Genomic DNA, 49997 nt, shown 5'->3' with positions numbered 1-49997 from the left:
AGGGGAGGGGGTTAGTGCAGCCCCAGCGCTGCCTCGATGGGGCCGATCGCGAAGAAGAGCAGGAACGCCCCGGCCACAGCCCACATCAGCGGGTGCACTTCGCGGGCGCGGCCCTGGAAGGTGCGGATCAGGACGAACATGATGAAGCCCGCGCCCAGGCCGTTGGCGATCGAGTAGGTGAAGGGCATCAGCGTGAACGTGAGGAACGCCGGGATGGCGATGCCGAGGTCCTGCCAGTCGATCTTGCCCACCTGCGAGACCATCATGAAGCCGACCACCACCAGCGCCGGGGCCACGGCCTCGAACGGCACCAGGTTGATCAGCGGAGTGAAGAACATCGCCACGAGAAACAGCAGGCCGGTGACGACGGACGCCAGTCCGGTGCGGGCGCCCTCGCCGATGCCGGCGCCGGATTCAACGTAGATCTGGTTGGAGGAGACCGAGGCGCCGCCGCCGACGATCGCACCCAGCGCGTCCACCTGCAGGACCCGGTCCACGTTGGGGATGTTGCCGTCCTTGTCGATGCTGCCGGCCTCGGTGGCGAGGCCCACCATGGTGCCCATGGCGTCGAAGAAGATGCTCAGCAGGATCACGAACGCCAGCAGGGTCGCGGCAACGAAGCCCAGGTGCTCAAAGGCGCCGAACGGGTTGGCCCGGCCGATCAGCGACAGGTCCGGGGCCGCCCACTCGGAGAAGGCCGGAGCCACGAGGGACCAGCCCTGCGGGTTGTACGGCTGGCCCGGCTGGACGCTGGGGCCGATGCGCAGGGTGAATTCCAGGATCACGGCCAGGACCGTCGAGGCGACAATGCCGATGAGAATGGCGCCCTTGACCTTGCGGACCACCAGGGCGATGGTGAGGATCAGGCCGAAGACGAACACCAGCGTGGGCCAGCCCAGCAGCTTGCCGTCGAAGCCCAGCCCCACCGGGACGGTGGTGCCGGCGACGTCGGGGATGCGGCGCACGAACCCGGCGTTGACCAGGCCGATCAGGGCGATAAAGAGTCCGATGCCCACCACGATCGCGGTCTTCAGCCCCTCCGGGACAGCCTTGAAGACGGCGGTCCGGAAGCCGGTGAGGACCAGAATCAGCATGGTGATGCCCGAGAGCATCACCAGGCCCATCATGTCCGGCCAGGTCAGACCGGGGTTGGTGGCCACCGTGACGGCGACGAAGGCGTTGACGCCGAGGCCCGTGGCCAGCGCGAACGGGTGCTTGGCCCAGGCCCCCATCAGGATCGTCAGGATGCCGGCCACAAAGGCGGTGACGGCGGCGACGGCGGGGAAGCCAAGGGTGGCGCCGGTGGAGTCGGGGCCCGACAGGATCAGCGGGTTCAGCACCACGATGTAGCTCATGGCGAAGAACGTGGCGAACCCGCCGCGGATCTCACGCGAGAGGTTCGACCCCCGCTCGCTGATCTTGAAATACCGATCAAGTGCAGAGCCCTGCTTGAGCATCAGGTCTGGCATGAGTCCTCCGGGAGACGTGGGGGTGTTCCTAGCATCTTATTAGCCGGGCGCCGGGGGGCCCGCCGATTTCGCCTAGTCTGTAAGGAAGCCAACACTAGGAGCAGCTCTTTCCATGTGCTTTATCCGACAGCTTCGGAGTGCCCTGCTGGGCGCCATGATCTTCGCCGCGGCCCTGCTGGGCGTCGCGGCTCCGGCCTCGGCGCACGACGCCGCCGAGTCCACCGCCCCGGCGTCGGGCGCCACCGTGGCGACGCCGCCGGAGAAGGTCTCGGTCACGTTCAACAACAAACCGCTGGGGCTCGGTTCCCAGATGGTGGTCAACGATGCCGCCGGCACCAACTGGGCCGACGGCGCCGTGGAGATCGTCGACAACGTGGCCTCGCAGAAACTCAAGCCGGGCGCCCCGGCCGGCGCCTACACCGTGGTGTGGCGGGTGGTCAGTTCGGACTCGCACCCGATCGAGGGGACCTTTACGTTCACTGCGACCGCCGGAGCAGCAGGTTCGACGGCGGCTGCCGCGGTTCCGACGATGGGAACCGCGCAGCCCGGCATCACCCCGGCACCGGCGCAGCCGGCGGACTCCTCCGAGCCCTTCCCCTGGAGCATCGTGATCTTCGTGGGAACCGGCATCGGCATTGTGGTGGTCCTGGGCCTGATGGCCAAGCGCCGCCTCGCAGGCCCGGAAGGTCAGGGCAGCGCGGGCCCGGACTCCGTTAACAGCGACGACTGACAGCGGCGGGGGAACTGGAACGGCCTAGGCGGGGGCCGCGAGGGCGTAGCCGCCGGACAAGGCCGCGGGGAAGCCGCCGGGGTTGACCTTGGCGGAGATGGCCTGGCCCACCACCTTTGCCTGGCGCAGCACTTCCTTCGGCGTCGGCGTGATGAGTTCGCCCACGCCCACGAGGTACATCCCGAGGGCGTGCATGGCCGCCATCAGGTTCTGGCCCGCGGCCATGCCGAGCTCGGAGAGCATGCGGCGCAGCTGGCTGTGGGCACAGCGGGTCAGGACCAGGTGGTCCGCCAGGAGGACGCCGCCCGGGGTCCGGACTGCCCACTGCTGGGTGGGTCCGGTGACGCCGGCGTCGAGGTGGTCCAGCTGCAGGGCCCGGATGTTGTTCCGGACATCCAGCTTGTGGCTGGAGGCGTAGTTCCGCAGGTGCCGGAGGATCTCATTGCGTTCCCGCAGGGTGGCGGCGTCGGCCGCGTCGCAGCGCTGGAGCGATGAGGTGTTGGCCGGATGGCCGGCGCCCAGCAGGTCGAGCCCGTCCACAATGATGGCGTCCACACCGCGCCGCTGCAGCTCGCTGGCGACCGCCAGGCCGGACAGGCCCGTGCCGATCACGACGGCAGCGGTCCGTTCGATTCCCCCGGACAAAGGCATGCTCGACACTGCAGTGTCCCTCCTTGGATGGTGTGAACGACGTTCTGAAACACGAGTCTCGGTTCAGCAACGCATCGAAGAATACCTAACATTTTCTGCCTTGGATAGAGTCCGTCCAACATTGCCCGGGCCGCTGGTTTCCGGGCTCTCCGTGCGCCCCCGGCGGCGCGGATCCGGGCCCGCCCGGCGCGCCGGGTTCCCGTGTAAACACTGGGTAAAACCTGCCCGACGGCGGCCGCGCCGGCCTCCTTGATTGTTCCCGGAAAACCGAGAATAGTTGGGAAAATCAGGGGTGCAGCCCGCAGCTTCCTCGGGCGCGTTGCCGGTGGACGCCGCGGGCGGATACGTCTGGCAGAATAGCCGCAACATCAGGCAAGAATCGCGAGGAGGCGGACCCCATGGGCCGAGAACAGGTGCATCCGGATCCGGCAGGGGAGGTCCCCGGCGGGCCCGCGGCTCCCCGGGGGATCGTGGTCGGCGTCGACGGTTCAGACCACAGCAAGTGCGCCCTGGTGTGGGCGGCCCGCGAAGCCGAGCGCCGCCGTCGTCCCCTGCACATCGTGACCGCCTACTCCGTCCCGATCTTCGCCGCGTCAGGGCTCGACGGCGGGTACGCCACCGTGGATGATTCGGTGATCCGCGAGGGGGCCGAGGCCATCCTGGCGCAGGCTGTGAACAAGGTGTCCGGCTACCTGATCGACGTCGACGCGTCTGTGGAGAACGGGGATGCCTCCGGCGTCCTGCTGGAAATGTCCGAGACCGCCGAACTGCTGGTCTTCGGCACCCGGGGCCGGGGCGGGTTTGTCGGCAGGCTGCTCGGCTCCGTCAGCAGCGCCCTTCCCGCCCACGCAAAATGCCCCACCGTCACCGTGCCCCTGATCTGCTCCGACCGGCTGGGTGAAACCACCGACGACAAACACGTCCTGGCGGAACGCGCCAAGGCCGGGCACCTCCCGGTTGAAAACGTTGTGGTGGTGGGCGTGGACGGCTCCGAACAGGCCCGCGTCGCGGTCCTGGAGGCGGCAGAGCAGGCCGAACGGCTCTCGGCCCCGCTGCGGGTGGTGTGCGCCGTCCCGCAGTACAGCGGATCGCTGGCGTGGGTCCCCGCCCCGATGGACCGGGAAGCGCTCTTCGCCGACATCCGGACTCAGCTCGACGCGGGCACGGCCTGGATCAGGAGCCACTTTCCCCACCTCACGGTGGAGTCGCAGCTCGTGGACGGCTCTCCCGTGGACATCCTGGTCGAGGCCAGCCGGCATGTGGAACTGGTGGTTGTGGGCACCCGAGGCCGCGGCGGCTTCACCGGAATGCTGCTCGGTTCCACGTCGGACGGCATCCTGCACCACGCCAAGGGCCCGGTGATGGTGGTGCCGGACCGCGACGACCCGCGGCTGGCGGACCGGGTCAACTTCGGGCCCGTCCTGGGCGATTCGTAGCACCGGGCGGCCCATGGCCGCGCGGCGCGGTGACGGGAGGGCCGGCGGGTGGAACAGCAGCCGATGCAACCAGGACGGATGCAACCAGGACCGGTGCTTGCCCTCGAGCTGGCCGGCGCTGATCTCCTACCCGACGTCGGCGGCAAGGCAGCCAATCTCGGCGAGCTGATGCGGGCCGGCCTGCGGGTTCCGGCCGGCTTCGTCCTGACCACCCGGGCCTACCGGCAGGCCACGTCGGCCGCCGGGCTCGACGCCATCCATGCCGCGCTGGCAGCGACCGCGCCGAATGACCTGCCGCGGCTCGCCGTCCTGGCCGCCGACGCCCGCGCACGGGTCCTCGCCGCGGACGTCCCGCCGGGAATCGCCGACGCCGTCCGGGCCGCCTGCGCGGCGCTGGGACCGGAGACACCTGTCGCCGTGCGGTCGTCCGCTACCGCCGAAGACCTGCCGTTCGCCAGTTTCGCCGGCCAGCAGGACACGTTCCTGAACGTGGCCGGCGCCGACGACGTACTGGCCGCGGTCCGGCGCTGCTGGGCCTCGCTCTGGACGGACCGTGCCGTGAGCTACCGCGCCACCCACGGAATCGCGCCGTCCGCCGTGGCACTCGCCGTGGTGGTGCAGAAGCTGGTGGACGCGGCTGTGGCGGGGGTCCTGTTCACCGCCAATCCCGTGACCGGCCGGCGGCACGAGGCCGTCATCGACGCCAGCCCGGGCCTCGGGGAGGCCGTGGTGTCCGGGGCGGTCAACCCGGACCACTTCATCGTCGACAGCGCCACCGGCAAAGTCACGGAGCGCAGGATCGGAAGCAAAGGGGTAGCCGTCCGGCCGCTGCCGGGCGGCGGGACCGAACAGGTCAGCGTGCCGGTCAGCGTGCCGGGGCCCTGCCTCGACGTCGCGCAGCTCGCCGCGCTGGAGCTGCTCGGCCGGCGCGCGGAACTGCACTTCGGTGCGCCGCAGGACCTCGAATGGGCCATTGACGGCGGGGGAACGCTGTGGCTGACGCAGTCGCGGCCCATCACCACCCTGTATCCGCTGCCGTCCCGCCGCCGGGTCCTGGACGGGCCCCGGGCCTACTTCTGTTTCAGCCTCGCCCAGGGCCTGACCCGTCCGCTGACCCCGATGGGGCTGGCCTGTTTCCGGCTGATTGCCTCGTCCGTGGCGCGGGCGGCGCACTTCGACGTGCCGGAGCCCCTGGACGGGCCGCCGCCCTACGCCGAGGCGGGCCAGCGGATCTTCTTCGACCTGACGCCGGTGGTCCGCAGCAGCGTCGGGCGGGCTGTGGTGCCGCGCGTATTCGACGTGATGGAGGCCCGCTCCGCCGCCGTGCTGCGGCGCCTGTTCGAGGACCCCCGCCTGTCTGTCACAGTGCGGTCGCCGTGGCGGGTGCTCCGCCATGTCGCGCCGGTGGCCGCCCGAGCCCGGGTCCCGGAGACACTCCTCCGCGGCCTGGTCCGGCCGGAGGCGGCGCTGCGCCGCGTGGAGCGCTTCGGCGAACGGTTCCGGGCCACGCTGGTGGTGCCCGCAGGATCCACCCCGGTGCAGAGGCTGGACCACGTGGAGCGCATCCTGGGACAAGTTCTCTTTCCCGTGGTCCCCAACATCATTCCGCTGCCGGCCCTGGGCTTTGCCCTGCTGGCTGCTGCGGGCAAGCTGCTGGGCGCCGGTCCGGGAGCCCTGCAGCCGGTGCTGCGGGGACTGCCCCGCAACGTGACCACCGAGATGGACCTGGCCCTGTGGCAGCTGGCGGCGGCGATCCGGGCCGATGCCGCGGCGGCGGCGCTGTTTGACGGGCCTGTCCCCGACGGCGAAGGCCCCGACGGCGGGGTACCGGCGGAGCTGGCCCGCCGCTACCGCGCCCGGGAGCTTCCCGCCGTCGTGCAGTCCGGGCTGGCCGGATTCCTGGGCAACTACGGGCACCGGGCGGTGGCCGAAATCGACGTGGGGATGCCCCGGTGGTCCGATGACCCGTCCCATATCCTCGGCGTCCTCGCCAACTACCTTCGGCTGGAGGATCCGGGCCAGGCTCCCGACCGGCTGTTCACCAAGGCGGCCAATGAAGCCGAGGAGCAGGTGGAACGCCTTGCCGGGGCTGCGGGGGAGCGGGGCAGGCTGCGCGCGGCGCTGGTCCGGGCGGCACTGAAGCGCACCCGTTTGTTCGCCGGACTGCGCGAACTGCCGAAGTACCACATCGTCGAAGCCTTGGCCGCGGTGCGCGGCCAGTTGCGGATCGTCGGGACGGCAGTGGCCGACGCCGGCAGCATCAGCGAGCCGGACGACGTGTTTTTCCTGGACCTTGCCGAGGCCCGGGAAGGCCTCGCCGGGACTCCGCTGCAGCACGTCGTGGCGCAACGCCGCGGCGACTACGCGCAGGAACTGGGCCGCCGGCACATTCCGCGGGTGCTGCTCTCGGACGGAACCGAGCCCGAAGCGGTGCATTCCGCCCGCCCCGGGACGGTGCCCGCAACTGCTGGACTGCTGACGGGCGCACCCGCGTCGGCGGGCACAGTTACTGCCCCGGCCCGCGTCATCCTCGACCCCCAGGGTGCGCGGCTGGAGCCCGGCGAGATCCTGGTGGCGCCCTCCACTGATCCGGGCTGGACGCCGCTGTTCCTCACCGCCGGCGGATTGGTGATGGAAATGGGCGGCCCCAACTCACACGGCGCGGTGGTCGCCCGGGAGTACGGGATTCCCGCGGTGGTCGGGGTTCCGAACGCCACCTCGCTGATCAGCACCGGCCAACGCATCACGGTCGACGGCGCCGCCGGCACCGTTGTGCCGGACGCCTAGCTACAGTGGGCGCATGAGTGACGTGCAGGGTCCGACGCCGCCGGAGGGCGACGCCGGGCCGCCGGCGGAGCAGCAGGCAGAGCACCGGGCGGAGCACCGGGCGGAGCCTCACCCGGCGGCCGGCGTCGACGATCCGTGGCTCCCCGCTGTGCTGGTCAGCCGGCCGCTCACCGCCGGCTGGGCCTGGACCGGGTTCTGGGCAGCCCTGATCGTCGCCGACGACTTCTTCGACTTCGCGGGATGGTCCTGGTACGTGATGGTGGGGATGGCCGCCCTGCCCACCCTGCTGGCGACCGTCGCGCTGCTGCAGGCCACACCCCGCCGGTACCTCAAGCCGCGGAAGGACACGGTCCTGGGACACTTCTTCGTCCGTTTCCTCGCCCTGACGGCCGCGTTCCTCGTCTGGGGTGTTTCGGTGGTCATGAGCGCCTCCATCTCCACCACCATCCAATCCCTCGTCGGGGCCTCAGAGCGGGAGGTCACAGCCCTGGGCTTCAATCTCCTGCTGGCCGCAGTGCCCCTGGTGGTGTCGGTGCTCTGGCTGGCGTTCATCATCCGGTGCGCGTGGTTCCTGCGGCGGCTCCGCGGCTGGAAACAGGACCCCGGGGCGGCCCGGTTGCCCAAGAAGTTCCTGCGGGGAAGGCCGCGGCTCCGGCGGGTGGTCGTGGGGCTTGCCCACCCGGGGCTGCTGCTTGTAGCCGGCCTGGGGACGTCCGTGCTCGCGTTCCTGCTGGGGGCGGTCGAGTTGACGCTGAATGTATTCGCGTAACCGGCAATGTCGGCCGGAGAGGTGAAGTGGAGCACTTCCAGGCGTACTGTTGAAGCATGAGCTGCAAGGTTGGAGCGCGGTCGCGATGACGCGCAAATGGCTGCGTTGGATGCCCGCCGTGGTGGTGCCTGCCGTGATCGCGGCCGGCGTCCTGTCCGCTTCACTGCCCGCAAACGCGGGCGATCCGCTGCCGGAGAAGACGCCGCAGCAGGTCCTGCTCATGCTCGCCCAGCACGGCGAGAAGGCCCTGTCCGGCACGCTGGAACAAACCTCCGCGCTTGGCCTGCCGGAACTCCCGACGTCCGGCCCCGGCGCAGGCGCCCCGGAGGCCGCCTGGCTGGAGCTGCTGACGGGCCCCCACACGGCACGGGTCTACCTCGACGGGCCGGATAAAGCCCGGGTGCAGGTCATGGACCGGATGGCTGAGCGGAACGCGGTCCGGAACGGCGGCGAACTCTGGTTCTACAACTCCAAGGACAACACGGCCGCGCATATGCAGCTCCCGGCCGATGCCACCGCCCGCCACAAGGACAGCCCCTCCACCGCGACCCCCGGTGACCTGGCGGACAAACTGCTCGCCAAACTCGACTCCAGCACTGAGGTGGCCGTAGGCCCCGACACGCAGGTCGCCGGGCGGGCCGCCTACAACCTGGTGCTCACCCCGAAATCCGGCACCACCCTGGTGGATTCGGCCACCATCGCCGTCGACGGCGAAAGCGGGCTTCCGCTCGGCGTCGAGCTGAAGGCGCGGGGACAGTCGGAGCCCGCGTTCAGTGTGGAGTACACGAGCCTGACCCTCGGTTCCCCGGATGCCGCCATCTTCAACTTCACCCCGCCGCCCGGTGCCACCGTGGAGGAAGTGCCGCTGCAGGAGCGCAAAGCCGCCGCACCGCCGTCGGACGTTGCCCAGGCGAAGGCCGCCAAACGGCCCACAGTCACCGGAACGGGCTGGGAAACCGTCCTTGAGTTCCCGGCCGGGGCCATGAAGGCCCCTGCCGCTGACGAGCCCCGGTCCGGTGCGGCATCGCTCCTGGACCAGGCCGCGGTCCCCGTCCCGGGCGGACGGCTGGTGTCCACGTCGCTGATAAACGTGCTGATCCTGGAGGACGGACGCATCCTCGCCGGTTCCGTGCCGCTGGAGCGGCTCCAGGCCGCAGCCGCGCAGCCGTGAGCGCCGGGTGACCGCGGGGTGACCGCCGCCGGGCCGGCGACGGAACTGAGCATCGAGACCTCCGGTCTGAGCAAGCGCTTCGGCCACCAACTCGCCGTCGACGGCGTGGACCTGGCCGTGCCCAGGGGTTCGGTCTTCGGGTTCCTGGGCCCCAACGGCTCCGGCAAAACCACCACCATCCGGGTCATGCTGGGGCTCGCCGCCGCCAGCAGCGGCTCCGTCCGGCTGCTGGGAGAGGAAATGCCCGGGCGGCTGCGCAGTGTCCTGCCCCGCGTGGGCGCCCTGGTAGAGGGGCCGGCGTTTTATCCCTTCCTCTCCGGCGCAGCCAACCTGCACCGCCTCGACGCCGCGGATCCGGCGGCCTCGGCCGCAACCCGGAAGGCGCGGGTGCACGCGGCGCTGGACCGGGTGGGGCTGACCCATGTGGCGGACAAGAAGGTCAAGGCCTATTCGCTGGGCATGAAGCAGCGGCTCGGCATCGCCAACGCCCTGTTGGCGCCCCGCGACCTCCTGATCCTGGACGAACCCACCAACGGACTGGACCCGCAGGGCACCCGGGAGGTCCGCAGCCTTGTCCGGTCGCTCGCGGCCGACGGCGCCACCGTCTTCGTCTCCAGCCATCTGCTGGCGGAAGTGGAGCAGATCTGCACGCATGCGGCCATCATGAGTGCCGGCCGGTTGGTGGCCCAGGGGACGCTCGCGGGGCTGCGCCAGGACGGGCAGACAAGGATCCGGGTCCTGACGCCGGACCCGGGCGCCGCGGCGGAGGTGCTGGCCCGGCTGGGCCTGGGCCCGGCCGGCAACGGGCCCGCGGCCGCCTGCCCGGACGCGGTGCCGGGTGCCGCGGCTGCCGGGAGGTCAATCACCAGAGCCGGTGAAGTGGTGCATGCCCAGCTTCCCGCCGCGGCCGGCAACGGCCACGTGGCGCCGGAGGATGTGGTGGCCGCGCTGGTGGCGGCAGGCGTCCGGGTCCGGGGTTTCGCCCTGGAGGAGGTCAGCCTGGAGGAACGGTTCGTGGCGCTGACGGGGGAGGGCTTTGACGTTGTCCAGTAAGGAATCCGGCTCCCGCGAGAGGACCGGCGGAGACACCGTCCCGGAGGACATGGCCGGCAATGCCGCGCACCGTCCGGCGGCCGCGCCCGCCGGGCGGCGGTGGGGCCGAGGCCTGCTCGCGTCCGAGCTGGGGGTGCTGTTCCGCCGCCGCCGCACCTGGGCCATGCTCTGTGCGCTCGCGGCCATTCCAATCCTGATCGCCGTGGCCGTGAGGGTGTCCTCCGCGGTGCCGCCGGGCCGCGGCCCGGCGTTCCTTGACCGGATCTCCCAGAACGGGCTGTTCGTTGGCGTAACCGCAATGCTGGTCTCCGTTCCCTTGTTCCTGCCGCTCACCGTAGGGGTGGTGGCGGGGGATACCGTGGCCGGGGAAGCCGGGATGGGTACGCTGCGGTATTTGCTGGTGGGACCCGCGGGCCGGGTCCGGCTGCTGCTGGTCAAGTATGCCGGCGCGGTGGCGTTCGCCATTACCGCCCCGCTTGTGGTGGCGCTGGTGGGCGCCGGGATCGGGGCGGTGCTCTTTCCGGTGGGGCCGGTGACCCTGCTCTCCGGCGATTCCATCGGCGCTGCTGAGGCACTGCTGCGGCTGCTCCTGATCGCCTCCTACCTTGCGGTCTCGCTGATGGGCCTGTCGGCGATCGGGCTGTTTATGTCCACCCTCACCGACGTACCGGTGGGGGCGATGGCAGCCACCGTGGTGCTGTCGGTTGTCTCCCAGGTTCTTGACGCCCTGCCGCAGCTGGAATGGCTGCACCCGTGGCTGTTCACCCACTACTGGCTGGACTTCGCGGATCTGCTCCGCCAGCCGATCGCCTGGGATTCCTTCGGCACCAACCTCGTGCTGCAGGGCGGCTACGTCGCCGTGTTCGGGGCGCTCGCCTACGGCCGCTTCATCACCAAGGACGTGCTGTCCTAAGGCCGGCTGGTGCGTTTCCGGACGTCAGGCGTGCTGGTGTGACTCATGCTCCGCGTGGGAGACCGGCTCCAGCTGGAACGTGCAGTGCTCGGTGTCGAAGTGCGAGCCCAGGCAGCTGACCAGCGTGTCCAGGATCTGGTCGGCGCCGCGGGCGTCCAGGGCCGCGTCCTCCACGACAACGTGGGCGGAAAAGACCGGCACGCCCGAGGTGATGGTCCAGATGTGGATATCGTGCACGGACACCACCCCGTCCACGGCCAGGATGTGCTCACGGATCAGCTGCACGTCCACCCCCTTGGGGGTTGCCTCGAGCAGCACGTCCACCACGTCGCGGAGCAGGTGCCAGGCACGTGGCAGGATCATCAGCGCAATAACGATCGAAGCGATGGTGTCCGCCGCCTGGTATCCCGTCACCATGATGACCAGCGCGGCGGCAATGACCGCGAAGGAACCCAGCAGGTCGCCCAGGACCTCGAGGTAGGCTCCCCGGACATTGAGGCTCTCCTTCTGGGCTCCGCGCAGGATCAGGAGGGAGACGAGGTTGGCGACGGCGCCCAGGACGGCCGCGTAGAGCATCACGTCGGTCTGGACCTCGGGCGTGGAACCCAGCCGGCGGATGGCCTCGGTGAAGATCACCACGGAGATGACGATCAGCACCAGGGCGTTCGCCATGGCGGCCAGCACCTCGGCGCGCTGGTAGCCGTACGTGCGCTGGTCACTGGCCGGCCGGGACGCGATCCAGGCGGCCAGGAGGGCGATGGAGACGCCGGCCGCGTCCGAAAGCATGTGCCCGGCGTCGGCCAGCAGTGCCAAAGACCCCGACACCAGCGCGCCGACCACCTGGATCAGAACGACGCCGAGGGTGATGGCCAGGACGGCCACCAGGCGCTTCCGGTGCTTTGCCGTGGCAGTGCCGGGGGCGCCGAGGCCGTGCGCATGGCTGTGGTTGTGTCCCATGCCTACAAGGCTAGCCCCAGCCGAGCTCGTGCAGGCGGTGGTCGCTGATGCCGAAGTGGTGCGCGATCTCGTGGACCACGGTGATAGTCACTTCCTCGATCACGTCTTCCCGCGATGCGCAGATATCCAGGATGGGCTGGCGATAGATGGTGATGCGGTCCGGCAGGGATCCGGCGTCCCACCAGGAATCCCGTTCGGTGAGCGGCACCCCTTCATAGAGGCCCAGCAGCACCGTCTCCGGGTCCTCGCCGGGCTGCGGGGTGTAGTCGTCCTCGATGAAGATGGCCACGTTGTTCATGGTCTTCGCGAGCTCCGGGGGGATCCGGTCCAGGGCGTCGTTGACGGCGGCTTCAAAGTCGGCCTCGGACATCGGGAACGGGCCGTCGCCCGCGCCGTTGTCCTCCGGGACGTCAGGTTCGTCCGGGACGATGGGGAGGCCTGGCGGCAGGAAAGCGGGCATAGCTGAACTCTAGTGCCGAATCAGCGCGACCGGCGCCGGGTCAGGCCCACTCCCACGAGGCAGATGGCACCGCCCACCAGGCCCCAGACGGTGGGGATCTCGCCCAGCACCAGCCAGGAGATCAGGATGGTGGTGCCCGGCACGAGATACGTGGTGGCGGCGAGCCGGCCGGCGTCGATCAGGGACAGCGCGTAGGCCCAGGTGGTGAACGCGATGGCCGTGGGGAAAACGCCGAGATAGACCAGTCCCAGCGTCGCCGGCAGCGGGGCCGCCTGCAGTTCGGCGGCCAGCTGGCCGCTGAAGGGCAGGCAGCAGACCGCCCCCACCAGGATTCCGAACCAGGTGGCCTGGGCCGCGGGCAGTTTCCGCAGCACAGGCTTCTGCACGATCACACTGACCGCCGCGAGGGCCGCCGCCAGCAGGCAGAGCAGCACGCCCGCCACGTCCGCCGTCGACCGCTGCCCGGAACCAAGGGCGATCACTGCCACCCCGCCGAACGCGACCAGGCTGCCGATGATCAGCCAGCGGGGGAAGCCCTCCTTGAGGATGACTCCGGCCATGATGGCGACCAGGATCGGGTTGACGTTGATCAGCAGCGCCGCCGTGCCGGCGTCGAGCAGGTGCTCGGCGGCGTTCAGGGCCACGTTGTAGCCGCCGAACCACATGACGCCGTAGGCCAGGATGGGCCACCACTCGCGGCCCTGGGGGAGGCTGGCGCCCTTCCGCAGCAGCTGCGGCAGCACCACCAGGCCCAGGACGACGGCGGCAATCCCCAGCCGGCCCAGCGTCAGGGAACCCGGGGAGAAGCTGGGACCCACGGCCCGGATGCCCACAAAGGCGGACGCCCACAGCACCACCGTCGCCACGACGGCGGCGATGCCGAGTTTGCTGATCCGGGCCGGGCGGATTTGCGGGGAGCCTGTCTGGGCGGTTGTTGCCATGCTGCCAATCTAGCCCGTGCCGGGGCCCGGCGACTGGCGGAAATCGGTCACGTCAGCACAAGTTCCTGCCAGCCGCCTGGAAGCTGCGCATGGCCGCTCATAAAAGGGGGCGGGCAGCGGCCTGGATGGCAGCGGCCACTTCGTCCAAAGCGGCCGAACCGTGCCGCCACTGCTGCCAGTGCAGCGGGACGTCCACGTGGGCGGCCGGGTCCAGGGGAACCAGGGTGCGGCGTTTCAGTTCGTCCCGCACCTCGATTTCGGGGAGCAGGCCCCAGCCCATGCCCCAGCGGATCGCCTCGCCGAACTCGTGGGCGGCCGGGACGTAGTGCCGCGGCGGCTGGATCGCTGTCCGGCTGACGCTCCGCAGGTAGCGGTCCTGCAGGTCATCCTTGCGGTCGAAGATGATGACCGGGGCGTCGGCGAGCACGGCCGCCGTCGCCCCGCCGGCAAACCACCGGGCGGCGAACTCCGGGGTGCAGACCGGCAGGTAGCGCATCACGCCCAGCCGCCGGGACGAGCAGCCGGGGGCGGCCTTGGCGGTGGTGGTGATGGCCGCGGCGGCGGCGCCGTTGCGGAGCAGCTCGAGTGAATAGTCCTGGTCCTCGCGCAGGATCTCCAGCTGCACCTTGTCCGCCACGGCGGCGAGGCCGGGCAGTGCCCAGGTGTGCAGGGAGTCGCTGTTGATCACGAGGGTCAGGCGCACGCGGGCAGGCTGCACGCCGGGCTGCAGTTCCTCGGCCAGGTCGGCGGAGAGCATGTCCAGCTGCCGGGCGAAGCGCACCACCGCCTGGCCGGATGTGGTGAGTTCCACGGGGCGCGTGCGCTTCAGGACCGGCCGGCCGACGGCGACTTCGAGGGCCCGGACGCGCTGGCTCACCGCCGACGCCGTGACCCGCAAGTGGCTGGCCGCGGCCTCGAAGCTGCCGTGCGCCACGATGGCGGCCAGCGTCCGGGCCTGCTCCGGATGGATGTCGATCATTAGCCAATCTTATGTTGGCGAAGAATTATTAACTGGTTTCATGTTGGTCCGGACCCTACCGTTGACAGGGTGATCTACTCCCTCGCTTCGGGACTGGCCAGCGGGCTCTCCCTCATCATCGCCATCGGTGCGCAGAACGCCTTCGTGCTGCGCCAGGGCGTCCAGCGCTCGCATGTCCTGCTGGTGGTGGCCGTCTGCGCCCTGTCGGACCTGGTGCTGATTGTGCTGGGGGTGGCCGGGGTGGGCGTCCTGATCGAACGGGCGCCGGCCGTCCTGGAAGTGGTGCGCTGGGCCGGGGCCGCCTTCCTCCTGGCCTACGGTTTGATGGCGGCCGCGCGGGCCATCCGCGGCGGCCAGGCGGCCCTCACTGCGGAGGGCCGGCGGGGGACGTGGGCCGCCGCCCTGGGCACCTGCCTGGCCCTGACCTGGCTGAACCCCCACGTGTATCTGGACACCGTGCTGCTCCTGGGCTCGCTGGCCGGCGCCCACGGCGCGGACGGGCGGTGGTGGTTTGCCGCCGGAGCGGGCCTCGGCAGCATCGCCTGGTTCTCCGCGCTGGGCGCCGGCGCCCGGTACCTCGCGCCGTGGTTCGCCCGGCCCGGCAGCTGGCGTGTGCTCGACGGCGGGATCGCCTTGGTGATGGTCACCCTCGCTGTCATGCTCGTAGCCTGAGGCAGGCAGCACATCCGTGAAACTTCTCGACAAAGGAACCGCCATGTACGTCCCCCAACACTTCGCCGCGGACCAGGATGCCGTCAGGGATTTGCTGGCGAACGCCGGCGCCGCCAACCTGGTGACGTCCACGGAACGCGGCCTCCTCGCCACCTTGCTGCCGTTCGTCTACGATCCGGCGGTGGGGGAGCACGGGGCCCTGCTGGGCCATTTTGCCCGCAACAACGAGCAGTGGCAGGTCCCGGCGCTGGGCGAGGCCCTCGCCATCATCCAGCGCTCCGATGCCTACATCTCCCCGAACTGGTACCCCAGCAAGGCAGACCATGGCCGCGTGGTGCCCACCTGGAACTACACCACCGCGCACGCCTACGGCCGGCTGGTCATCCACGACGACCCGGAGTGGCTCGACGGACTGGTGCGGCGGCTGACCGAGCAGCATGAAGCAGCCTCGGACCACCCCTGGGCCGTGGACGACGCGCCCGCCCGCTACATCGCCGGGCAGCTCCGGGCGATTGTCGGCGTCGAACTTGTCATCACGCGCGTCGAGGCGAAGCGCAAGCTCAGCCAGAACCGGCCGGAAGCGGACATTGACGGCGTGATCGCGGGGCTGCGGGCCAGGGGCCGGCAGGATGCGGCCGGAGATGTGGAGCGGGCCCGCCCCGACCGGAATTCTTGAGGACTGCGGCCCGGCGCGACGCCCGGCCGGTTGATTTTGGATATTCCGGGGTGTGCCCTTATAGTTTTATAGTCCAGTTCGGAGGAACCCGAAAGGACAAAAACGAAAGGCTTCGGCCCTAAATTTTTGCCCTGTTCAGCCGGACGGCGTCCTGGCCCCCATCGTCTAGCGGCCTAGGACACCGCCCTTTCACGGCGGCGGCACGGGTTCGAATCCCGTTGGGGGTACGCAAGGAACTGGTCAAAGCGGATGTAAAAGTCTGGTAGGCTAAAGGCCTTGAAAAATTGCGGTAGCGATACTGCAAGAAGCAAGAACAGCAGTAAACGCAAGGCCCTGTAGCGCAGTTGGTTAGCGCGCCGCCCTGTCACGGCGGAGGTCGCGGGTTCAAGTCCCGTCAGGGTCGCTCTGATTGCCAGAAGAAATTCCGGCTCTCAAGGTGACACGTCACCTAGGCTCTGTAGCTCAGTTGGTAGAGCGTTCGACTGAAAATCGAAAGGTCACCGGATCGACGCCGGTCGGAGCCACCACTGGGAAGCATCAGTTCTTTGAGAACTGGTGCTTTTCTTCTTTTAACCGGACGCCGCCTGCCCGGGACCGGGACCCCTGGCCGGGGCACGTATTAGGGTGGTTCCAAAGAGAAGGGGGAGTGCCTCATGGAATACCCGAATCCTCAGCCCGCAGCGGCCCCGGTGCCCGGCCCGGCCGAGCCGCAGCCAGGCACCGGACGCACCGTCATTTCCGAAACCGCCGTCGCGAAGGTTGCGGGCATCGCCGCCCGCTCCGTCCCCGGCGTCTACTCCTTGGGCTCGGGCCCGTCCCGTGCGCTCGGCGCCTTCCGTGACGCGGTGGGCAGCACCGACCACGCCGCCGGTGTCCGTGCCGAGGTCGGGGAAACCCAGGTGGCCGTGGACATCGACCTGGTGGCCCTGTACGGCACACCCCTGCACGCCCTGGCAGACCAGATCCGCGCCGCCGTCTATGCGTCTGTCGAGGAACTCGTGGGGCTCCAGGTGATCGAAGTCAACATCGAGATCAACGACGTCTACGTGCCCGGCCCGGCAAAGCCCGGCACCCCGGCCGAGACCCGGCCCGCGAGAGAGGTAATCCAGTGAGTCTGACCGTGGTGGGCATCGCCGCCGGTGCCTTTGTGGCATTCATGTCCTTCCAGTTCGGCGTCTGGGGATTCCTCGGCGCCCTGCTGTTCATGGGAATCGGTGCCCTCCTGGGCCGCGCCGCGGAAGGGAAACTGGACCTGCGCAGCGTGCTCGACGCCCTCTCAGGCCGGCGTTCCTCCTCATGAGCGGCCACGCCGGCGCCGCCCGGACCGCCCCGATGTCCGGGCACACCCGGATCAGCACCCAGGCGCTCAGCAGCGTGGCCAAGGCTGCCGCCGCGGAAGCCCTCGGCGTCGCGCCGCATGACGTCCGCGCTGACTGGTCCGACGACGACGGGCTGCTGGCCCTGTCCCTCGTCGCTCCCATCACCGTCCCCCCGCTGGCCACAGTCCTGCGCGACGCCGGACGGGTGGCGGGCTCCGGCGGTTCCATCTGGGACCGGGCCGTGGCCGCCAAGGCCGAAATCCTGGATCGGGTGACGCAGCTGAGCGGTGCCCGGCTGAGCCGGGTGGACATCCGGATCGGCGGGGCCAGCATGAAGGAAGGGGCGCGCGTCCATTGAGGCATAACTCCGAACACGGCGCCATCCCCGGCGGCAACGTCCCGCCCCCGCCGAGCGCCGCCCCCGGCGGCGCCGCCCTTGACACGGCGGCGCGGCAGGCACCGGCAGATCCCCGCAAGGACGACATCCTCCGCCGGGAAACGCACTCCTCCCGGGCCGTGGCCTCCATTATCGCCGCTGTCCTGGTGGCGGCGCTGTGCGGCTATGCCCTTCTGGAAACGGCGGTCCGTGCCTTCGGCCAGCCACCCTGGCTCGTGGATCCGGAGACCGCAGCGGAGCAGCTGGTGGCGCTCCCCGCCGGTGTCCCGCCGCTCCTGCTGGGTGTCCTGGGCGCGGTGCTGGCCATGGCCGGCCTGTTCTTTTTCCTGAACGCGGTGCTCCCCGGGAGGCGCGCACGCCATGTCCTGCGGGACCGCCGGGCGGCCGTGGTGGTGGACGACGAGGTCATTGCCTCCGCGCTGGCGCGCCGGGCACGCGTGGCCGTCAATGTAAGCCAGGAGCAGGTCATGGTGACAGTGGCCCGGCAGCACGTCGACGTCAATGTCCGTCCCACCTCAGGGGTGCCGCTGGAGGCGGATGCCGTCCGCGCCGCCGTCGAGGGTGAACTCCGGGACATGGGCCTGGACCCGGCGCCGGCCGTGCGGATTAACGTCGCCCCGTCGGGGGTGGTGGGCGCATGAACGGCACCCCCAGAATCCTCAACCGCATCCTGATCGGCATCCTCGGCGCCAAGCTCCTGGCCATCGGAATCCTGCTCATCGTCCTCGCGACGGTGCCTGCAGCCGGAATCTGGTGGAAAACCTGGGCCGGCGGCGTCTGGAGCCTCTGGCAGGACCTGTTTGAGCGCACGCGCTTCCCGGGGCGTCCGGAGAGCTGGCTCTGGATTGTGGTGGTCCTTTTGCTGCTCCTTGTGGTGGGGGCGATGGTGGCCTGGGTTGCCCAGCAGGGCAAGGGGCGCACCAGCCTGCTCGTCTCCGAGGAGGATCCGGGCGACGTGCCCGGCAATGTCCGGATCGGCAGCGGCGTGGCCGAGCAGGCAATCCGGGCCGCCCTGGCGGACCGTCCCGACCTGGCCGGCACCACGGTTGCCACCTACGAATTCCGCGGCGAACCGGCCCTGAAAATCAGGATCCAGCCCCGCCAGGGCGTGGCCCCGCACCGGCTCGCCGAAGAGGTCTCGCTCCTCGTGGAAGCCCTCGACGTCGCGCTCGGCAAGCGCACCCCGGTGCTCATCCACATCGCCTCCGGTGCGCGCTCACGGTTCGGGCGGGTTGAGCGGGTCCGCTGATCCGTGGTGAGGTTCCGGCAATATTTCTGAAGCCCGGCCCGGCGCGCAGAACGGCGCGCAGGGCCCGGTTCGGCGCGGATCAGGACACAAAAACGCGCCCGGGGCAAGGGTCTCCTTTCCGTAAAGGTTCGATGTAAACGCTTGCATTCCTCACTTACTGTTGATTACTGTGAGGGGCACCACACAACGCACCGCCGTTTTTTGTCCGGTACTCAGCGAGGAGCCCCCAGTATGAAAACACCGAAGTTCCTACTTCCCGTCGCCACAGCAGGCGTCTTGGCCCTGACTCTCTCCGCCTGCGGCGGCGGAGGGGGCGGCACCACCGCCGGCTCCGACGCCGAACAGGGCCTCGACGGCCGCGGACCCATCACGTACGTCCAGGGCAAGGACAACAGCAACGTGGTCCGGCCGCTGATCGAAAAGTGGAATGCAGCCCACCCGGACGAGAAGGTGACGTTCAAGGAGCAGACCGACCAGGCCGACCAGCAGCACGATGACCTGGTCCAGAACTTCCAGGCCAAGAACGCCAACTACGACGTTGTGAGCGTCGACGTTGTCTGGACTGCAGAGTTCGCCGCCAAGGGCTGGCTGCAGCCGCTAAAGGACAAGATGGCGCTGGACACCTCCGCCATGCTGAAGCCCACGGTTGAGAGTGCCTCCTACAAGGGCACGCTGTACGCGGCCCCGCAGAACTCCGACGGCGGCATCCTCTACTACCGCAAGGACCTGGTCCCCACGGCGCCCAAGACCTGGGACGAAATGATGGGCATGTGCACCATCGCCGAGGAAAACGGCATCGGTTGCTTCGCCGGCCAGTACGCCAAGTACGAGGGCCTCACGGTGAACACGTCCGAGGCCATCAACTCCGCCGGCGGCGCCGTGCTCGACGCCGAGGGCAAGCCGAACCTTAACACCCCGGAAGCCAAGGAAGGCCTTGAGAACCTGGCCTCAGCCTACGCCGACGGCAGCATCCCCAAGGAAGCCATCACCTTCCAGGAGGAACAGGGCCGCCAGGCCTTCCAGGACGGCAAGCTCCTCTTCCACCGCAACTGGCCGTACGTCTACAACCTGGCCGTGACGGAAGGCTCGTCCAAGGTCAAGGACGTCCTGGGCATGACCGCCCTGCCCGGCAAGGACGGCCCCGGCGCCTCGACCCTCGGCGGACACAGCGCCGGCATGAGCGTCTACTCCAAGAACAAGGCCACCGCCCTGGACTTCCTGAAGTTCCTCACCTCCGAAGAAACCCAGAAGTTCTACGCCACCCAGGGCTCCCTGGCCCCGGTCCTTGGCGCGCTCTACGACGACCAGGAGCTCGTTACCAAGCTGCCGTACCTGCCGGTTCTGAAGACCTCCATCGAGAACGCCGAGCCGCGTCCGGTCACCCCGTTCTACCCGGCGGTCACCAAGGCCATCCAGGAAAACGCCTACTCTGCCATCAAGGGCGAGAAGTCCGTGGATGCGGCGCTGTCCGACATGCAGAAGTCCATCGAGTCCGCTAGCGCGGGACAGTAGCCCCACCATGGCAACCGAATTGGGCCCGACGCCGGTCAAAGGACCGGCGTCGGGCGGTACCCCGATCCACCACGGCCCCAAGGGCGTGGGGGAGGACAATGCGATAGCGAGCCAGGGCAAGTGGGCCTCATGGCTCCTGGCCCCGACCATCGTGGCGCTGGCGATCGTGATCGTCTACCCGATCATCAGCGCCATCGTGATGTCGTTCCAGAAGGACGCCGGCCTTGACCCCGTCACCGGGCTGTTCACCGCCGGCGGCCCGGCCGGGTTCTCCAACTACACCAACTGGCTGTTCCAGCAGTGCGCCGCCCCGGGCGGCGGAACCGTGGCCTGCCCGCCGGGCACCCTCGGTTCGCAGTTCTGGTCCGCCACGGGAACCACGTTCTACTTCACCATCGTCACGGTGACCCTGGAGACGGTCCTCGGTTTCTGGATGGCCATCATCATGGCCCGCACCTTCCGCGGCCGCAGCCTGGTCCGCGCGGCCGTGCTGGTTCCGTGGGCCATCCCCACCGCCGTCACGGCCCAGCTGTGGCTGTTCATCTTCGCCTTTGAAGGCATCGGCAACAAGCTGTTCAACACCACCATCCTGTGGACGGGCAGCGAGATCCCGGCCCGGTGGGCCGTCATCATCGCCGACACCTGGAAAACGACGCCGTTTATGGCGCTGCTGATCCTGGCCGGCCTGCAGATGATCCCCGCCGAGGTCTACGAGGCGGCCAAGGTGGACGGCGCCACCGCCTGGCAGCGGTTCCGAATGATCACCCTGCCGCTGGTGAAGCCTGCGCTGATGGTCGCGATCCTGTTCCGCACCCTCGATGCGCTGCGCATGTTCGACCTCCCGTACATCCTGACGGAAGGCTCCAACAACACCACCACGCTCTCCATCCTGGTGGTCAACCAGATCAGGCAAGGCTTCAACTCGGCCGCAGCCCTGTCCACCATCACTTTCATCATCATCTTCATTGTGGCCTTCATCTTCGTCCGCTTCCTCGGAGCGAACGTAGTGGAGCAGCAAACCGGCGCAGGTAAGGGGAAGAAATGACCGCCGCGACCGAACTCCGGGCCAAGCAGGACCAAGGCCGGAAAGCCGCCCAGAACAGGGAGAAATGGGCGAGCGTCCGCACGTACGTCAGCGCCGCCGTCATCCTGGTCTGGTGCCTCGCCCCGGCGTATTGGATGGTGGTCACGGCGTTCCGCGACGTGGGCTACACCTACGACACGTCGCTCCTGCCCACGCACGTGACGCTGGACAACTTCATCACGGCGTTCGACACGTCGTTCGGCAACAGGTTCGGCCAGGCGCTCCTGAACAGTGTGTTCATCGGCGTCACCGTGACCCTGATTTCGCTGGTGCTCGGCGTGTTCGCGGCTTACGCCCTGGCACGCCTGAACTTCCGGTTCAAGTACCTGGTGCTGGGCTTCATCCTGGGCGCGTCCATGTTCCCGGGCGTCGCCCTCATCACGCCGCTGTTCCAGCTGTTCACGAACATCGGCTGGATCGGCACCTACCAGGCGCTGATTATTCCGAACATCTCCTTCGTGCTCCCGCTGACGGTCTACACCATGACCTCATTCTTCCGGGAAATGCCGTGGGAGCTCGAGGAAGCCGCCCGCGTGGACGGCTGCACCCAGGGGCAGGCATTCCGGAAGGTGATCATGCCGCTGGCGGCACCTGCCATCTTCACGACGGCGATCCTGGCCTTCATCTCCTCCTGGAATGAGTTCCTGATCGCCAGCCAGCTCTCTAACGACGCGACCCAGCCGGTGACGGTGGCCATTGCCAACTTCGCCGGGGCCCAGCCGCAGCAGATTCCGTACACGGCCATCATGGCCGCCGGAACCATCGTGACGATCCCGCTGGTCATCCTGGTGCTCGTCTTCCAACGGAAGATTGTCGCAGGCCTCACGGCCGGCGCCGTGAAGTGACCGCAGCAATGAACAAACCAGAGCGAGGCCTCGTCCGGAGCGAACACCGCCGTGTCCGCTCCGGCGAGGACTTCGACATCATCATCGGGCTCCTCGGCTTCTGGACATTGGTCCTGTTCGTGGTCACCGTCTGGATGGAGCTGACCGGCCAGCCTGCCCTCGGCTGGGCGCTGGGGCTGCTGGCCATGGTGCTGGCCCTCTACGGCCTGATCCGGCTGCGCCGCCGCCTCCCCCGAAGGACGGCAACCCGGCGCAAATGAACGCGGGGTCACGTAGCGTCCATCCCGAGGGGGTTTATGGGCGCCAACTGACCCCGCGTTGCTTTTAGAAAGAGCAGTGGTTGCCGTGGGGAGGCGAGCTGATGCAGGGCTTCGGAGGCCGCGGGTTGCCTCGGGAGACAGTCGACAAGGGGACACGGTGGCAAAGACAACAGACAGGGCGCAGCGCGGAGGCCACTCCGGCGTCAGCATCGAGGACGTAGCCCTCGCCGCCGGAGTGTCCACCGCCACCGTGTCCCGCGCCGTCCGCGGCCTGCCCCGGGTTTCGCCGGCCACCCGGGAGAAAATCCTGGGCATCGCCGAGGCCTTGGGCTACGTCGCGTCGTCCTCGGCGTCCGGGCTGGCCACCGGCCGGACCAGAACCATCGGCGTGCTGGCACCGTTTGTCAGCCGCTGGTTTTTCTCCAAAGCCATTGAGGGCGCGGACCGGGAACTCCACGCCCGGCAGTACAACCTCTCGCTGTTCAATCTGGGCGGCCACGGCAGCCACCGCGAACGGCTCTTCAGCAAGACCATGGTCTACAAGCAGATCGACGCGCTGCTGGTCCTCTGTATGGCCCTCACCCACGAGGAAATCGAACACCTCCAGAAGATCGACATCCCGCTGGTGGTGGTCGGCGGGCACGTCGAGGAATGCCCCTACATCGGGATCGACGACTACGGCGCCGCGGCCACTGCTGTGCGGCACCTGATCGGCCTCGGGCACACGGAGATCGCCCTCCTGCATGGCGACGACGAAACCGACCTCAATTTCGATGTCCCGCGGGTCCGGATCAGGGCCTTCCAGGAAGTGATGGCAGAAGCCGGCCTGACCGTCCGGGAAGAATGGGACGAGTGGGGGGACTTCACCGTCCGCAGTGGCCAGGATGCCTTCCGCCGGCTCTGGGACCGGCCCGGCCCCAAACCCACCGCAATCTTCTGCGCCTCCGACGAAATGGCCATGGGCGTCATTTTCGAGGCCGCCCGGGCCGGAGTGAGCGTCCCCGGGGACCTGTCCGTCATCGGGATCGACGACCACGACTTTTCCGAGGCCATGGGCCTCACCACGGTCCGGCAGCGCCCCGATGAGCAGGCCGAACTGGGCACCAAGATGTTGCTGGACGAGCTGGACGGCGTGGCCGGGTCAGTGCGGTCCACGGTGGCTCCGCACCAGCTGATCGTCCGGACCACCACGGCCCCGCCTCGCAGGGACGGCGACGCGGCCCGCCCCGGCGCCGGCGAACCGGGCAGCCGGCAGCACGCCTGACGCTCCGTCTAGGCGTCCCAGAGTCAGGACGCGCGGGCCAGTTGCCGGATGGGGATCCAGCGCGATGCCAGCCGGCGGTACGCGGCGGCCGCGCCCGTCATGTCGCCTTCGGCCAGGCACTCAATGCCCAGCCGCACGTCCATGGGCGAATCGTCCGGGTAGACCTTGTCCGCCACAGCGCCGTAGTCCAGTTCCACCACCGAATCCGGGTGGAAGAGCTCCAGCCATTCGGTGAGCTGCGTCAGGTCCTCCAGCATGTCCAGGTCCGGCGCGGCGAGGGCCAGGTGGGCCACCGCGTAGCGGACCCGTTCCAGGGCGTCGCCGATTCTTGCGCGGATCCGCACGGTGACGATGTGGCCGTCGGCTTCCACCACGTCCGTGGGGTCCGCTTCCTGGAACAGGCAGAACCAGCTGAACGGGATGCCCCAGGTGGACGCCCGGGTGTGCACGCGGCCCAGCCCGGCATGCGCCCGCACCTCGTCGATGCGTTCCTGGTGCTTGTCGCGCTGTTCCTCCGGAATCAGCAGCTGCGCCAGGGGCCCGTGGATGCCCTCCATCAGGGCGTTGGCGGCCAGCCCGGCCCGGAGCACCAGCTGGCTGGGGCAGTACAGCAGGTTGTCCGGCGGTCCTGCCAGGGGCACGGAAGCGCCGCCGGAGGCGCCGCCGTCGGGGGAGGGGCCGGGCGAGGGGGAAGCGGATGGCGAAGGTGAGGAAGTGCCGCCGTCGGCCGCCGGAGCAGCCGGGTGCGGCGCCACAACGACGCGCACCAGGTCGGTTGCCCCGGTGGGGAACGGATCCCCGCCCGGGCGGGTGATGCGGCCCAGGGACGCCAGGAGCTCGGCGTTTTCGACGGCGGCACGGGAAACACTCCGGGCGCCCGCGGCCCGCAGGCCCGGCTGCTGGTCCTCCGGGAACGCCGCCAGGGGTTCGTAGATCCGGAGGGCGGAGGAGAACGGCAGCCCGGCCTGTCCGCGGTAGAGGTTTCCCGTCATGGCGTTCCGTCGCTTCCCTGGGCTCTCATCAGTCACTCAGCTCTGCGATGACCGGGGCGTGGTCCGAGGCGCCCTTGCCCTTGCGTTCCTCGCGGTCGATCGACGCACCGGTGACCCGGGCGGCCAGGGCGGGGGAGGCGAGGATGAAGTCGATCCGCATCCCCTCCTTTTTGGGGAAGCGCAGCTGCGTGTAGTCCCAGTAGGTGTAGACGCCGGGGCCCGGGGTGTGCGGGCGGACCACGTCCTGGAAGCCGGCTTTCTCGAACGCGTGGAAGGCTTCCCGCTCGGGTTCGCTGACGTGGGTGAGGGCATTGGCCCGGAAGTAGTCGATGTCCCAGACGTCGTCGTCCTGCGGGGCGATGTTCCAGTCGCCCATCAGGGCGACCTGCGCCTGCGGGTCGTCCTTAATCCAGCTCTCGGCGTGCGTCCGCAGCGTGTCCAGCCAGCTGATCTTGTACGGCATATGCTCATCGTCGAGGGCCCGGCCGTTGGGGACATAGAGGCTCCAGACCCTGACGCCGCCGCACGTGGCGCCGATTGCGCGGGCCTCCTGCACGGCGTCCTTGCCGTTCTTGCCGAAGACGGGCTGGTCCAGGAAGGTGCGTTCGACGTCGTCGAGCCCCACCCGGGAGGCGATCGCCACGCCGTTCCACTGGGACAGGCCGAAGTGCGCCACTTCGTAGCCCATGTTCTCGAAGAGCTCCCAGGGGAAGTTCTCGTCCTTGCACTTGGTTTCCTGGATGGCCAGGACATCGCAGTCGGTGCGCTGAAGCCAGGCTTCCACGCGGTCGGCACGGGCACGGAGCGAGTTCACATTCCAGGTAGCTATCTTCACAGTCCCTAACTTACCGAACTTGGCTTCCCGGCGACGCTGCGCGCCGCCGCCACCTCTGGAATTTAGTAGGAAGTCCGAGTATATTCAGGAACGGAAGATGACGTGAGTCACAGGCGGCCCGGCCGCCACACGGCAATCACACGGTGCAAAGGAGCATTCCCCCATGGTTCGCGAGCTATCCCACTACATTGACGGGCAGCATGTTGAAGGCACCTCCGGGCGCTTCAGCGATGTCTACGATCCCTGCACCGGCGAGGTCCAGGCCCGGGTGCCGCTGGCCAGCGCCGAGGAAGTCCGCAACGTGGTCTCCAACGCTGAAAAGGGCCAGCTCGAATGGGCCGCCATGAATCCGCAGCGCCGCGGCCGCATCCTGCTCAAGTTCGTCGACCTGGTCAACCAGAACCTGGACGAGCTCGCCACCCTGCTGTCCTCCGAGCACGGCAAGACCTTCCTCGACGCGAAGGGCGACATCCAGCGCGGCATCGAGGTGGTCGAATTCGCCGCCGGCGCCCCGCACCTGCTCAAGGGCGAGTTCTCGGACAGTGCCGGAACCGGCATCGACGTCCACTCGCTGCGCCAGCCGCTCGGCGTCGTCGCCGGCATCACCCCGTTCAACTTCCCCGCGATGATCCCGCTGTGGAAGTCCGGCCCGGCGCTCGCCGCGGGCAACTCCTTCGTCCTCAAGCCGTCCGAACGCGACCCCTCTGTACCGTTGCGGCTCGCCGAACTGTTCACCGAGGCCGGCCTGCCTGCCGGCGTCTTCAACGTGGTCAACGGCGACAAGGAAGCCGTGGACGCGCTCCTGGAGGACCCCCGCGTCCAAGCCGTCGGCTTCGTCGGCTCCACCCCGATCGCGCAGTACATCTACGCCACGGCCGCCGCCCACGGCAAGCGCGCCCAGTGCTTCGGCGGCGCCAAGAACCACATGGTGATCATGCCGGACGCGGACCTGGACATGGCCGCAGACGCCCTCATGGGGGCCGGCTTCGGCTCCGCCGGCGAACGCTGCATGGCGATCTCCGTGGCCGTCCCGGTCGGCAAGGCCACCGGCGACGCCCTGGTCGCAAAGCTGCAGGAACGGATCGCGGACCTCAAGGTCGGCCACAGCCTCGCCAAGGACTCGGACTTCGGCCCGGTGGTGGCCGCGTCCGCCAAGGAACGGATCGAAGGCTACATCCAGGCCGGCGTCGACCAGGGCGCCACCTTGCTGGCTGACGGCCGCGGCCTCAAGGTCGACGGCTACGAGGGCGGCTTCTGGGTCGGGCCCACGCTCTTCGACAACGTCACCAAGGACATGACCATCTACAAGGAGGAGATCTTCGGCCCGGTCCTGAGCGTCCTCCGCGCCGAGGACTACGACGAGGCGCTGCGCCTGTGCAGCGAACACGAGTTCGGCAACGGCGTGGCCATCTTCACCCGCGACGGCGACTCCGCCCGCGATTTCGCCAGCCGGGTCCAGGTGGGCATGGTGGGCATCAACGTCCCCATCCCCGTCCCGATCGCGTACTACACGTTCGGCGGCTGGAAAGCCTCCGGCTTCGGCGACCTCAACCAGCACGGCGCGGACGCCTTCCGCTTCTACACCAAGACCAAAACGGTCACCACCCGCTGGCCGTCCGGCATCCGCACCGGTGCCAGCTTCGTCATGCCGGAAGGCAGCTGATGACGGGCAAACACTCCGCGGACTCCGATCCCGCGGAAGTGCTCTTTGAACGGCGCGGCCGGCTCGGCGTCGTCACGCTGAACCGGCCCCGGGCCGTCAACGCGCTCACCGCCGGCATGGCCGCCGCCATGCTGGAACAGCTCACCCTGTGGGCGGACGACGACGACGTCGCGGCGGTCCTGGTCCGCGGCGCCGGCGACCGGGGGCTGTGCGCCGGCGGCGACATCGTGGCCATCTACCGCGACATGATCGACGGCGGCGACGCGACGGCCGACTTCTGGGCGGAGGAGTACCAGCTGAACCTGCTGATTTCCGAGTACCCCAAGCCGTACATCGCGTTCATGGACGGGCTGGTCCTGGGCGGCGGGGTGGGGATCTCCGCGCACGGCTCGGTCCGGATCGTCACGGAACGCACCCGGATGGGCATGCCGGAGACCACCATCGGGTTTGTGCCCGACGTCGGCGGAACCCTGCTGCTCTCCCGCTCGCCGGGGGAGACGGGCACCCATGCGGCCCTCACGGGAGCGCACCTGAGCGGCTCCGACGCCCTGTTCCTTGGACTGGCGGACCACTTCGTGCCGTCCGCGGACCTCGCGGACCTGGCGGCGGCGCTGGAGACCGAGGCGCCGGACACCGCCGTCGCACGCTTTCTCGGGGAGCCCCCGCGCTCGGCGCTGGCTGCCCAGCAGGAATGGATCGACGCCTGCTATTCCTGCGACGACGCCGAGGAGATCGTCCGCCGGCTGCGGGACTTTGGCGGGGAAGCCGCCGAGACCGCCGGCACGATCGAGGCCAAGTCGCCCACCGCCGTGAAGGTGGCGCTGGCATCGCTGCGCCGGGTCCGGGGGCTGAGCCTTGAGGAAGCCTTGGAGCAGGAATACCGGGTGGGGCTGCGGTTCCTGGCCGGGCCGGATTTCCGCGAGGGCATCCGCGCGCAGGTGGTGGACAAGGACCGCGAGCCGCACTGGCAGCCGGCCACCCTGGCGGAGGTCAGCGCGGACGACGTCGACTCCTATTTTGCGCCGCTGGGCGACCGGGAACTGAAGCTGGCAAAGGAGCGGGACAATGTCTGAGACCACCACCCCTGAACAGGGCCAGTCCGGGGAGCCGGCCGGCACCATCGCGTTCCTGGGCCTCGGCCACATGGGCGGACCGATGGCGGCCAACCTGGTCAAGGCCGGCCACACGCTGACCGGATTCGATGTGGTGCCGGCCGCGCTGGAGACAGCCCGGGCGCACGGCATCGCCACAGCGGACACGGCCGCCGAGGCAGTAGCCGGGGCCGCCGTCGTCCTGACCATGCTGCCCAGCGGAAAGCACCTGCTGGACGCCTACCGCGGCACGGCCGGCGGGCCAGGCCTGCTCGAGGCCGCACCGCCGGGCACCCTCTTCCTGGACTGCTCCACCATCAACGTGGACGAGGCCCGGGAAGCCGCCGAACTCGCCGTGGCAGCCGGCCACCGGGCCGTCGACGCCCCGGTGTCCGGCGGCGTGGTGGGGGCCGAAGCGGGCACCCTGACGTTTATGGTGGGGGCGCTTCCGGAGGACTTCGAGGCGGTCCGGCCCCTGCTGGAAATCATGGGCAAGCGGGTGGTGCACTGCGGCGGGCACGGTGCCGGGCAGGCCGCGAAGATCTGCAACAACATGATCCTCGGCGTCTCCATGATTGCCGTCAGCGAGGCGTTTGTGCTCGGGGAGAAGCTGGGACTCACGCACCAGGCCCTGTTCGACGTCGCATCTGCGGCGTCCGGCCAGTGCTGGGCGCTGACCACCAACTGCCCCGTTCCGGGGCCGGTCCCCACCAGCCCCGCCAACCGCGACTACCAGCCCGGCTTCGCGGGAGCGCTCATGGCCAAGGACCTCAAACTGGCGCTGAACGCGCTGGAAAGCACCGGCGTCGCCGCACGGCTGGGGCCGCTGGCGTCCGAAATCTACGATACGTTTGCCGCGGAGGGCGGGGCCGGCCGGGACTTCTCCGGCATCATCACGGACATCCGGGACAAATCCGGGCACTGACCGTACCGGGCACCATGTCCGGGCAGCAAACACTTTCAAACAGCAGCTGAGGGGACAGGCATGACGGAGCAGTACACCAACATTCTCGTGGAGCGGCGCGGCCGGGTGGGCCTCGTGACGCTCAACCGGCCCCAGGCGCTGAACGCCCTCAACAAGGCCACCATGGACGAGGTGGTGGCGGCCGTGTCCGCCATGGACGCCGACCCGGAGGTGGGGGCCGTGGTGCTGACCGGCTCCGCCAAGGCCTTCGCGGCCGGCGCGGACATCAAGGAGATGCAGGCCAAGGACTACATGGACATGTACGCGGCCGACTGGTTCCGCGGCTGGGAGGACTTCACCCGGCTGCGGATCCCGGTGGTCGCGGCCGTGTCCGGGTTCGCGCTCGGCGGCGGCTGCGAGCTCGCCATGATGTGTGACTTCATCATTGCCGGGGACAACGCCAAGTTCGGCCAGCCCGAAATCAACCTTGGCGTGCTGCCGGGGATGGGCGGCTCGCAGCGCCTCACCCGCGCGGTCGGAAAATCCAAGGCGATGGACATGATCCTGACCGGACGCATGATGGACGCCGCGGAGGCCGAACGCGCCGGCCTCGTGTCCCGGGTGGTGCCGGCCGCGGACGTCGTCGAGGAGGCCCTCAAAGCAGCCGAGGTCATCGCGTCCAAGTCCAAACCGGTGGCCATGGTGGCCAAGGAGGCGGTCAACGCAGCCTTCGAGACCGGGCTGGCCCAGGGTGTGCTGTTTGAACGGCGGGTATTCCATTCCCTGTTCGCCACCGCGGACCAGAAAGAGGGCATGGCGGCCTTCGCCGAGAAGCGCCAGCCGGACTTCACCCACCGTTAAGCAGGGGAGCGGACCGTACGGCGCTGCGGGACCTGGCGCTGCGGGAAACGCTCCGCGATGCGCAAAAGCCCTGGCGCTGCCGTAGACCGGTAGCGCCAGGGCTTTTGCGCGTCGCAGGGCACTACCCGCAGCGCGGGAGTGCAGCGCGGGGATTTCGGTGCGGTGGGCCGCGCGGTCAGGCTGCGCTGATCCCGAACAGGCCGATGATGAGGGCCATGACCGTCAACGTGACGAATTCGTGCGCGCAGTTCAGTGCGGTCAGGCCGGCCGGGCGGCCCTCGAACGCGTCGTGCGTGATGAACCGGGCCGCCGTGAACCCGGCCCAGAGGATCACGGCCGTGACCAGCGTGTTCGCCAGGAAGTTCCCGCCGTAGAAGTGCTGTGAGATGGCGGCGGCGCCGGCCAGAACAGCAGCGCTGATGAAGCTGACCACCAGGGTCACCAGGATGGGCCGGACGGCGTCCCTGGCGTCACCGCTCGGCGAGACGTCGGCGACGCGCATCCAGTAGTTGCCGAACACCTTTGGCGTGTACCAGACGGACCCCACCACCATGCTGGACAGCGTGGCCAGCAGTACCGCCCAGATGTTGATCTCCGGAATCACGTCGTTCTCCTTGGCTGCAGGGTTGGTTCTAGGTCGCAGTCTAGGGGACCGGCCGCGGGAAGGTCCGGTTTGGCCAATTACCTCTTTTCGGAGGTAGTTGGATATCCATGCTTTTCGTTACGGTGATGCAAGTCACAGATCCGTGTCTCGAGGCTGACATCAAAGGAGATTGCCATGACCTCAGTTCCACCCGCTGCGCCTGCCGGGGTGCAGGCGCCGCCCAGCCGTAAGACCCTGCGCAAGGTTGCCTTCGCGAGCTTCGCCGGCACCACCATCGAGTTTTACGACTTCTTCATCTACGGCACCGCCGCCGCCCTGGTGTTCCCGGTGGTGTTCTTCCCGGCGCTCGGCGCCGCGGCCGGCACCGTGGCCTCCTTCGGCACCTTCGCCGTCGCCTTCTTTGCCCGTCCTGTCGGCGCCATCGTCTTCGGCCACTTCGGTGACCGGATGGGCCGGAAAAAGACACTCATCACCACGCTGCTCATGATGGGCATCGCCACCGTACTCATCGGGTTCATCCCGGACGCCAACACCATCGGCGTCGCAGCCCCGATCCTCCTGGTGGTGCTGCGCTTCATCCAGGGCCTCGCCGTCGGCGGCGAATGGGCCGGCGCCACGCTCCTCGTGGCGGAATACGCCCCCACAGGAAAGCGGGGACTCTTCGGGTCCTTCCCGCAGATCGGCCCCTCGGTGGCCTTCGCCCTCGCCAGCGGCACGTTCCTCATCACCAACCTGACCCTGGGCGACAAGTCGGAAGCCTTCATCTCCATCGGCTGGCGCGTGCCGTTCATCCTCAGCGCGGTGCTGGTGATGGTGGGCCTGTGGGTCCGCCTGAGCATCGAGGAAACCCCGGTGTTCAAGAACGCCGCCAAGGCCGCCCCCGCCGCCACCCGGCTGCCCGTCCTTGAGTCGATCAAGCGCCAGCCGCGCGAAATCCTCCTCGCCGGCGGCTCCCTGACCCTGCTCTTCGCCTTCTTCTACATGGGCACGGCCTACCTCACCAGCTTCGCCACGAGCCCCACCGGCATGAAGCTGGGACGGGTGGAAGTGCTCAGCACGGGCATCGTTGCCTCGCTGTTCGTGGCCGCAGCCACCCTGGCCTCCGGCATTCTCTCGGACCGCTTCGGCCGCAAGAAGGTCATCGCCACCTCGTGCATCCTCGCCGTGCCGTGGTCCCTGGTGCTGTTCCCCATCCTCAGCGCCAACACGGTCTTCGCCTTCGGTGTGGGGCTCACTGTCACCCTGGTGATCTTTGCCATCGCCTACGGCCCGGCCGGCGCCTTGCTGCCGGAGCTGTTCGAGACCCGCTACCGCTACACCGGCGCCGGCATGGGCTACAACCTCGCCGGCGTCGTGGGCGGCGGCATTGTGCCGCTCGTCGCCGCGCAGCTGGCCGGAACGAACGGCGCCGCCGCCGTCGGGTTCCTCCTCGCCGGGATCGGCGTGTTCAGCGTGCTCTGCACCTTCGCCCTGCCCAACCGGGAAACGCGGGGGCTGGAGGATGGCAAGCAGCAGCCGGCCGCGCAGCACGCGGACGGCGCAGGAATCGCCGAGCCCGTCTCCGGGGCCTAGGGGGCCGGGCCGCACTGCGGATTCTGAGATTGGGGGATCCGCGGCCGGATCGCGGGGCTGCCGGCACCACCGGCAGCCCCGCTTACGGGATCAGGCCCATCCGGCGGGCCGCTGACACGGCCTCCAGCCGGTTGTGCGCCGACAGTTTGACCATCGCGTTCTGCAGGTAGCTCTTGACCGTCACCGCTTTCAGGCCCAGCCGCTCCCCGGTCTCCTGGTAGGAGCAGCCGAGCGCCACCTGCGCCAGCACGTCGAGCTCACGCCGCGCCAGCCGGGCTGTCGGGTGGACCCCGTCGCGGGACGGCGGCGCCAGATGGCTGCCGATAACGTCCAGTTGCCGGGCCAGGTCCGGATCGGATACGGTGCCGGCCAGCGACCGCAGTTCGGCATGGGCTTCCCGGACATGTTCCAGCCAGCTCTGGTCAAGCGCGAGGGCGGGTTCGGCCCGGGCGGTGTCGATAATGGACACCCGGCGGTCCACCTCGTCCCTGACCCGCAGCTCGTGGGCTATTTCCACGGCGGCTTCCACCGCCTCGCCCACCGCAGATTCCCCCAGGGCCGTGCTGGCCCGGCTCGCGACGTACAGCACCGCCCGGGACCGGCCCTTGACCACCACGGGGACGGCCGCCATCGAGGTCAGCCGCTCCCGCCGGACGGCGAGGTCGTATTCGTGGGTGATTCCCTCGGACTCGATGTAGTCCTCTACCAGGAACGGCCGGCGCTGCGTGAAGACCCGGCCGCCGAGCCCCGCCCCGGGGACCACCACCACCTTGTGCAGGCTGGACGTGGCGGTGCCCAGGAAATCTGTCAGCTGCAGCCGTTCGCCGCTGGCCAGCCCGGCGAAGAGCACGGCCGGCCGCAGCCTGCCCGAGAGGTGGCGCAGGGAGGCTTGGAGCAACCCCCGGTCGTCGGGGCGGGAATAGGCGTTCGGCTGCATGAGTCGTCTCCTGGTACCGCGGAACCCGCCACCGCTGCGGAACGGGCCGTTACATCGTTGTCGGCTGTTTAGTTGGATGGATTAATCGCTGAAGTCGCCGGCGTTGCGGCGGAAGGTGCCCAGGATCCGGATCAGCTGGTCCACATCCTGGTCCCCGAAGCCGGACTGGGCGAACACCTCGGAGTTGAGCGCCGCCGTCGCGCGTTTGGCGAGCGTCCGGCCCTCCGGGGTGAGTTCGATAAGGGTGGTGCGGCCGTCCGTGGGATGCGGCGAGCGGAGCACCAGCCCCGCCTGCTGCAGCCGGTCGACGGCGTTGGTCACCGAGGTGGGGTGGACCTGCAGCAGCGCACTGGCCTTGTTCATGGGCAGTGCGCCGCTGCGGGCGAAACTCAGCAGGGCGAGCAGTTCGTAGCGGGCGAACGTCAGGCCGAACGGCTTCAGAACCCCCTCGATCCGGGCCAGCAGGATCTGCTGGGTCCGCATGATGGCGGTGATCGCAGCCATCGGCGCGGCGACGTCGGACCACCCGTGACGTTCCCAGTTCAGCCGTGCGTCGGCGATCGGATCACGCGGCAGCGGCGTCGCCACGGCACCTCCAGCTGCTCGTCCCGAATCCCATGGGGTTCAGCCTAGCTTTTCCGCCGGCATTTTCAGTCCCGGGAAATCAGCTTCGGAGTACTCCGTGCCGAGGCCGGCCGGGACCGTCCCGCCGCCGTGGCGGAGTTCCTCGCTGTGCCGGAGCTCCACGCGGCGGATCTTGCCCGAGATGGTCTTGGGCAGCTCGGCGAATTCCAGCCGGCGGATCCGCTTGAACGGAGCCAGGTGGTCGCGGCAGTACCGCAGGATGTCCTCGGCCAGTTCCGGGCCGGGCTGGTGCCCGGCGGCCAGGACCACAAACGCCTTCGGCACCGAGAGCTTAAGCGGGTCCGGTGAAGGCACGACGGCGGCCTCGGCCACGGCCGGGTGCTCGATCAGCACGCTTTCGAGCTCGAAGGGGGACAACCGGTAGTCCGAGGACTTGAAGACGTCGTCGCCGCGGCCCACGTAGGTGATGATGCCGCGCTCGTCCCGGCTGGCCATGTCACCCGTGTGGTAGTAGCCGTCGCGGAACGCCTCCGCCGTCTTCTCCGGATCGCCGTAGTACGCCTTCATCAGGCCGGCAGGCCGGGGGTCGAGGCGCAGGCACAGCTCGCCGTCGTCACCCTCCTCGCCGGTGGCAGGATCCACCAGGACCACGTCGTAGCCGGGCAGGGGTTTGCCCATGGCGCCGATCTTGATCGGCTGGCCGGGGGTGTTGGCGATCTGCACGGTGGATTCGGTCTGCCCGAACCCGTCGCGGATGGTCTGGCCCCAGGCGCGCTGGACCTGGTCGATCACCTCGGCGTTGAGGGGCTCCCCGGCGGACACCACCTTGGTGGGCGGGTTCTTGAGCAGGGTCAGGTCGGCCTGGATGAGCATGCGCCACACGGTGGGAGGGGCGCAGAAGCTCGTGACGGACTCGCGGTCCATCTGCTCCATAAGCGCCTTGGCATCAAAGCGCTCGTAGTTGTAGACGAAAACGCAGGCTTCCGCGATCCACGGCGTGAACACGTTGGACCAGGCGTGCTTGGCCCAGCCGGGCGAGGCCACGTTCAGGTGCACGTCGCCGGGTTCCATCCCGATCCAGAACATGGTGGACAGGTGGCCCACCGGGTACGAGGTGTGCGTGTGCTCCACCAGCTTGGCCTTGGACGTGGTGCCCGAGGTGAAGTAGAGCAGCAGGGTCTCGTCGGCCAGGGTGGGCGCGTCCGGCGTGAAGTCCCCGGACGAACCGGCGGAGTCTGCGTACTGCAGGGCCGTGGTGCCGGCGGCGTCGCCGCTGCCGACCTCGATCAGGGTGTAGTTGCCGGGGACGCCGTCGAACTTGGCGATGTTGGCGCTCCCGACGGCGGCCCAGTTCGCGCCGCCGCGCTCCACCCGGTCCTTCAGGTCCGCGGGTCCCATGAGGGTGGTGGTGGGGATCATGACGATGCCCAGCTTGATCCCGGCGAGCATCAGTTCCCAGAGCTCCACCTGGTTGCCGAGCATGATGATCATCCGGTCGCCGCGCCGCATGCCCTGGCCGCGCAGCCAGTTGGCCACCTGGGCGGAGCGCCGGGACAGGTCGGCGAAGCTGCGGCGCGTGGCGGAGCCGTCCTGCTCGACGATGACGAGGGCCGGGTTGTCCGCCTTGGCCGGGTCCGCCGCGATCGCGTCGAACCAGTCGAGGGCGAAGTTGAAGTGCTCAAAGCGGGGCCACTGGAATTCGCCGCGCGCCGCCTCGTAGTCTCCCCGGAGGTCCAGCAGGCGGTCGCGTGCTGCGCGGAAGTCCTCAGTGACTGTCATGGTGCACCTTTCGAAAGTATGGTGGCGCGGCCGTTGCAGCCCGGCGCCGTTGCCCGGAGACCACCAGTTGCCTAGTGATCCTCATCACTGTGCAATATACTAGGACATCCAAGGGTTTGGAAGATCCGACTCGTTCGGAACCGGATCACAACGAAGGGATACATGCCCGTGCAGCCACAAGGACGTGCCAGCGGACAGGGACTCACCGAGAATGCAGCACCGCGTGAAGGGACGGCGCCGCCGCCGTTTCCGGACGCGGACCTGATGCACATTGTCGATCTGCTGCCTCCGGCGGAACAGACCCGCTACCAGGAGATCCGCGAGTTCCTCCAGTCCCGGATCCGGGCGGCGTCGATTGACTACTGGAACCGTGAGGAGTTTCCGTTCGGGCTGCTCGCCGAACTCGGAAAGTACGGCCTGGGCGGTCTGCAGACCGACGGCACCTCCAAGCTGTTCAAGGGCCTGATGTACGTCGAGGTGGCCCGCGCGGATGTGTCCCTCTCTGCCCTCGTGGGGATCCACAACGAACTGATCGTCGGCATGGTCGACCAGCTCGGCTCCGAGGAGCAGAAAACGCGCTGGCTCCCGGGCCTCACCGCCTTCACCCAGATCGGCGCCTTCGCCCTGACCGAGCCGGACCACGGCTCGGACATCGCCGGAGGGCTCGCGACGACGGCCCGGCGCGAGGGCGGCGAGTGGGTCATCAGTGGCGCGAAACGCTGGATCGGTGCCGGCACCATCGCCGACTTCGCCCTGGTGTGGGCGCGGGACGTCGAGGACCAGCAGATCAAGGGCTTCATCGTGGAGACGGACCGGCCCGGGTACACGGCGACCAAAATCGAGAACAAGATCGGGCTGCGGATCATGCAGAACGCGGATATTGTGCTCGACGACGTCCGCATCCCGGCGTCGAACCTGCTGCCCGGCGCCACGGACTTCTCCAAGGCCAACGAGCTGCTGCGGGATTCCCGCGCCTGGGTGGGCTGGCAGGCCGCCGGCATCCAGCTCGCGGCGTTCGACGTCGCGCGGTCCTACTCGCTGCAGCGCAAGCAGTTCGGCAAGGAGCTGGCGCGGTTCCAGCTGATCCAGCAGCAGCTGGCCGAAATCCTGGGCAACGCCTCCGCGTCCCTCGCGCTGATGGCGCAGCTGGCCCGGATCCAGGCCGACGGCAAGCTGGAGATGGCCCAGGCCGCGATGGCCAAGTCCACCACCACCCGGCTGGCGCGGGCGTCGGTGGCGATGGGTCGGTCGCTGATGGGCGGCAACGGCATCAGCAGCGACTACGAGATGGGCAAGCTCTTCGGCGACGCCGAGGTCCTGTACACCTACGAGGGCAGCTACGAGATCAACTCGATGATCGTGGCCCGGGCCGTCACCGGGAAGTCCGCGTTCGTGTAGACGCCCCCGGGTCTAGTCCTCCTACCGGAACGCGGAGGTGCCCGTGATGCGCTGACCAAGAATAAGGGTGTGGACCTCGTCTGTGCCCTCATACGTCCGCACGGATTCAAGGTTGTTGGCATGCCGCAGCGGCGGATAGTCCAGAGTGATGCCGTTGCCGCCCAGGATCGTGCGCGCTTCGCGGCAGATAGCGATGGCCTCGCGGACATTGTTCAGCTTCCCCACGGAAACCTGGACCGGCTCCAGCGACCCGGCATCCTTCAGCCGCCCGGTGTGAAGGGCCAGCAGCGTGCCTTTCTGGATCTCAAGAAGCATGTTGACCAGCTTTTCCTGGGTGAGCTGGTAGCCGGCCAGCGGCTTGCCGAACTGCAAGCGGTCCTTGGAGTACGCCAGGGCTGCCTCGTAGGAGTCCCGGGCGGCGCCCATCGCCCCCCAGATGATCCCGTAGCGGGCCTCGTTGAGGCAGGAAAACGGTCCGCGGAGTCCTTGCGCGCCGGGGAGCAGCGCAGTGCCCGGGAGGCGGACGTCGTCAAGTGCGATGTCGCACTGGATTGACGCCCGCATGGACAGCTTGGACCCGATCGGCGTCGCGGTGAACCCCGGCGTGTCCGTCGGCACGATGAAGCCGCGGATGCCGTTGCTCGTGTTGGCCCAGATCACCGCGATCTGGGCCACGGATGCCAAGCCGATCCAGCGCTTCGCGCCGTTAAGAATCCAGCCGCCACTGCCGTCCGGCGCGGCGAAAGTCGCCATGCTGGACGGGTCCGAGCCGGCGGAAGGTTCGGTCAGCCCGAAGCAGCCGATTTTTTCGCCTCGGGCCATCGCCGGGAGGTGCTCGTTCTTTTGCTCCTCGGATCCCCACTTGTGAATGGCGGTCATGGCCAGGGAGCCCTGGACACTGACGAACGTCCGGAGGCCGGAATCGCCGGCCTCCAGTTCCATGGCGGCGAGTCCGTAGTCGACGGCGCTCCGGCCGGGACAGCCGTAGCCCTCCAGATGCATCCCGAGCACCCCGAGCTTGCCCAGCTCGGGCACCAGCTCGAGCGGAAAATGTGCCTGCTCGTACCAGGCGCTGATGTTGGGCCGGATGCGTTCCGTCACGAAGGCGCGCACCGTCGCGCGCAGTTCGAGTTCCTCCGCCGTCAGCAGGCTGTCGAGGTTGAGGACGTCATCGTCCACGAGGGTTGCTTCAGCTGTGGTCACAGGTTCAACTCCAGGGAGGTAAATGGGCGGCAGCCCCGATTGATTCCGGCACGGGCCGGCGGGTGCTAACCACTGTGCCAGTCGGATTGCACCCGATCCAATACCAAATGATGTCCTCCCTGATACCTGTGACGCATCAATCCGGCACGGAGGCCGGAGGGGGGAGAACCGACTCTGAGAGCCGCAGGACCTCGCGCAGGGCAGGACTCATGTTGTCCTTGCGCCACACCAGGCGAAGCTGGATGATGTCGGCAGGATCAGCCAGCGGCAGGAAAACGACCCCGGGGTGGCTGAAGTTCTCCGGCACCGAGGACACCGTCAACGCGACCCCGATGTCGGCGGCAACCAATGCCATAAGCGTCTGGGAATCCGGCGCCACCTGCACAATGTCCGGGGCATAGCCGGCAGCGCTCGAGAGCCGGCGAAGGTAGTCGTGCAGAATGGCTCCGGGGTGCTCGGGAAGCGTGACGAAGGGCTCGCCCTCGAGATCGGCCATCAGGAGCGAATCCCGGCCGCTCAGGCGGTGGGACTCGTTCAGGACCACCACAAGCCGCTCGTTCGCCACAGTCCTGGATTCCAAGGCCGCCGGAATGAAGTTCCACCGGCCCAGCGCCACCTCCATGGCGCCCCTCATGACGCGGTCCATGGCTGGCAGCGCAAAATTCGAGCTGGAGAGCTGGAATTCAATGCCTGGATGTGTCTCCCGAACCTTCTTGGCAAGCTTGCCGACCATAACGTGGGAGGAAACCCCGGCGAACGCCACCCGCACCCTCCCGGTCTCGCCCTTGCCCACGGACGCCACCGCGACGGCCGACCGGCGGCAGGCCTCCAGGATGTCCCGCGCCGGCACCAGCAGCGCCTCGCCCTCAGCCGTGAGACGGACCGTGCGGGTGTTGCGGACAAAGAGCGGCGCCTTGAGCTCGTGCTCCAGCCGTTGAATGGCACGGCTCAGGGGCGGCTGCGCCATATGCAGCTTCTGTGCCGCCCGGCCGAAATGCAGCTCATCGGCGACTGCCAGAAAGGCCCGGATCTGTTGAATCTCCATGCCGGCTCAGGCCCGGTCAAGGTAAACGACGTTGTTCATCTGCCCAAGATACCCAACAAGCCGCCCCCGGCGTTGATGATCCTGCGGTATCAATCCGGCACCAAATGCGTATTGGACGCGGATCAATCCGGTTGCAAGGGTTGGTGATGCAGACCACACACCGGAGGAATTACATGAAACAACCGAACGCTCAAGCAGCCGCCGGAGCGGGCCATAATTCTGCCCCCGACGCTGCCGGGCCGGCCGGCGAGGTGCTCGGCCGCCAAGGGACTGGCCCCCTGGCCGGCATCGTGATCGCTGATTTCAGCCGGGTACTTGCCGGACCCTACGCCACCATGCTGCTGGCCGACATGGGCGCCACGGTGATCAAGGTCGAGGGACCCGACGGCGACGACACCCGCAGCTACATGCCGCCGGTCCGTGACGGGGAAGCCACGTTCTTCCTGGCCGTGAACCGGAACAAGCACTCGATCGCACTGGACCTCAAAGACCCGGAGGACCTCGAAGTGGCCCGGTCCCTGGTCCGCGCCGCCGACGTCATGATTGAAAATTTCAAGCCGGGCAACATGGAACGCCTGGGACTGGACTACGCCGCCGCTGCGGAGCTGAAGCCGGACATCATCTACGCCTCCATCACCGGGTTCGGGACCGGCGCCGGCGCCCACATCCCGGGCTATGACCTGCTCGTCCAAGCCGCCTCCGGAATGATGAGCCTGACCGGGGGACCGGAGACCCAGCCCTACCGGGCCGGCATAGCCTTGTTCGACGTCATTACCGGCCTGCACGCCGCCATCGGCATCCTGGGGGCGCTGCACCACAGGTCCCGGACCGGGGAGGGCCAGCTGGTGGAACTCAATCTGCTGACCTCGGCCCTTTCCGGGATGGTCAACCAGTCCGCGGCCTACGTGACCGGCGGCGTGGTGCCCACCCGGATGGGCAACGAACACCCCAGCATGTACCCCTACGCCCCGATGCAGACAGGCGATGGCATGATCATCATCGCGACCGGCAATGACGCCCAGTTCGTGCGGCTCTGCGCTGCCCTGGCCATCCCTCACGTCGCCGCGGACCCGAAGTTCGCCACGACGCTGCAGCGCAACGCGCATCGGGATGAACTGCGCGAGATTCTCCACTCCAGGCTGGCCACACAGTCCGCGGCGCAGTGGTTCTCCCAACTGTCCGACGCCGGCCTGCCCTGCGCCCCGATCCAGGACGTCGGCGGCGGTGTCGATTTCGCTGAACGGTTGGGGCTGCAGCCGGTGGTGCTGGCCGGCAGCGGGACGCGGAAAATCCCCACGGTCAGGCACCCCGTGGCCTACTCCCGCACCCCCGTCGATTACCCGCTCGCACCCCCAGAGCTCAACGAAAACTCAGAGCAGGTCCGGGCCTGGCTGCTACGGCAGAAAGCCCCGGCCCATGCCTGAGCCGTACCGGGCGCGTGTATCCCCGCGCTGGTCGGACCAGGACCTCAACGGCCACGTGAACCACGCCGCCGTCGTGACCTTGCTTGAAGAATCCCGGATCCAGTGGCGCTCAACCATGCCGGGCCTCGGGACAGCCGGAGCGACGCCGACCGTGGTGGCGGCCCTCGAACTCAACTACCGGCGCCCGGTGGTCCACGGTCAGGACCTGACGGTCGAGCTGGCGGTCACCAGGATCGGCACCAGTTCCTTCACCCTGGAGTGCTCGGCCACCCAGGGCGGCGAAGCCGCCGTGGAAGGTCGGACCGTGCTCGTTTCAGTCTGGCCGGAGACCGGCACGGCCAGGCCTTTGACGGAACGCGAGCGCCGCTGGCTCGAAGAGTTCCGGCCCGCCAAACGCCGCACCCAAGCGCCCGCATCGCAGATTTCCGATTCCACCCCTCTGGAGCTGACACCATGACAACCGAACCGGCCGAACCTGGCACCGACTTCTACCTGATGGACGATTTCCTCACCGCCGAGGACCGCGCCCTGCGGCTGAAGGTCCGCAGTTTCGTCGACAAAGACCTGCTTCCGGTCATCAACGGCTATTGGGAACGGGCGGAGTTCCCGTTCGAGCTGATCCCCAAACTCGCGGCCCTCGGCATTGTGGGCACCACCATCGAGGGCTATGGCTGCCCGGGGCTGAGCCGGCTCGCTGCCGGCATCGTCGCGGCCGAAGTTTCCCGCGGCGACGGCTCCGTCAACACGTTCCTCGGCGTTCAGTCCGGACTCGCCATGGGCACCATCAACATGCTGGGAAGCGAGGAACAGAAGGAACGCTGGCTTCCCTCGATGGCCGCTCTGGACAAAATCGGTGCCTTCGCCCTGACTGAGCCGGACCACGGGTCCGACTCGGTCGCGTTGGAGACCAGCGCCCGGCGGGACGGCGACAGCTACGTCCTCAACGGCCGGAAAAGGTGGATCGGCAACGCCAGCATGGCCGACGTCGTCATCATCTTCGCCCGCGACGAAGAGGACGGCAAGGTCAAGGCCTTTGTTATGGAGCGCGACGCCGACGGCAGCTACCCGGCCGGATATCACACCGAGGTCATCACGGGAAAAATCGGCAAACGCGCAATCCTGCAGCCGGATATCACCTTGGACAACCTCCGGGTGCCGGCGGCCAACCGGCTGACCGGCTGCCACTCTTTCAAAGACGTCACCCGCGTCCTGACCGCCACCCGCAGCGGAGCGTCCTGGGAGTCCCTGGGCCACGCCATGGCCGCGTACGAGGCCGCAGTGGACTACGCGAAGACCCGCCAGCAGTTCGGCAAGCCGATCGGCAGCTTCCAGCTGGTGCAGAACAAACTAGCCAACATGCTCGCCGAGGTGACGGCCATGCAGCTGATCTGCTTCCGGCTGGCGGTCCTGGCCGAGGACGGGCGCATGACCGGGCCCATGGCGTCACTGGCCAAGATGCACACGGCGCAGAAGGCCCGGTGGATCTGCTCCGAAGCCCGGGACATGCTCGGCGGCAACGGCGTCCTGCTTGAGAACCACGTGGCCCGGCACATGACGGACATGGAAGTGGTGTCCACCTACGAGGGCACCGACTCCATCCAGTCGCTGCTCATTGGCCGTGAAATCACCGGCATCTCAGCCTTCGGCTAAATCCGCCACCCGACACAAGCAAAGGAAACACCATGAGCAATTTCACGAACAAGGTGGCAGCCGTCACCGGCGGGGCGCAGGGGATAGGCGCGGCCACGGCACTGAAGCTGGCGGCAGGCGGTGCCACCGTCGTCGTCCTGGACCTTAACGAGGACGGCGCCAAAGAGACGGCGCTGCAGATCTCCGCCCATCCGCAGGTAGTTGCGGCCGGCGGCCGGGCGGTCGCCGCCGGTTGCGATGTCACCGACGAAGCCACCGTTGACCGGGTCTTCGCTGACCTCCACCGGGAGTTCGGCCGGCTCGACATCCTCGTCAACAACGCCGGCGTTACCCGCGACAACCTCTTTTTCAAAATGGAGCGTCCGGACTGGGACGCGGTGCTCGCCACCAACCTGACCAGTGCCTACCTTTGTTCCCGGGCGGCCCAGCGCTACATGGTGCCGGCGCGGTACGGACGGATCGTCTCCCTCAGCAGCCGCAGTGCCCTCGGCAACCGCGGCCAAGCGAACTACGCGGCCGCGAAGGCCGGCATCCAGGGCCTGACGGCTACCCTCGCCATCGAGCTCGGCGCATTCAACATCACCGTCAACGCCGTCGCCCCCGGGTACATCGCCACCTCTATGACTGCCGCAACCGCCGAGCGGGTAGGCAGCAGCCCGGAGGACCACCAGGCTGCGGTCGCCGCCCGGACACCCTTGGGCCGGGTGGGCCAGCCCGAAGAAGTGGCCGCCGCCGTGGCGTTTTTCGCCAGCGACGACGCCTCATACGTCTCAGGGCAGACGCTGTACATCAACGGCGGGGCGCGCTGATGCCGGAGGCATTCCTCGTCGGCGGCGTCCGCACGCCGGTGGGACGCCACGGCGGTGCCCTCGCCGCAGTCCGGCCCGACGACCTGGCCGCCCTGGTCCTGCAGGGCGCCGTGGCCAGGGCGGGCATCGACCCCGACAGCATCGACGAGATCATTCTCGGCTGCGTGAACCAGGCCGGGGAGGACAACCGCAACGTTGCGCGGATGGCGGTGCTGCTCGCCGGACTCCCGGACGCCCTCCCTGCGGTCACGGTCAACCGTCTCTGCGCCTCCGGGTTGACCGCGATCACTATGGCGGCGCAGTCCGTCCGCAACGGCGACGCCGACTTGGTGGTGGCCGGCGGGGTGGAGTCCATGACCCGGGCACCCTGGGTGATGGCCAAGCCGGAAAAGCCGTTTGCCGGACCGGGGGAGCTGGCGGACACCTCGATTGGTGCGCGGTTCGTCAACACCCGGATGCCGGCCGGTGCCAGGTTCTCTATGCCGGAAACAGCCGAGGAAGTGGCCGGGCGCGAGGGGATCTCCCGTGCCGACGCGGACAGTTTCGCCCTGCGCTCGCATGAGCTGGCGCTGGCCGCGATCGATGCCGGCCGGTTCCGGGACGAGATCGTTCCTGTTCCCGTGACCAGCCGCCACGGCGACGTTACGTTCGTCGACACCGATGAGGGGCCGCGGCGGGGTTCCACGCCGGAATCGCTCGCGGCACTGCGGCCGATCGTGCGGCCGGACGGCGTCGTCACCGCGGGCAACTCCAGTTCCCTCAACGACGGCGCCTCAGCCGTGGTGGTGGCCAGCGGCGAGGCCGTCGCCCGCTGGGGCCTGACGCCGCGGGCCCGGATCGTCACCAGCCAGGCGGCCGGGGTCGCCCCGGAGGTCATGGGCATCGGCCCGGTACCTGCTACCCGGAAAGCGCTGGCGAAGACCGGCTGGAGCCTGGACGGACTGGGCGCCGTCGAACTCAACGAAGCATTCGCCGCGCAGTCGCTGGCCTGCATACGGCAGCTGGGGCTGGATGAGGGCGTTGTCAACAACGACGGCGGTGCGATCGCCTTGGGGCATCCGCTGGGATCCTCAGGTTCCCGGATCGTCGTCACCTTGTTGGGCCGGATGGAACGTGAAAACGCCGCCCGCGGCCTGGCCACGATGTGCGTAGGCCTGGGACAAGGCGTCGCAATGCTGCTGGAGAGGGTCTGATGAGGCTGTTTGAAAATGTCGCCGAGCTGGAGAGCCTGACGGGACAGGAAATAGGCGTGAGTGGCTGGCACCGGCTGGACCAGTCCCAGATCCAGGCGTTCGCGGACGCCACCCTGGACCAGCAGTGGATCCACACCGATCCGGAACGGGCCGCCGCCGGCCCTTTCGGCGCCACCGTGGCCCACGGCTACCTGAGCCTTTCGATGCTCCCGCACCTGGCCGGACAGGTATACCGCGTGCAAGGCGCGGCATCGGTCATCAACTACGGCCTGGACAGAGTACGGTTCCCGGCTCCGGCCAGGGTTGGTTCCCGCATCCGGGACCGGCTGACTCTGGCCTCGGTGACCCAGACAGCCGCTGGCCGGCAGCTCAAGTTCCTGCACAGGATCGAGCTGGAGGGTTCCGAGAAACCGGCCTGCATCGCCGAGACACTGTCCCTTTTGAAGATGTGAGCGACGGCCGCAGGGCCCGCTCCCCACTTCTGCACCAACACCACCACCATCCGAACAACGACGTTGCGGCTGAGCCGGCCTGCCGGCTCCCCGTTAGGGAGATTCTCCGTGGTTACTGAAAACATGAATGTGAAATACGCAGAACCCAGGACAGGCAATACCGCGGCCGATCCGGAGGTGTCGCCGGCGGAACTGCGCCGGACCTCGATCTCGTCCTGGCTCGGCTCGGCGTTGGAATACATGGACTTCACGCTCTACACGCTGGCGGCCGCCCTGGTCTTCGGTCCGCTGTTCTTTCCGAACACAGACCCGGCGATGGCACTGCTGGCCAGTTTCGCCGCCTACGGGTCCGGATTCCTCGTCCGGCCCCTCGGCGGAATCTACTTCGGTTACCTGGGGGACAAGTACGGCCGCAAGTCCGTTCTGGTCATCACTGTGGGAATGATGGGGATCGCCACCCTTGGGATGGGCCTGCTGCCCACATACGCCCAGATTGGCGTCGCTGCCCCGATCCTGCTGGTGCTGCTGCGTCTTGTTCAGGGTTTCGGCGCCGGCGCCGAACTTTCAGGCGCCTCACTCCTGCTCGTGGAGTCGGCGCCCAGCGCACGCCGGGGCTTCTACGGCGCGGTGGTGGCGCTGGGGACCGCGACAGGGGTGCTCCTGGCCAGCGCCCTGTGGTTGCTGATGTCGCAGCTGCCGAAAGAACAGTTCATGAGCTGGGGCTGGCGGGTCCCTTTCCTGCTCAGCGTCGCCACAACCCTGGTGGCGTTGTACTTGCGGCGCACCGTGAACGAATCTCCGGTCTTCGAGGTCGTGAAGCAGCGCCGCGCCGCGGCCCGCGCGGAAGCCCGGCAGCAAAGCGTGTGGCGTGACGCCGCGGATGCCAAGAAGCCGTTCCTGGTGTCTCTGGGTATCAAGCTGGGGGAGAACGGCTCGGTGTACCTCGTCAAGGGCTTCCTGATCGGTTGGACCGTCTCGGTGGTCGAGATGGACGCCAACCTTGTGACCACCGGTGTGACCCTGGGCTCCATTCTGGGGATGATCACAGTCCTGCTGACCGGCAAGCTCACCGACAAGTTCGGCCGCCGGATCGTGTGGCTGTGGCTCTCCGCATTCCAGTTCGCCTTCACCATTCCCGCCATGCTGCTGATCGAAACGCGGAATCCCCTTTTGGTGGCGCTGGTGTTCGTTATCTACATTGGCGGCCCGATCCCCAATATGTACGGGGTGGAGTCCACCTGGCTCGTAGAGATGTTCGGTTCCAAGCGCCGATTCTCGTTCATGACCACGGTCAAGGAGGTGGGCGCCGTCCTCTCCGGCGGACTGGGACCGATCCTGGCCGCCGCGGTGGTCGCCGCAACGGGGCCGGGGTGGATTCCGGTGGCAGGAATCCTGATGAGTTACGCAGCCATCGGCTGGGTTGCCGGGTTCTTCGCCCCCGAAACCCGGGGCCGCGACTTGAACGCCGAGGCGGACGCCTGCTGAAACCGCGCCGTCAGGGCACGAACCGGTAGCCGATGCCCGCCTCGGTGACCAGGTGCCGCGGGGCGGCGGCCTCCGGTTCCAGCTTGCGGCGGAGCTGGGCCATGTACACGCGCAGGTAGTTGGTCTCCTTCGCGTAGGCCGGACCCCAGACCTCGGACAGGAGCTGCTGCTGGGTGACGAGTTTTTCCGGGTTCCGGACCAGCACCTCCAGCATCTTCCACTCGGTCGGGGTGAGCCTGATGTCCTGGCCGTCGCGCGTGACCCGGTGCTTTTCCAGGTCCACGGTGAACGCCTCTGTCGTGACCACCGGTTCCTGGCCGGGGTCGGCGCTGCGGCGGAGCAGCGCCCGCAGCCGGGCCAGGAGTTCGTCCAGGCCGAACGGCTTGGTGATGTAGTCGTCGGCTCCGGCGTCCAGGGCCTCCACTTTGTCCTCGGAACCGTGCCGGGCGGACAGCACCAGGACGGGCACCCGGCTCCAGGTGCGGAGTTCCCGGAGCACGGAGGTGCCGTCCAGGTCCGGCAGCCCGAGGTCCAGGATCACAAGTGCCAGCGGGTGCTGGGTGGCCGCCAGCAGCGCCGAATGGCCGTCCGCTGCGGTGGTCACATCGTAGCCGTGGGCCTGCAGGGTGATCCGCAGGGCCCTGAGCAGGTGCGGGTCGTCGTCGACCACCAGGACGGCGGTCATCCGGCGTCCGATCCGGACGCAGTGAGCGGCAGGGTGTGGCGCTGGCGGTCGATGGCCGACTGCGGTTCCAGGGGGGCCTGCTGGTGGCGCGCTTCGAAGGGCGCCCCGGTGGAGAGCGGAAGCCGGATGACCATGGTCAGGCCGCCCCCCGGTGTTGCTTCGGCGGTCAGGCTTCCGCCCATGGCATCGGTAAAGCCCTTGGCCACCGCCAGTCCGAGGCCGATGCCGGTGGTCTGCGCTGCGTCATCCAGGCGCTGGAACGGCCGGAACATTTCCACGACCCTCTCTGCCGGGATGCCCCGGCCGTGATCGATGATGCGCAGTTCCCCGGCCGGATGCCCCGCGAGGGTGACGGCGCTGAGACCGCCCCCGGCGCCGACCAGTACGATGTCCGAATCCGGCGCGTACTTCACCGCGTTTTCGACGACGTTGGCAATGACGCGCTCAAGCATGCCGGGGTCCGCGTCGACCTCCGGCATGTTGGCGGGCAGCTCCACCCGGACCCGTCCTTCCGGCACGGCGCGCAGGGCATCCGGAATGACCTCGTACCAGCGCACCGGCCTGAGCAGGGGGTGGGCGGCTTCGGCGCTGATGCGGGACATGTCCAGAAGGTTGCCCACCAGGGCGTCCAGCCGGTCGGAGCACTCCTCGATCGTGGCGAGCAGCTCCTGTTGCTCAGCCTGGGTGTACCGGGCACCGTCGTGGCGCAGGGCTCCGACGGCAAGTTTGATGCCGGCCAGCGGGGTGCGGAGGTCGTGGGACACGGCGCGGAGGATGGACGTGCGGATCGTGTTGCTTTCCGCGAGGCGCAGCATCTGGCGGCGGCTGGCCACGAGCTGCTGGCGTTCCAGCTGCGCTTCCAAATGGACGCCGAAGGCCCCCAAGAGGCGCCGGTCACTCGCCGGCAGGATCCGGCCGAACAGCACGAGGCGTGTTGAGGGGTCGATTTCCTCGATGTTCTCCCCGTCAGCGCCGCCCCGTTCGGTTTCGCCTGCGGAAAGTTCCCCGGCCGCGGCAGTCAGTCGCCACTCCGGCCCGGGGGCGCCGGCGGTACCGGGAGCACCCCGGCCGCCCGGAGCCTCGGCGAGGCTGAAGACGGCGGCCCCCCGGACCTGGAAGACACCGAGGGCCTGCTCCAGGAGGGCCCGGACCATATCGTCGGCGCCGGATGCGCTCCTGGCCAGGTCGCTGAGGGTGGTGGCTTCCGCGCGGGCCCGGGCGGCGTCCTTGGACCGCCGGGCCGACAAGTCGACCACCACCGCGACGGCCGCCGAAACACCCACAAACACCAGCAGGGCGAGGAGGTTCTGCGGGTCGCTGATGGTGAGGGTTCCGACCGGCGGGGTGGAGAAGTAATTGACCAGCAGGCTGCTCCAGAGGGCGGCCAGTATCGCCGGCCACAGCCCGCCGACCAGGGCCACCCCGATGGAACCGCTGAGCTGGACCAGCATCACCGTGGCGACGTTGCGCTCAGGGTTCAGGACCAGCAGCAGTGCCTGCAGGACGGCCGGGAGCAGCACGGCCAGAATGAATCCCACCGTCACCCGGACACGGCCCAGGTCGCGTTGCCGGGACGGCCGGGTGCCGTGGCCGCCGAGCGGGTGGGAGACCATGTGGACGTCGATGTCACCGGAATCGCGGACCACCCGCGTGCCGACGCCCCCGCCGAGCAGGTTTCCCAGGAGTGCGGAGATCTTCTTGCGCCGCGAGATGCCGACGACGATCTGGGTGGCGTTGACGCTGCGGGCGAAGTCCAGGAGGGCCCCGGCCGGATCCTCACCGGCCACTATGTGGTAGCTGCCGCCCAGGTCCTGGACCAGGTGGCGTTGGGCCTCGAGCGCCTGGGGGGATTCGTCGGCCACCCCGTCGGAGGCCCGGACGTGGACCGCCAGCAGGTCCCCGCCGCTGACGCGGTTGAGGATCCTGGCGCCGCGGCGGATCAGGACCTCCCCTTCGGGCCCGCCGGTCAGGCCCACCACGATCCGTTCCCTGGCCGGCCAGCTTTCCTCGATGCCCTGCTCCGCCCGGTACTTGGCGAGGCCCTCATCCACACGGTCGGCCAGCCACAGCAGCGCCAGCTCGCGCAGGGCGGTGAGGTTGCCCAGGCGGAAGTAGTTCGAGAGCGCCGCGTCGATCTTCTCGGGGGCATAGATTTTTCCATCGCCCAGGCGCTGCCGCAGCAGCTCGGGGGAGATGTCGACGAGGTGGATCTGATCGGCCCGGCGGACGACGTCGTCGGGTACGGTCTCTGCCTGGTGGACGTCGGTGATCGCGCTGACCACGTCACCCAGCGATGCCAGGTGCTGGATATTGACGGTGGACAGGACGTCGATTCCGGCGTTGAGCAGTTCGTCGACGTCCTGCCAGCGTTTCGGGTTGCGGCTGCCGGGGATGTTGGAGTGGGCGTACTCGTCCACGACCGCTGTCCCGGGGGCCCGGGCGAGGACGGCGTCGAGGTCCATTTCCTCAAATTCGGTGCCCCGGTAGGGCATGCGCTTCGGCGGGATGATTTCCAGGCCCTCCAGCAGGGCCCGCGTCTCGCTGCGTCCGTGGTCCATGGCAAGCGCGACGACGACGTCCTCGCCGCGTTTGCCGAGCCGGTGCGCCTCTTCGAGCATCTCGTAGGTCTTGCCGACCCCGGGCGCGGCCCCTAGGAAAATCCGCAGCGTTCCACGTGCCATGCCGTCATTCTCTCACTCGGATTGCGCCGGCTGCGACGCGTGCGCGGCCTCGGCGACGGCCAGGTTCAGCGTGGTCACGTTGACGGACGGCTGGCCCAGGAAAGCGAGCAGCCCGCTGCTCGTGTGGCGGTCCACCAGCGACGCCACGGTCTCCGTGTCCAGGCCGTGGGCTGCGGCCACCCGGGCCACCTGCAGCCTGGCGTATTCCGGCGAGATGTCCGGGTCCAGCCCCGATCCGCTGGCCGTGACGGCGTCGGCCGGGACATCGGACGCGGCGGTTCCTTCCGCCGCGGCGACGGCGGACCGGTTGGCGATGACGGCCTCAAGAAGTTTGGGTTCGTTGGGGCCGAGGTTGCTGGCGGAGGACGCCGCAGGGTCCCACATGACGGCCGACGGCCGGGCATGGAACCACCGCGGGTCCCGGGCGCCGTTGCCGTCGGCGCTGGCCTGGGCAATCAGGGCGGACGCCGCCGGGGCGCCGGAGGCGTCCCTGATGATAGAGCCGTTGGCCTGGAAGGGGGCCACCACCTGTCCGACGCCGAAGACGGCCAGGGG

Annotated in this window: 49 protein-coding genes and 3 tRNA genes (1 of these 52 cut by a window edge); 35 read left to right on the top strand and 17 right to left on the bottom strand. The window is 68.6% G+C overall.

Going from position 1 to position 49997, the window contains the following annotated elements:
- Positions 1-11: 11 nt before the first annotated feature.
- Positions 12-1457, bottom strand: coding sequence for an NCS2 family permease (locus tag AR539_RS18150; RefSeq protein ID WP_066440180.1), 1446 nt, complete (start codon positions 1455-1457; stop codon positions 12-14).
- A 124-nt stretch (positions 1458-1581) separates the two neighbouring features.
- Here AR539_RS18150 and AR539_RS18145 point away from each other — a divergent pair, with 124 nt between their 5' ends.
- The gene (locus tag AR539_RS18145; RefSeq protein WP_066439888.1) at positions 1582-2199 is read left to right on the top strand and encodes a copper resistance CopC family protein; all 618 of its coding nucleotides are present in this window, start codon (positions 1582-1584) and stop codon (positions 2197-2199) included.
- Between the two features lie 24 nt (positions 2200-2223).
- Here AR539_RS18145 and AR539_RS18140 read toward each other — a convergent pair whose 3' ends face one another.
- The gene (locus tag AR539_RS18140; protein ID WP_066439887.1) at positions 2224-2850 is read right to left on the bottom strand and encodes an FAD-binding protein; all 627 of its coding nucleotides are present in this window, start codon (positions 2848-2850) and stop codon (positions 2224-2226) included.
- A gap of 398 nt (positions 2851-3248) precedes the next feature.
- Between AR539_RS18140 and AR539_RS18135 the strand changes: the two genes are divergently transcribed.
- The 6 genes from AR539_RS18135 (at position 3249) to AR539_RS18110 (ending at position 10979) form a co-directional block, all read left to right on the top strand.
- Positions 3249-4286 (top strand): universal stress protein, encoded by a 1038-nt coding sequence (locus AR539_RS18135; RefSeq protein WP_066439882.1) that lies wholly within the window; start codon positions 3249-3251, stop codon positions 4284-4286.
- 78 nt (positions 4287-4364) lie between these two features.
- Positions 4365-7073 carry a PEP/pyruvate-binding domain-containing protein gene (locus AR539_RS18130; protein WP_231728655.1) on the top strand — a complete coding sequence of 903 codons (2709 nt, stop codon included), beginning with the start codon at positions 4365-4367 and terminating at the stop codon, positions 7071-7073.
- 13 nt (positions 7074-7086) lie between these two features.
- On the top strand, positions 7087-7842 hold the full coding sequence (locus tag AR539_RS18125; RefSeq protein WP_066439879.1) for a hypothetical protein: 756 nt from the start codon (positions 7087-7089) through the stop codon (positions 7840-7842).
- 85 nt (positions 7843-7927) lie between these two features.
- Positions 7928-9013, top strand: a complete 1086-nt coding sequence (locus AR539_RS18120; protein ID WP_066439878.1) for a LolA family protein — start codon at positions 7928-7930, stop codon at positions 9011-9013.
- Positions 9014-9031: 18 nt separating this feature from the next.
- A complete protein-coding gene (locus AR539_RS18115) occupies positions 9032-10066 on the top strand; it encodes an ABC transporter ATP-binding protein (RefSeq protein WP_066439875.1) in 1035 nt (344 codons plus the stop codon).
- A gap of 49 nt (positions 10067-10115) precedes the next feature.
- Positions 10116-10979: an ABC transporter permease gene (locus AR539_RS18110; protein ID WP_082699469.1), complete on the top strand. Its 864-nt coding sequence runs from the start codon at positions 10116-10118 to the stop codon at positions 10977-10979.
- A gap of 24 nt (positions 10980-11003) precedes the next feature.
- On the opposite strand, the gene AR539_RS18105 is transcribed toward AR539_RS18110, so the two are convergent.
- From AR539_RS18105 to AR539_RS18090, 4 genes are all read right to left on the bottom strand, one after another.
- Complete coding sequence (locus AR539_RS18105; RefSeq protein ID WP_066439873.1) at positions 11004-11936, bottom strand: cation diffusion facilitator family transporter; 933 nt, start codon at positions 11934-11936, stop codon at positions 11004-11006.
- Positions 11937-11946: 10 nt separating this feature from the next.
- Entirely contained in the window at positions 11947-12396 is a 450-nt protein-coding gene (locus tag AR539_RS18100) for a metallopeptidase family protein (protein WP_066439871.1), read from the bottom strand.
- Positions 12397-12416: 20 nt separating this feature from the next.
- Positions 12417-13337 (bottom strand): DMT family transporter, encoded by a 921-nt coding sequence (locus AR539_RS18095; protein ID WP_066439869.1) that lies wholly within the window; start codon positions 13335-13337, stop codon positions 12417-12419.
- A gap of 97 nt (positions 13338-13434) precedes the next feature.
- Positions 13435-14316: an ArgP/LysG family DNA-binding transcriptional regulator gene (locus AR539_RS18090; protein WP_066439866.1), complete on the bottom strand. Its 882-nt coding sequence runs from the start codon at positions 14314-14316 to the stop codon at positions 13435-13437.
- A gap of 69 nt (positions 14317-14385) precedes the next feature.
- On the opposite strand from AR539_RS18090, the gene AR539_RS18085 reads away from it, so the two are divergent.
- The 15 genes from AR539_RS18085 (at position 14386) to AR539_RS18015 (ending at position 23594) form a co-directional block, all read left to right on the top strand.
- Complete coding sequence (locus AR539_RS18085) at positions 14386-14988, top strand: LysE/ArgO family amino acid transporter (protein WP_066439865.1); 603 nt, start codon at positions 14386-14388, stop codon at positions 14986-14988.
- A gap of 43 nt (positions 14989-15031) precedes the next feature.
- Positions 15032-15664: an FMN-binding negative transcriptional regulator gene (locus AR539_RS18080; protein WP_066439864.1), complete on the top strand. Its 633-nt coding sequence runs from the start codon at positions 15032-15034 to the stop codon at positions 15662-15664.
- Between the two features lie 154 nt (positions 15665-15818).
- Positions 15819-15891 (top strand) — tRNA-Glu (locus tag AR539_RS18075).
- Between the two features lie 102 nt (positions 15892-15993).
- Positions 15994-16067 (top strand) — tRNA-Asp (locus tag AR539_RS18070).
- A 48-nt stretch (positions 16068-16115) separates the two neighbouring features.
- Positions 16116-16191: transfer RNA gene (locus AR539_RS18065), tRNA-Phe, on the top strand.
- A 126-nt stretch (positions 16192-16317) separates the two neighbouring features.
- Positions 16318-16776 (top strand): Asp23/Gls24 family envelope stress response protein, encoded by a 459-nt coding sequence (locus tag AR539_RS18060; protein WP_066439863.1) that lies wholly within the window; start codon positions 16318-16320, stop codon positions 16774-16776.
- On the top strand, positions 16773-16964 hold the full coding sequence (locus AR539_RS18055) for a hypothetical protein (protein WP_066439861.1): 192 nt from the start codon (positions 16773-16775) through the stop codon (positions 16962-16964). The genes AR539_RS18060 and AR539_RS18055 overlap by 4 nt, the downstream gene beginning before the upstream one ends.
- On the top strand, positions 16961-17341 hold the full coding sequence (locus tag AR539_RS18050; RefSeq protein WP_066439859.1) for a hypothetical protein: 381 nt from the start codon (positions 16961-16963) through the stop codon (positions 17339-17341). Before AR539_RS18055 ends, AR539_RS18050 begins: the two co-directional genes overlap by 4 nt.
- On the top strand, positions 17338-18021 hold the full coding sequence (locus AR539_RS18045; RefSeq protein WP_231728654.1) for a DUF6286 domain-containing protein: 684 nt from the start codon (positions 17338-17340) through the stop codon (positions 18019-18021). The genes AR539_RS18050 and AR539_RS18045 overlap by 4 nt, the downstream gene beginning before the upstream one ends.
- A complete protein-coding gene (locus AR539_RS18040) occupies positions 18018-18629 on the top strand; it encodes a hypothetical protein (RefSeq protein ID WP_066439857.1) in 612 nt (203 codons plus the stop codon). The genes AR539_RS18045 and AR539_RS18040 overlap by 4 nt, the downstream gene beginning before the upstream one ends.
- A gap of 231 nt (positions 18630-18860) precedes the next feature.
- Entirely contained in the window at positions 18861-20141 is a 1281-nt protein-coding gene (locus AR539_RS18035) for an ABC transporter substrate-binding protein (RefSeq protein WP_066439854.1), read from the top strand.
- A 7-nt stretch (positions 20142-20148) separates the two neighbouring features.
- Positions 20149-21186 (top strand): carbohydrate ABC transporter permease, encoded by a 1038-nt coding sequence (locus AR539_RS18030; RefSeq protein ID WP_066439852.1) that lies wholly within the window; start codon positions 20149-20151, stop codon positions 21184-21186.
- Positions 21183-22070 carry a carbohydrate ABC transporter permease gene (locus AR539_RS18025; RefSeq protein WP_066439847.1) on the top strand — a complete coding sequence of 296 codons (888 nt, stop codon included), beginning with the start codon at positions 21183-21185 and terminating at the stop codon, positions 22068-22070. Before AR539_RS18030 ends, AR539_RS18025 begins: the two co-directional genes overlap by 4 nt.
- 8 nt (positions 22071-22078) lie before the next feature.
- Positions 22079-22330, top strand: a complete 252-nt coding sequence (locus AR539_RS18020) for a hypothetical protein (RefSeq protein ID WP_066439845.1) — start codon at positions 22079-22081, stop codon at positions 22328-22330.
- A 157-nt stretch (positions 22331-22487) separates the two neighbouring features.
- Positions 22488-23594, top strand: coding sequence for a LacI family DNA-binding transcriptional regulator (locus AR539_RS18015; RefSeq protein WP_066439843.1), 1107 nt, complete (start codon positions 22488-22490; stop codon positions 23592-23594).
- Between the two features lie 23 nt (positions 23595-23617).
- Here AR539_RS18015 and AR539_RS18010 read toward each other — a convergent pair whose 3' ends face one another.
- Together AR539_RS18010 and AR539_RS18005 are read right to left on the bottom strand one after the other, a co-directional pair.
- Positions 23618-24586, bottom strand: a complete 969-nt coding sequence (locus AR539_RS18010) for a hypothetical protein (RefSeq protein ID WP_066439841.1) — start codon at positions 24584-24586, stop codon at positions 23618-23620.
- 28 nt (positions 24587-24614) lie between these two features.
- Positions 24615-25421, bottom strand: coding sequence for an exodeoxyribonuclease III (locus tag AR539_RS18005; RefSeq protein ID WP_066439839.1), 807 nt, complete (start codon positions 25419-25421; stop codon positions 24615-24617).
- A gap of 163 nt (positions 25422-25584) precedes the next feature.
- Here AR539_RS18005 and AR539_RS18000 point away from each other — a divergent pair, with 163 nt between their 5' ends.
- Genes AR539_RS18000 through AR539_RS17985 form a run of 4 tightly spaced genes read left to right on the top strand, consistent with a single transcriptional unit; the run spans position 25585 to position 29940 of the window.
- Positions 25585-27084 (top strand): CoA-acylating methylmalonate-semialdehyde dehydrogenase, encoded by a 1500-nt coding sequence (locus tag AR539_RS18000; protein ID WP_066439838.1) that lies wholly within the window; start codon positions 25585-25587, stop codon positions 27082-27084.
- Positions 27084-28157: an enoyl-CoA hydratase/isomerase family protein gene (locus AR539_RS17995; RefSeq protein WP_066439834.1), complete on the top strand. Its 1074-nt coding sequence runs from the start codon at positions 27084-27086 to the stop codon at positions 28155-28157. The genes AR539_RS18000 and AR539_RS17995 overlap by 1 nt, the downstream gene beginning before the upstream one ends.
- Entirely contained in the window at positions 28150-29100 is a 951-nt protein-coding gene (gene mmsB / locus AR539_RS17990; protein ID WP_066439831.1) for a 3-hydroxyisobutyrate dehydrogenase, read from the top strand. The genes AR539_RS17995 and mmsB overlap by 8 nt, the downstream gene beginning before the upstream one ends.
- Before the next feature lie 60 nt (positions 29101-29160).
- Positions 29161-29940: an enoyl-CoA hydratase gene (locus AR539_RS17985; RefSeq protein ID WP_066439829.1), complete on the top strand. Its 780-nt coding sequence runs from the start codon at positions 29161-29163 to the stop codon at positions 29938-29940.
- A gap of 175 nt (positions 29941-30115) precedes the next feature.
- On the opposite strand, the gene AR539_RS17980 is transcribed toward AR539_RS17985, so the two are convergent.
- Positions 30116-30544 (bottom strand): DUF1761 domain-containing protein, encoded by a 429-nt coding sequence (locus AR539_RS17980; protein WP_066439827.1) that lies wholly within the window; start codon positions 30542-30544, stop codon positions 30116-30118.
- A 174-nt stretch (positions 30545-30718) separates the two neighbouring features.
- Here AR539_RS17980 and AR539_RS17975 point away from each other — a divergent pair, with 174 nt between their 5' ends.
- Positions 30719-32116 carry an MFS transporter gene (locus AR539_RS17975; protein ID WP_066439826.1) on the top strand — a complete coding sequence of 466 codons (1398 nt, stop codon included), beginning with the start codon at positions 30719-30721 and terminating at the stop codon, positions 32114-32116.
- A gap of 82 nt (positions 32117-32198) precedes the next feature.
- Here the strand turns inward: AR539_RS17975 and AR539_RS17970 are convergent, their stop codons facing one another.
- The 3 genes from AR539_RS17970 to AR539_RS17960 all read right to left on the bottom strand — a co-directional run bounded on the left by AR539_RS17970 (position 32199) and on the right by AR539_RS17960 (position 35417).
- Positions 32199-33053: a LuxR C-terminal-related transcriptional regulator gene (locus AR539_RS17970; RefSeq protein ID WP_066439825.1), complete on the bottom strand. Its 855-nt coding sequence runs from the start codon at positions 33051-33053 to the stop codon at positions 32199-32201.
- 81 nt (positions 33054-33134) lie between these two features.
- A complete protein-coding gene (locus tag AR539_RS17965; protein ID WP_066439824.1) occupies positions 33135-33641 on the bottom strand; it encodes a MarR family winged helix-turn-helix transcriptional regulator in 507 nt (168 codons plus the stop codon).
- 36 nt (positions 33642-33677) lie between these two features.
- Complete coding sequence (locus tag AR539_RS17960) at positions 33678-35417, bottom strand: AMP-binding protein (RefSeq protein WP_066439823.1); 1740 nt, start codon at positions 35415-35417, stop codon at positions 33678-33680.
- Between the two features lie 264 nt (positions 35418-35681).
- Between AR539_RS17960 and AR539_RS17955 the strand changes: the two genes are divergently transcribed.
- Complete coding sequence (locus AR539_RS17955; RefSeq protein WP_197410686.1) at positions 35682-36815, top strand: acyl-CoA dehydrogenase family protein; 1134 nt, start codon at positions 35682-35684, stop codon at positions 36813-36815.
- 21 nt (positions 36816-36836) lie between these two features.
- Here the strand turns inward: AR539_RS17955 and AR539_RS17950 are convergent, their stop codons facing one another.
- Both AR539_RS17950 and AR539_RS17945 read right to left on the bottom strand, forming a co-directional pair.
- Positions 36837-38018 (bottom strand): acyl-CoA dehydrogenase family protein, encoded by a 1182-nt coding sequence (locus tag AR539_RS17950; RefSeq protein WP_066439818.1) that lies wholly within the window; start codon positions 38016-38018, stop codon positions 36837-36839.
- Between the two features lie 136 nt (positions 38019-38154).
- Positions 38155-39063, bottom strand: coding sequence for a LysR substrate-binding domain-containing protein (locus AR539_RS17945; RefSeq protein ID WP_066439817.1), 909 nt, complete (start codon positions 39061-39063; stop codon positions 38155-38157).
- A 173-nt stretch (positions 39064-39236) separates the two neighbouring features.
- Here AR539_RS17945 and AR539_RS17940 point away from each other — a divergent pair, with 173 nt between their 5' ends.
- From AR539_RS17940 to AR539_RS17910, 7 genes are all read left to right on the top strand, one after another.
- A complete protein-coding gene (locus tag AR539_RS17940) occupies positions 39237-40487 on the top strand; it encodes a CaiB/BaiF CoA transferase family protein (protein ID WP_082699439.1) in 1251 nt (416 codons plus the stop codon).
- A complete protein-coding gene (locus tag AR539_RS17935) occupies positions 40480-40944 on the top strand; it encodes an acyl-CoA thioesterase (protein ID WP_066439816.1) in 465 nt (154 codons plus the stop codon). The genes AR539_RS17940 and AR539_RS17935 overlap by 8 nt, the downstream gene beginning before the upstream one ends.
- Positions 40941-42137 carry an acyl-CoA dehydrogenase family protein gene (locus tag AR539_RS17930; protein WP_066439812.1) on the top strand — a complete coding sequence of 399 codons (1197 nt, stop codon included), beginning with the start codon at positions 40941-40943 and terminating at the stop codon, positions 42135-42137. The genes AR539_RS17935 and AR539_RS17930 overlap by 4 nt, the downstream gene beginning before the upstream one ends.
- A gap of 32 nt (positions 42138-42169) precedes the next feature.
- The gene (gene fabG / locus AR539_RS17925) at positions 42170-42946 is read left to right on the top strand and encodes a 3-oxoacyl-ACP reductase FabG (RefSeq protein WP_066439810.1); all 777 of its coding nucleotides are present in this window, start codon (positions 42170-42172) and stop codon (positions 42944-42946) included.
- Complete coding sequence (locus AR539_RS17920; protein ID WP_066439808.1) at positions 42946-44139, top strand: thiolase family protein; 1194 nt, start codon at positions 42946-42948, stop codon at positions 44137-44139. Before fabG ends, AR539_RS17920 begins: the two co-directional genes overlap by 1 nt.
- A complete protein-coding gene (locus AR539_RS17915) occupies positions 44139-44591 on the top strand; it encodes a MaoC family dehydratase (RefSeq protein WP_066439805.1) in 453 nt (150 codons plus the stop codon). The genes AR539_RS17920 and AR539_RS17915 overlap by 1 nt, the downstream gene beginning before the upstream one ends.
- 123 nt (positions 44592-44714) lie before the next feature.
- Positions 44715-46076, top strand: coding sequence for an MFS transporter (locus tag AR539_RS17910; RefSeq protein WP_231728670.1), 1362 nt, complete (start codon positions 44715-44717; stop codon positions 46074-46076).
- Between the two features lie 10 nt (positions 46077-46086).
- On the opposite strand, the gene AR539_RS17905 is transcribed toward AR539_RS17910, so the two are convergent.
- The 3 genes in view from AR539_RS17905 to kdpC are tightly spaced (at most 12 nt apart) and all read right to left on the bottom strand, a layout consistent with a single transcriptional unit that may run on beyond the window.
- Positions 46087-46761 carry a response regulator gene (locus AR539_RS17905; protein WP_066439797.1) on the bottom strand — a complete coding sequence of 225 codons (675 nt, stop codon included), beginning with the start codon at positions 46759-46761 and terminating at the stop codon, positions 46087-46089.
- Positions 46758-49442, bottom strand: a complete 2685-nt coding sequence (locus tag AR539_RS17900) for a DUF4118 domain-containing protein (protein ID WP_066439794.1) — start codon at positions 49440-49442, stop codon at positions 46758-46760. Before AR539_RS17900 ends, AR539_RS17905 begins: the two co-directional genes overlap by 4 nt.
- A 12-nt stretch (positions 49443-49454) precedes the next feature.
- Positions 49455-49997, bottom strand: partial view of a potassium-transporting ATPase subunit KdpC gene (kdpC, locus tag AR539_RS17895; RefSeq protein WP_066439791.1) — the 3' portion only. It continues 87 nt past the right edge of the window; only the last 543 of its 630 coding nucleotides appear in the window; the start codon falls outside the window, past its right edge; the stop codon is at positions 49455-49457.

This window comes from Arthrobacter sp. EPSL27, from assembly GCF_001512305.1.
GTDB lineage: Bacteria > Actinomycetota > Actinomycetes > Actinomycetales > Micrococcaceae > Arthrobacter.
This window is presented reverse-complemented; position numbering and strand designations above follow the sequence as displayed.

Coding starts and splice junctions, on each gene's coding strand:
- AR539_RS17995 (WP_066439834.1), top strand. CDS start 27,084: ATGACGGGCAAACACTCCGCGGACTCCGATCCCGCGGAAGTGCTCTTT.
- AR539_RS18120 (WP_066439878.1), top strand. CDS start 7,928: ATGACGCGCAAATGGCTGCGTTGGATGCCCGCCGTGGTGGTGCCTGCC.
- AR539_RS17920 (WP_066439808.1), top strand. CDS start 42,946: ATGCCGGAGGCATTCCTCGTCGGCGGCGTCCGCACGCCGGTGGGACGC.
- AR539_RS18010 (WP_066439841.1), bottom strand. CDS start 24,586: ATGACGGGAAACCTCTACCGCGGACAGGCCGGGCTGCCGTTCTCCTCC.
- AR539_RS17975 (WP_066439826.1), top strand. CDS start 30,719: ATGACCTCAGTTCCACCCGCTGCGCCTGCCGGGGTGCAGGCGCCGCCC.
- AR539_RS17985 (WP_066439829.1), top strand. CDS start 29,161: ATGACGGAGCAGTACACCAACATTCTCGTGGAGCGGCGCGGCCGGGTG.
- AR539_RS17955 (WP_197410686.1), top strand. CDS start 35,682: ATGCACATTGTCGATCTGCTGCCTCCGGCGGAACAGACCCGCTACCAG.
- AR539_RS17900 (WP_066439794.1), bottom strand. CDS start 49,442: ATGGCACGTGGAACGCTGCGGATTTTCCTAGGGGCCGCGCCCGGGGTC.
- AR539_RS18100 (WP_066439871.1), bottom strand. CDS start 12,396: ATGCCCGCTTTCCTGCCGCCAGGCCTCCCCATCGTCCCGGACGAACCT.
- AR539_RS18040 (WP_066439857.1), top strand. CDS start 18,018: ATGAACGGCACCCCCAGAATCCTCAACCGCATCCTGATCGGCATCCTC.
- AR539_RS17945 (WP_066439817.1), bottom strand. CDS start 39,063: ATGGAGATTCAACAGATCCGGGCCTTTCTGGCAGTCGCCGATGAGCTG.
- AR539_RS18135 (WP_066439882.1), top strand. CDS start 3,249: ATGGGCCGAGAACAGGTGCATCCGGATCCGGCAGGGGAGGTCCCCGGC.
- AR539_RS18125 (WP_066439879.1), top strand. CDS start 7,087: ATGAGTGACGTGCAGGGTCCGACGCCGCCGGAGGGCGACGCCGGGCCG.
- AR539_RS17935 (WP_066439816.1), top strand. CDS start 40,480: ATGCCTGAGCCGTACCGGGCGCGTGTATCCCCGCGCTGGTCGGACCAG.
- AR539_RS18150 (WP_066440180.1), bottom strand. CDS start 1,457: ATGCTCAAGCAGGGCTCTGCACTTGATCGGTATTTCAAGATCAGCGAG.
- AR539_RS18050 (WP_066439859.1), top strand. CDS start 16,961: ATGAGCGGCCACGCCGGCGCCGCCCGGACCGCCCCGATGTCCGGGCAC.
- AR539_RS18025 (WP_066439847.1), top strand. CDS start 21,183: ATGACCGCCGCGACCGAACTCCGGGCCAAGCAGGACCAAGGCCGGAAA.
- AR539_RS18080 (WP_066439864.1), top strand. CDS start 15,032: ATGTACGTCCCCCAACACTTCGCCGCGGACCAGGATGCCGTCAGGGAT.
- AR539_RS17970 (WP_066439825.1), bottom strand. CDS start 33,053: ATGCAGCCGAACGCCTATTCCCGCCCCGACGACCGGGGGTTGCTCCAA.
- AR539_RS18110 (WP_082699469.1), top strand. CDS start 10,116: ATGGCCGGCAATGCCGCGCACCGTCCGGCGGCCGCGCCCGCCGGGCGG.
- AR539_RS17915 (WP_066439805.1), top strand. CDS start 44,139: ATGAGGCTGTTTGAAAATGTCGCCGAGCTGGAGAGCCTGACGGGACAG.
- AR539_RS18140 (WP_066439887.1), bottom strand. CDS start 2,850: ATGCCTTTGTCCGGGGGAATCGAACGGACCGCTGCCGTCGTGATCGGC.
- fabG (WP_066439810.1), top strand. CDS start 42,170: ATGAGCAATTTCACGAACAAGGTGGCAGCCGTCACCGGCGGGGCGCAG.
- AR539_RS18145 (WP_066439888.1), top strand. CDS start 1,582: ATGTGCTTTATCCGACAGCTTCGGAGTGCCCTGCTGGGCGCCATGATC.
- AR539_RS17905 (WP_066439797.1), bottom strand. CDS start 46,761: ATGACCGCCGTCCTGGTGGTCGACGACGACCCGCACCTGCTCAGGGCC.
- AR539_RS18000 (WP_066439838.1), top strand. CDS start 25,585: ATGGTTCGCGAGCTATCCCACTACATTGACGGGCAGCATGTTGAAGGC.
- AR539_RS17960 (WP_066439823.1), bottom strand. CDS start 35,417: ATGACAGTCACTGAGGACTTCCGCGCAGCACGCGACCGCCTGCTGGAC.
- AR539_RS18060 (WP_066439863.1), top strand. CDS start 16,318: ATGGAATACCCGAATCCTCAGCCCGCAGCGGCCCCGGTGCCCGGCCCG.
- AR539_RS18130 (WP_231728655.1), top strand. CDS start 4,365: ATGCAACCAGGACCGGTGCTTGCCCTCGAGCTGGCCGGCGCTGATCTC.
- AR539_RS18030 (WP_066439852.1), top strand. CDS start 20,149: ATGGCAACCGAATTGGGCCCGACGCCGGTCAAAGGACCGGCGTCGGGC.
- AR539_RS17930 (WP_066439812.1), top strand. CDS start 40,941: ATGACAACCGAACCGGCCGAACCTGGCACCGACTTCTACCTGATGGAC.
- mmsB (WP_066439831.1), top strand. CDS start 28,150: ATGTCTGAGACCACCACCCCTGAACAGGGCCAGTCCGGGGAGCCGGCC.
- AR539_RS18020 (WP_066439845.1), top strand. CDS start 22,079: ATGAACAAACCAGAGCGAGGCCTCGTCCGGAGCGAACACCGCCGTGTC.
- AR539_RS17910 (WP_231728670.1), top strand. CDS start 44,715: ATGAATGTGAAATACGCAGAACCCAGGACAGGCAATACCGCGGCCGAT.
- AR539_RS18035 (WP_066439854.1), top strand. CDS start 18,861: ATGAAAACACCGAAGTTCCTACTTCCCGTCGCCACAGCAGGCGTCTTG.
- AR539_RS18105 (WP_066439873.1), bottom strand. CDS start 11,936: ATGGGACACAACCACAGCCATGCGCACGGCCTCGGCGCCCCCGGCACT.
- AR539_RS18095 (WP_066439869.1), bottom strand. CDS start 13,337: ATGGCAACAACCGCCCAGACAGGCTCCCCGCAAATCCGCCCGGCCCGG.
- AR539_RS17940 (WP_082699439.1), top strand. CDS start 39,237: ATGAAACAACCGAACGCTCAAGCAGCCGCCGGAGCGGGCCATAATTCT.
- AR539_RS18090 (WP_066439866.1), bottom strand. CDS start 14,316: ATGATCGACATCCATCCGGAGCAGGCCCGGACGCTGGCCGCCATCGTG.